Below are 56,306 nucleotides of genomic sequence, written 5' to 3'. Positions count from 1 at the left end.
CTCCTCGCAACCTACCTCGGAGGCTGACGCCATGACCGACGTTCTCATGGCCATTCTCGTCGCCGGCTTCACCTCGGGCGCGCTCTATGCGCTGGCGACGGTCGGGCTGTCGCTGGTCTGGGGTTCGATGGGCATGCTCAACATGGCCCATGCGGCGATGCTGACGCTTGGCGGCTACGTCGCCTTCACGGTGATCACCTCGCTCGGCCTGCCGGTCGCGATCGGTTTCGCCGGTGCCATCGTCGCGGGTGCTTTGGCCGGCGCCATCCTCTATTTCGCGATCGTTCGCAATCTCCTGCAGAATGACAAATCGACATTCGAAGCCAACGTCATGATCGCCACGGTCGGCATCGGCATCGCCCTCGAGAATGCCATCCTCCTGACCTATGGCGGGCAGCCGCTGAAGCAGCCGGTTTCGATCGCCGGTGCCTTACGCCTGGGACCGCTGACGCTGCCCTGGCAGAACCTTCTGATCATCGCGGTGGTGGTCGTGATGATGGTGGTCGTCTCGGCGGCGCTCGGCCGCACGCGGATGGGCCGTGCGATCCGGGCGACGGCGCAGAACCGCGACGCGGCGCAGCTCATGGGCGTCGCCGTCAACCGCGTCTACCTGCAGGTGCTGATGCTGTCGGGCGCGCTCGCCGGCATCTGCGGCGTCATGGTCTCGTCGATGACGCAATTGTCGCCGCCACTCGGCAACGACCCGATGCTGAAGGCCTTCATCATGTGCGTGGTCGCCGGTCTCGGCAATCTGCCGGGCGCCATCGCAGCAGCACTTGGGCTGGCGTTGCTCGAATCCTTCGTTCAGTACGCCTTGGGCGCCAGGTGGGGCTTTCCATCGCTGCTGTTCGTCGTCATTGCCGTGCTGATCTGGCGGCCGTCCGGCCTTTTCGGCCACGCCGAAATCCGGCGCATGTGAGGGGCATCATGACAGAGACACGCCCCATGTCCCGTTCCTCCATGTCTCGCTCGGCCAGGACTGATCTTGCCATCAGCCTGATGCTGATCGCGGCGGCGATCGCGCTGCCGTTCCTGGTCGACAGCCGCTACATCCTTGGCCAGATCGTGCTGGCGCTGTTCTATGCGACGATCGCCTCGCAGTGGAACCTCCTGTTCGGCTTCTCGGGCATCTTCTCGCTGGCGCAAATGGCGATCTTTGCGTTCGGCGGCTATGCGACGGCGATGCTCTGCTTCTATTTCGGCTGGAACGTCTGGGCAGCACTTGTGCCGGGCGCGCTGGGCTCCGTGCTGTTCTCGCTGGTCGTCGGCCTCGCCTGCCTTCGCCTGACCGGCGTCTATGTGGCGCTGCTGACGCTGGCGATCGCCCAGACGATGTATCTGCTGATCGTCACCGACACCGAATGTTTCGTCATGGTCGGCTCCGTCTGCCGCCAGTTCACCGGCGGCGCCGTCGGCTTTGCCCGCTTCGGCGACCTCGGCACCAGGGCCTTGCTCCGGGCGCAGTGGCTGGTCGGCAATTACGCCATCATCGCGGTGCTGTTCGCGCTCACCATGGTCTTCACCTACGCGATCGTCAAAAGCCCTATCGGCCTTGCCTTCCGGGCGCTGAAGGACAATCCGGGCTATGCGGTGGCCCGCGGCGTCAACCGCTTCCAGGCGCAGCTTCTGGTGTTCGGCATCTCCGCCTTCTTCACCGGGCTGGCCGGCGGTTTCTATGCCGCGCATTTCCAGGCGATCGGCCCCGGTGTGCTGTCGATGTCGCAACTTATGTTCATCATCGCCATCGTCGTGGTCGGCGGCGTCGGCACGTTCTGGGGACCGCTGGTCGGGACGGTGGTGCTGGTGCTGGCTGACGAATTGATGCGAGAGAGCGGCGAGTTCCGCACGCTCGGGCTCGGCCTGATCATCGCCCTGTCGGTGGTGTTGATGCCCAAGGGGCTGGTCGGCCGTTTTGGTGATCTCATCGACTGGCTCGGGCGCCGTCGCGCCAGCCCCGACAGCCCCGACAGCAAGCCGGCAGCAAGCAGCATTGTGCAAAGCCCGACCCCGGCCGGAAAGTGAGAGACTGACGATGTTCGATACGATCATAGTGGGCGCCGGCTCGGCCGGCTGCGTGCTGGCAAACCGGCTCAGCGCCGATCCTGCCCGCAAGGTGCTGCTGCTCGAGGCCGGGCGCGAGGCGCCGCTCGCCTCGGACGTGCCGTCGGACTGGCCGACCATGTTCAACACGCAAGTCGACTGGAGCTACTACACCGAGCCGCAGGCCGGCTGCCGCGGCAGGCGGGTGTTCTGGCCGCGCGGCAAGATGATCGGCGGCTCCGGCGCGCTGAACGCCATGATCTATATTCGCGGCCTGCCGTCCGACTATGATGGCTGGGCGGCGATGGGCTGCCCCGGCTGGGCGTGGGCTGACGTGCTGCCGGTGTTCAAGGCCAGTGAAAGCAATGCCGAACTCGGCAACGACCCGCTGCACGGCGCCGACGGGCCGCTCCATATCGGCAATGTCGGACATGTCGATCCCAACGAGCTTGCCTGGATCGAGGCCTGCAAGGCCGCAGGCTACAAGCAGAACCGCGATTTCAACGGCGTCGAGCAGGAAGGCGTCGGCCTGTTCCAGTTCACCATCAAGAATGGCGAACGCTGGGGCACCGGCAAGGCCTATCTGCGCCCGGCGCGGGAACGACCCAACCTGACCGTGAAAACCGGTGTGCTGGCGACGGGCCTGATCGTCGAGAAGGGCCGGGTCAAGGGCATCCGCTATCTCGTCAATGGCGAACCTGAGACCGCTTTCGCCGACAGCGAGGTGGTGCTGTCCTCGGGCTCGATCGGCAGTTGCCAGCTGATGCTGCTTTCGGGCATCGGGCCGGCCGACGAACTCGCCCAGGTCGGCGTTGCTCCCGTGCACGACCTCCCGGGCGTGGGCAAGGATCTGCAGGACCACATCAACATTCCGATCACCTTCTATACCAAGGACAAGATCGGCGTCGGCGCCTGGACCGACGAGACGCTGCAGCGCGACTTCGCGGAATGGCAGACATCGCGCAGCGGTCCGCGTTCCTCACCCTGGGTGGCGGCGGGCGGCTTCGTCAAGAGCCGGCCCGATATCGAGCCGGACCTGCAGCTTTACGGCGCCATCAGCCCGCATCGCGACTATGTTCGGTTCCTTTCGTCCAGGCCCGGCATCACGCTGCACACCACGTTGCAGCGGCCAGACAGCCGCGGCGAGATTCGCCTGCGCTCGGCCAATCCAATCGAATATCCGGCGATCGACCCACGTTACTTCATCAGCGACGAGGATGGCTCGGACATCGCCACGCTGGTCGAAGGCATCCGCATCAGCCGGCGCATCGCGGCGCAGTCGCCGCTTGCCGAAATGCTCGTCGGCGAAATCACGCCGAGCGCCGAATGCGAGAGCGACGCCGAGATCGCCGACTATATACGCGGCCACTGCACGACGCTCTATCACCCGACCAGCACCTGCCGCATGGGTTCAGATGCGATGGCCGTCGTCGATCCCACGTCGATGAAGGTTCATGGGCTGGACGGGCTTTGCATCGCCGATGCCTCGGTCTTTCCGAAAATGGTGTCGGGCAACACCAACGCGCCGACGATCATGATCGCCGAACGCGCCGCGTCAATGATCCTGGCGGGCTAGGAAACAAAACATGACGACAGGCTGGAATTTCCACGAACTCTATCTCTGGCACGAGACCGGCAATGCCGCGCAGTTCTTTCAGCCGAGCCTGACCATCGAGCCCGGCGAGCATGCGGAGAATGCCGACACGAAACGCAGATTCCGCAATCTGATGGAGGTTTCGGGCCTGACCGAAAAATTGTCCAAGATCGCCTCCGTCGCGGTGAGCGAGGACGACCTCGCCCTGTTTCACGACCGCGACTACATCAGCCGTATCAAGCTGCTCAGTGACGGGCGCGGCGGCGATGCGAGCTATCTCACCCCCTTCGGCCATGGCAGCTACGAAATCGCCTGTCTGGCCGCCGGCGGCACGGCAGCGGTGATGGATGCGGTGTTGAGCGGCGATGTCGACAATGGCTATGCGCTGGTACGACCGCCCGGCCATCATGCCGAGCGCGGGCAAGGCATGGGCTTTTGCCTGTTCGGCAACGTTCCGGTCGCTATCCTGAAGAACCGGGCCAAACATGGCTTCGAGCGGGTCGCCAGCGTCGACTGGGATGTTCATCACGGCAACGGCACCCAGTCCGCCTTCTATTCGGACCCGTCGGTGCTGACCATCTCGATCCATCAGGACGGGCTTTATCCGGATGACAGCGGTCTTCACAAGGAACGCGGCGAGGGCAAGGGAGAAGGCTACAACATCAATGTACCGCTGCCGGCCGGCTGCGGCCACGGCGCTTACATGTCCGTCTTCGAACGCGTCGTGCTACCGGCGCTCAATCGCTACAAGCCTGATCTCATCGTCGTGCCGTCGGGCTTCGACGCCTCGGCGGCCGATCCGCTGGGGCGCATGATGCTGCATAGCGGCAGCTACCGCGACATGACGCGGATGTTGATGCAGGCGGCGGACGACCTCTGCGGCGGGCGCCTGATGATGTCGCATGAGGGCGGCTATTCGGCCTCCTACGTTCCCTATTGCGGCCTGGCGGTGATGGAGCAGCTGTCCGGCATCAGGACGCATATCGACGACCCGTTCCTGCCTGTCTTCGAAAGCTATGCCGGCCAACCCTTGCAGCCACATCAGGCGGCCGCTGTTTCCAGGGCGGAGGAACTTTTGGGCGGCATCGCCTAGAATTCTGATTGCGGTCAGCCAATGAGGCGATCTCAAGACACACCGGCGCCCAATCTCACAAATGCGGGCTTGCGCTGACGGTAGGACGTGCGGCTGATGCAGCGTCGATAGTGAATGAGATAAACCGCAAATCGTTGCTTTTTCTGCGAAAAACTACGCCGGAGCATTCCAGACTACGCTAACTCCTACTCCCACTCGATTGTTCCCGGCGGCTTCGACGTCACGTCGTAGACGACGCGGTTGATGCCGCGGACTTCGTTGATGATGCGGGTGGCGGCGGCGGCGAGGAAGGCCATGTCGTAGTGGTAGAAATCCGCCGTCATGCCGTCGACCGAGGTGACGGCACGCAGCGCGCAGACGAACTCGTAGGTGCGGCCATCGCCCATCACGCCGACCGTCTGCACCGGCAACAGCACGGCGAAGGCCTGCCAGATGGCGTCGTAGAGGCCGGCCTTGCGGATCTCGTCGAGATAGATGGCGTCGGCCTCGCGCAGGATCTCCAGCTTTTCGCGGGTGATGCCGCCGGGGCAACGGATGGCAAGACCCGGGCCTGGGAACGGGTGCCGGCCGATGAAGCTTTCGGGCAGGCCAAGCTCCTTGCCTAGCGCCCTGACCTCATCCTTGAACAGCTCGCGCAGCGGCTCGACAAGCTGCATGTTCATGCGCGCGGGCAGGCCGCCGACATTGTGGTGCGACTTGATCGTCACCGACGGGCCGCCGGTGAAGGAGACGCTTTCAATGACGTCGGGATAGAGCGTGCCCTGCGCCAGGAATTCGGCGCCGCCGAGTTTCTTGGCCTCTTCCTCGAACACCTCGATGAACAGCCGGCCGATGGTCTTGCGTTTTTTCTCCGGGTCCGACTCGCCCTCGAGGGCGTCGATGAAACGGTCCGACGCGTTCACCAGAATGAGCGGTAAATTGTAGTGTTCGCGGAACATCGCCACCACGCCCGCGGCCTCGTCCTTGCGCATCAGGCCGTGGTCGACAAGGATGCAGGTCAGCTGGTCGCCGACCGCTTCGTGGATCAACAGCGCCGCAACGGAGGAATCGACGCCGCCCGACAGCGCGCAGATGACCTTGCCCTTGCCGACCTGCTTGCGGATCGTCTCGACCGCGTGCTCGCGGTAGGCGCGCATGGTCCAGTCGCCCTCGATGCCGGCGATGTTGTGGACGAAGTTGCGCAGCAGCCGGGCGCCGTCGGGCGTATGCACCACCTCGGGGTGGAACATGATGCCGTACATCTTGCGCTCGATGCTGCCGAAGATGGCGAAGGGCGAGCCTTCCGACTTGCCGAACACTTCGAAGCCCTTGGGCAAGGAGATGACGCGGTCGCCATGGCTCATCCACACCTGGTGGCGCTGGCCGGGTGCCCACAGGCCCTCGAACAGCGGGCTGTCCTTTTGGATCTCGACGAAGGCGCGGCCGAACTCGCGATGGTCGGAGCTTTCGGCAACGCCGCCCATCTGCACGCACATGGCCATCTGGCCGTAACAGATGCCAAGCACCGGCACGCCGGAATCGAAGACGATCTGCGGCGCGCGCGGGCTGCCTATATCGCCGGTCGAAGCCGGACCGCCGGACAGAATGACGGCCTTCGGATTGATGCGCTTGAATGCCGCTTCGGCCGACTGGAACGGCACGATCTCGGAAAACACGCCGGCCTCGCGGATGCGGCGGGCGATGAGCTGGGTGAACTGGCTGCCGAAATCGACAATCAGGACGGTGTCGGGATGATTGGCTGTTTTCATGGCGAGCGTTTAGAGAAAGAAACGAGTCGGCGCAATGGGTTGCGTAGCCCGACTTTCAGGCTGGTCTGGCATCTTCATGGGATGGTTCCGTCCGAAGGGCGCCGTCGCCGATCGCCCGTTCGAGCCGCATGACGGCGTCCGCCAGCTTCTCGTCGATGACTTCAAGATATTCGGTCCAGTCGCCGACATGCCGCAGATCCGCCGCCCCGTCGGAAATGCCGCGCAGACCGATCAGCGGAATGTCGAACAGTTGGCAGGCGCGCAGGCAGGCGAAGGTCTCCATGTCGACCATGTCGGCGCTAACAGCATCATAGGCCGCGCCGGTGATGATCGCTGCGCCGGTCGACAGGGTCGCCTGCCTGATCTCCGGTATCTTGAAGGGCAATGGCACGGTTACCGGCAGGTCGAGGAAGGGTGTCGCACCCTTTTCGAAGCCGAGCGGCGAAGCGTCGATGTCACGGTAGCTGACCGAAACCGCCTGGTAGATCTCCGTCTGCTCCAGCGTCCGACTGCCGGCTGAGCCGAGCGAAACAACGAGATCCGGCAGTGCTTTTTGCGATTTCAGCCAGGAGAGTTCCGCACCCAGCCTGACGCCGGCCTCGACCGGACCGACACCGGTCATCAATGGCGTGAACAGCTGCTTGAGGTGCGGGCCGTATTCGGCTTGCGCCGCCATGACGAAGAGGACGTCCTTGCCCGACAGGCGCGACACTTTACCGGTCATGATGATTTGCTCCTCTCCGCCGGATCATCTGCTTATCTGCACCGCCGCTCGCCGGGACCCGCTGCCTCCGGCAGCTCCCGGCGTTCGTGGCCTTCCATCGTGCCACCGGCACGATGGATTCGCCTGCGGCGAACCGGCCACTCACCCTTCTATGCCATCACGCCCGACCACGGTCATCATGGTGCCGGTCATGGTGGCGATCAGCTTGGCCTCGCCGTCGGCGGCGAAGGCGTAGGCTTGGCCGTCGGCGACGATGATGGTGCGGCCTGGCTTGGTCACCGAGCCGCGGAACAGGAAGCGCTCGCCCCTGCCCGGCGCCAGAAGGTTGACCTTGAACTCGATGGTCAGCACGCCGGAATTTTCCGGCATCAGCGAAAAGGCGGCATAGCCGCAGGCCGAGTCCAGCGCCGTCGAAATGACGCCGGCATGGAGAAAGCCATGCTGCTGGGTGAGTGCCGCCGAATAGGGCATCTCGATCTCGATGATGCCGGGGGTCACCAGCGTCAGTTCGGCGCCGATCGTGGCCATCGCCTTCTGGCGCGCGAAGGAGGTCCTGACGCGATCCTCATAGTCCGGGGCGGGTACGATCTTTGCTGCCATTGCCGCTGCCTTCCTTTACGCGGACAAGCTTATTGCAGAGGCATGGACGGCAGGCAAATGCTTTTGCTGCACTGCACAATCGACATGGCCTGCCGGCCGGCGCATCCGTCAGGAATTGGATTCAGGCCGATCTGCGTAACGCACAGAGATAAAACCCATCGGTGCCGCTGAGCGCCGGCGACAGCGAGATGTCGCCTTTGGCGCCGATGCGTGCGGCTGCCTCATGGCCGGGAAAACGGCTGTCCCAGAGCTGGCGGTGGTCGACGGGAACATAACCGCTGTTACGGTCCCGAAAGGCCGCGATCTGCTCACCGTTTTCCTCATCAAACACCGAGCAGGTGACGTAGACCAGCAGGCCGCCCGGTTTGACATAGGCTTTGGCCGCATCGAGGATCGCCGACTGCTCGCCCTTGCGGGCATCGAGCTGCCTTTGCGTCAGCCGCCACTTGGCATCGGGACGGCGCCGCCAGGTGCCGCTGCCGGTGCAGGGGGCGTCGACCAGCACGATGTCCATGTGGTTGCCGAGCGGGGCGAGTTCGGCCGGCTTGGTGACGATCTGGACATTGCGGTTTTCAGAGCGGCGGATGCGGTCGAAGATCGGCGCCAGTCGCGCCTTTTCGGCATCGTGGGCAAATATCTGGCCACGATTTTCCATCGAAGCCGACAGTGCCAGCGTCTTGCCGCCGGCGCCGGCGCAGAAATCCAGCACCTGCATGCCGGCTTCGGCCCCGGCAAGGGCGGCCGCGATCTGCGAGCCTTCGTCCTGGACCTCGAACCAGCCCTTCTGGAAAGCCGGCTCGGCCTGCACGTTCGGGTGCCGGCCGTCGCCGTCGATCGGCGGGATGCGGATGCCGTGTGGCGCGATTGCCGAGGGTTTCGCGCCAGTTCCCGTCAGTTCGGCCAGCACCTTGTCGCGATTGGCCTGCAAGGTGTTGACCCTGAGGTCGAGCGGCGGGCGCGTTGCCAGCGCCGCGCCCTCGTCGGCCCAGGTCGAGCCAAAGGCTCGCTCGAAAAGCGGCGCGCACCAGTCGGGAACATCCGCCCGCACCGCGTCCGGCGCGTCGGCGAGCCGATGGTCGGCGATGGCCTGAAGCTCGGCGGCGGTCAGCAGCGGCGGTCCGAACTTGTCGCCATCAAGCGCCTCGTTGAGCGATTGTGCCGTCTGGCCCCATTCGAGCAGCAGCGCGCCGAAGCCGATGGCGCGCGGCGTGTCCTGCCCCAGCAGCCAGCCGGCGGAACGCTTGTGGCGCAAGGCGTCATAGACGATGTTGCCGATCGCCGCACGGTCGCCGCCGCCGGCGAAGCGATGCGACAGGCCCCAATCCTTCAGCGCGTCCGCCACCGGCCGGTGGCGCCGGCCGATGTCTTCCAGCACTTCGATGGCCGCAGCCAGCCGTCCGCCCAATCGCATGGTCTTGTTCCGTCACGCAGAAAATTATTCCGGCCCTGCTCTAGAGCGCGCAACCGGCGCGCACAAGCAGGTCGGCCTGCACAACCGCTCTGCTTTCCAACTTTTCTGGTTGCGAATACTCTTCCGGTTGTGATTCGCGGCGCGCAAAAGGTGGACCGGCGGATCGACACGAGGAGAGGGCAATGAAGACTTATCTGGCGGAAGTTCTAGGCACATTTCTATTGGTGTTCATCGGTACGGCTTCTGTGGTGACGGGCGGCTTCGGTGGCGCGCTGCCGCTCGGCCAGGAAGGCATCGGTCTGGCGTTCGGCATCGGCCTCATCGCGGCGGCCTATGCGATCGGCCCGATTTCGGGCGCGCATCTCAATCCGGCGGTGACGCTCGGCGTCTTCCTTGCCGGCCGGCTGCCGGCCAAGGACGTCATCCCCTACTGGATCGCGCAGGTCATCGGCGGCGTCCTTGCTTCGCTGGCGTTGTGGATCATCGTTTCCGGCCAGGTTGGCGGACACACGACCGGCTTCGGCGCCAATGGCTGGGATGTGACGAAATGGGGCGTCAGCTCGGCATTTCTGTGGGAAGTGATCGGCACCTTCACCTTCGTCACCGTGATCCTTGGCGTCACGGCTGAAAAGCACTCGACCGCGTTCGCCGGACTGGTCATCGGCCTGACGCTGGCAGGATTGCACTTCGCCATCATCCCGGTGACCGGCACGTCGCTCAACCCGGCCCGCTCGATCGGCCCGGCGCTGTTTTCGGGAACTGCCGCGATCGGCCAGCTCTGGCTGTTCATCGTTGCACCGCTGATCGGCGGCGCCATCGCCGGCGTGGTTGCGAAGGCGCGCATCTTCGAGAAGGACTGAGCTTCGAAAGCCTGGACAGAACAAAGGCGCGGGCCAAGCCCGCGCCTTTTTCTTTGGGCGATACTCTTGCCGTCAAAGCACAGCCGGGGCGGTCGTCGTTAGGATCCGGACCTTCGAGGGCGTAGCAGAAAATAGAATGCGGCGATGTGCGTGATCATCAGCAGCGGTACATAGATGATCGGGATCGCGTAGGCGGCGCCCAGTTGCCCCGCATGTGCAGGGAGGCCGACCTGAATGGCGTGGTAATAATCGACGACGAGCTCGACCGTCCCGACGATGTTGAAGGCGACGATCAACGGCCAGAAGAGCCGGGGTAGCCTCACCGTGAGCAGCGCCAGCATGGCCAGTACCCCTGTTGCGAAGTCGCCGTAGGCGGCGAACACGGCGAAACCGGCCGGCAGATCGGGGCTTACGACGCCCGGCAGGATGAAGACGAGCCCGAAGAAACGGAAGCTGTGCAGGGTGGCGATGGCACGTTGCGCCGCGACCCGGTCCAGCGAGCTCAGCCATGGGAGGCCGTATGCGCCGAAGCAGAGCGGCCACGCGACGTAGCCTAGAACGAGATGGGTCTGGAACACCATTTCCGTGGACATTTGGCCTCCTGTCAGCAGCCGGTTCACGCGGCCCCAGCTTCAGTCGGTTACCTCTAAGCCTGCTTCCATAATTCGACTACCCGGTGTAATCACAACAACCTATGAAGCAGAACTACACAGTCCGGCACGGTGCGCTGGAGGGGGTCGAGACCTTCCTGGCGGTTGCCAGGCGCCGCAACTTTCGCCGTGCCGCCGCCGATCTCGGCGTTACGCCGTCCGCCGTGAGCCAGGCGGTGCGCACGCTGGAAGCCCGCACGGGTGCGGCGCTGTTCGTGCGCACGACGCGAAGCGTCGGTTTGACAGAGGCTGGCCAGCGGTTCCTCGATCGTGCCGGACCTGCCTTCGAGGAGCTCGTCGCGGCAGGCGAGGCCGCGCGCGATGTCGGCCAACGGCCAACCGGGCTGCTACGCCTGTCTGTGCCCCGCGCCGTCGTGCCGTTGATCCTGGAGCCGATGATCGCGTCGTTCTGCCGAACCTATCCGGAGATCGAGCTGGAGATCGCCGCGAGTGACGAGATGGTCGATCTTGCGACCGGCGGGTTCGATGCCGGCATCCGCCTCGGCCAGTTCATCGCGCCCGACATGGTTGCGGTGCGGCTGACGCCGTCGTTCCCGTTCGTGGTCGTCGGCAGTCCGGACTATCTCGAGCACCATGGCTACCCCGAGCACGTCGACGACTTGCGCCACCACGCCTGCCTGCGCTTGCGCCGTTCGAACGGCGCCATCGCGCCCTGGTCTTTCGTCGACGGCAACGGCGAGATCGAGGCGATGGTCTCAGGCCCGCTGATCGCGCACGACTATCCGACGCTGCTCGGGGCCGCGATGCAGGGCATCGGGCTGGCGCAGATCCCCCGACCCGTCGCCGAAGGTCCGATAGGCCAGGGAAAACTCGAGCCGGTCCTAGACACCATCGCCGCCACGACGCCGGGCGTCTTCCTCTACCATTCCGGCAAGCGCCAGATCCTGCCGAAGCTGCGCGCCTTCATCGACCACCTCAAATCCACGGCGTGAGGTAACGAAGGACACCGCCCCCTTGGCGCTTCGTTTGCGCCAAAGCTCTCATGGTATAAATATCAGAAATACATAAGTAAAAAATACTACAAGATGGACCATTCCGGTCAAGAACGTCGTTCTTTCGGTGCTGAAGCTTACATTGCATATGAAAAGCGCCAAGACCAAAAGGACCGCATCAGCAGCCGGCAGCCCCAGGGTTAACCCTCTTCCCGTCAGCAGGCTGGCGGCTGCGACCGCCGGTATTGTCAAACCAATTGTGGCGCAAGCGGAACCCATCGCGACATTCAAGCCGCGTTGCAGTTCATTGTTGAGTGAAGCGCGAACCGCCGAAATGGCCTCTGGCATCAAAACCAGCCCGGCGATCAATGCCCCCACAATGCTGTCAGCCTGTGTCACCTGATAGGCAACGAGCGTGTTTTCAACACTTGCGGCGACCTGCTCGGCGAGCATGACAATGCCGATCAGCCCGATCAAGAGCAGCAATGTGCCGGCAAAGACGCTTTCGTGAGGGGCAGTCCGCAGCGAAACGCCGTGGGCCTGCCCTTCGACAAAGTCTTCTCGGTGGCGGACAGTCTGCGCGAACACAAAACTTGCATAAAGCAGCACCGAAAGCACGCTCACAAAGCCAAGTTGAGCTGCTGAAAATGTGCCCGGCCCCGTAGCTTGTGTGTAGGTCGGCAGAATAAGCGTCATGATGGTCAGTGCGATCAGAACCGCCAAATATGCGCTGGTCCCTTGTCGAACAATTGCCTGCTTGCGATGACGCCAGCCGCCGAGCGCAAGACACGTGCCGACGACGCCGGTAGATGCAATCATCACCGTTGAGAAGACGGACTCACGTGCAAGCGTAGGGTTGTTCTCTCCATGCAGCATCATGGAAACGATGATCGACACCTCGATTGCCGTCACGGCAAAAGTCAGCACCAATGTGCCATAGGGCTCTCCTACACGCCGGGCCACCGCCTCGGCGTGGTCGAGCACCACGAAAATGGTGGTGAACATAATCGCACTCGAAAGCGCTCCGACGAGTATCCTGGCGCTCAGCGAACCTTCGTCCGCCGACAGCCCGCCTGCCCTGGCTGCAACAGCCATCACCAAGGCGGCCAAGGGCATCGCATAAGAAACCACCGATCGTTTGAAACCACCCATTCAAGCCCCTATGCGCTTCTGCGAACCTTGCGGAAAACCCATGCGGAGTGTGGAGCGCCTTGGAAAACATCCGGCAGGCCCGACGGCCGGCGTTCGCCCCCTCACAAACAACGCGCTCCAAATGATGCAGCAGGATCGCGACCTGACCGCACCCAGCGCGCCGGACAAACCGAAGCGCCGCCTTCGCTCACGCCGTCTTCTGCGCCACCAGCCCCAGTTCCTCCACCATCGCCTCGCGCATCAAGAACTTCTGCGGCTTGCCGGTCACCGTCATCGGCAATTCGGTGCGGAAGCGTATGTGGCGGGGGATCTTGTAATGGGCGATCTGGCCGGCGCAGAAATTCTTGACCTCCTGCTCGGTGGCGATCTGGCCGGGCTTGAGCACGATCCAGGCGCACAGCTCCTCGCCATATTTGGCGTCGGGAATGCCGAACACCTGCACCTCCTTGACCTTTGGATGGCGGTAGAGGAATTCCTCGACCTCCCTGGGATAGACGTTCTCGCCACCGCGGATGACCATATCCTTGACCCGGCCGACGATGTTGCAATAACCCTCGGCATCGATGGTGGCGAGGTCGCCGGTGTGCATCCAGCCGTCGCTGTCGATCGCCTCGCGGGTCTTGTCTTCGTCGTCCCAGTAACCCTTCATCACCGAATATCCGCGCGTGCAAAGCTCACCCGGTACGCCGACCGCAACGGTAGCGCCATCGGCATCGACCGCCTTGACCTCGACATGGGGGTGGATGCGCCCGACGGTCGAGACGCGCTTTTCCAAGGGATCGTCGACGCCGCTCTGGAACGAGACCGGGCTGGTCTCGGTCATGCCGTAGGCGATGGTCACCTGTTCCATATGCATCAGCGACACCACCTTCTTCATCACTTCGATCGGGCATGGCGAGCCGGCCATGATGCCGGTGCGCAGGCTGGAGAGATCGAAGGCGGAAAAATCCGGATGATCCAGCAGGGCGACGAACATGGTCGGCACGCCATAAAGCCCGGTGCAGCGTTCCTGAGCCACCGCCTTCAGTGTGGCGCCGGCGTCGAACCCTTCTCCTGGGAAAACCATGGTCGCGCCTTTCGAGACGCAACCCATCGTGCCCATCGACATGCCGAAGCAGTGGTAGAGCGGCACCGGAATGCACAGCCGGTCGTCGACGGTCAGCTTGATCGCCGAAGTGACGAAATTGCCGTTGTTGACGATGTTGCTGTGGGTCAGCGTCGCGCCCTTGGGGGCTCCCGTGGTGCCTGAGGTGAACTGGATGTTGATGGCCTCGCCCGGCTTCAGCTTCTCCGAGATGCGGTCGAGGCTGTCATGCTCGTCACGCCCGGCCATGGCCAGCACGTCGCCGAAATTGAACATGCCGGGCGAATTCTCGTCGCCCATGCGGATGACGATCTTCAGCGCCGGCAGTTTCTGTGCCTTGAGCTTGCCCGGTGTGGCCTTGGCGATCTCGGGTGCCAGCGTCTCGATCATGCCGAGATAGTCTGACGTCTTGAACTTGGCAGCGGTGACCAGCGCCTTGCAGCCGACCTTGTTCAGCGCATAGTCGAGCTCGGTCAACCGATAGGCGGGGTTGATGTTGACTAGGATCAGGCCGATGCGGGCGGTGGCGAACTGCGTCACCAGCCATTCCCAGCGGTTGGGCGACCAGATGCCGACGCGATCGCCCTTTGCCAAGCCCAGTGCCAGGAAGCCGGCGGCCAGCGCATCCACTGTGTCCGAAAGTTCGCTCCAGGTGAAGCGCTTGTCCTGATCGACGAAAACGGCGGCGTCGAGCGTGCCGTATTTGCTGACGGTGTCGGAAAACAGCGCGGGGATGGTCTTGTCGAGCAGCGGCACGCTGCGTTCGCCAGAGACATGCGCCCTGTTGTCGACGGGTGCGACGAAGACACCGCCAGCACGCGCGCCGCGTCCGCGAAGATTGCTGGCATTCTTCAGCTCGTCGAGATTGACCGGCATCGCTCTCTCCTCCCGGGACTGGCCGAGCCTATCAGCCCGAGGGGGTGGTGAAAATCCCGCCGATGGTCGGGGCCGGGCAACGATACGGTCCACGACGCTTCGGGGCCTTCGTTGGTTGACGAACATCAAAACGCAAAAACCCGCCTGGGCGGCGGGTCACTGGCGCAAATCAGCACCATAGGCAAAAATGTACCATAGCTGACTGCATCGATCAAGGAAATAATTCCTATACAGGAAAAACCCCGGCGCAAAGTTACCGACACCGCAGGACGGCCCGCCGTAAGGTTTTGAAGCTGGGTTCGGAGCCCTGAGGGCAGCGGGCGAAGGCCCGCCGCTATCCGGCCGCAGCCGCCATCTTCGCGGCAATGTCGCGCAAGAGCGCCTCATCCGCCGCCGCCCGTGTCTTCTTCGACGCTACCAGACAGGCCTGCGAGCGCAGGACGAGGCCATCGCCCAGCACCTTGAGATGATTGGCGCGCAGCGTCGAGCCGGTGGTTGTGATGTCGACGATGACATCGGCCAGACCGGCCGCCGGCGCGCCTTCGGTAGCCCCTAGGCTCTCGACGATACGATAAACCTGGATGCCGTGCTTCTGCGAGAAGAATTGCTGGGTCAGCCGCCAGTATTTGGTGGCGATGCGCAGCCGCCGGCCATGGCGCTGGCGAAAATCGGCGGCGACGTCGTCGAGATCGGCCATGGTGTCGACATCGAGCCAGATATCCGGCACAGCCACCACGACATCGGCATTGCCGAAGCCGAGACGGGCGACGATTTCGGCGCGCGCCTCCCAGTCGGCGAGGTTTTCACGCACCAAATCCTCGCCGGTGATGCCCAGATCGACGGCGCCCTGGCCGATCTCGCCTGATATTTCGGAAGCCGACAGGAACACCACTTCGACATCATCCAGACCCTCGACGCGGGCGTGGTATTTGCGCTCGTCACCGGGCAGGCTGACGGCGAGGCCGGCTTTGGCCAGTATTTGCAGCGCCTGCTCTTTCAGGCGGCCTTTCGACGGGATCGCCAGCGTGATCATGGCGCCGTCTCCCGCAATGCCTCGATGCGGTCGAGCCAGACCGAAAAGCCTACGCCGGGGATAGGCGTCTTCGCGCCAAGCAGGGTCAGCAGCCGGTCATAGCGGCCGCCGCCGACCAGCGGCCGGTCGCCATTGTCGGCCGCGATTTCGAAAACCAGGCCGGTGTAGTAATCGAGCGGGCGGCCGAAGGCGGCGTCGTAGCGGACTTTATCGGCCGGCAAGCCATGCGCTTCGATCGCCTTGGCGCGGGCAGCGAACTTTTCCAGCGCGACATCGAGCGACAGACCGGCGCCGGTGGCGAAGGACTCCAGCGCCTGGGTTGCGCCATCAAGCGGAACGTCGATCGCCAGAAAATCCTTCAGCGCGGAAAAGGCCTCGCTCGACAACCGAACGCTGCGCAATTCGGCTTTCTCGATCAGCCGCCGGGCAATGTCGGACGGCGCGCGTCCGGCGGACGCCGACAGGCCCGCCTCTTCCATGCCGCTGGCGATATGGGCGGAAAGACCGTCCAGATCACCGTCTAGCACAAGGGCCGCGACCGGCCCGGAGAGCTGGCCGTTGCGCGGCGGGTTGGCGAGATCGGCGAGAGCCGCCTCAAGCATCGGCGCCGAGCCGAACGCACGGGCAAGGCGCATGCGCCAGCCGCGCGGCAGGCCAAGGGCAGCCAGAACCGCCTCGAAAATAGTCTGGTCGCCGAGCGTGATCGCCAATGCCTGGCCGGGCAGCACCAGCGACAGCAGCGCATGCGCATCGGCCACCGAGCGGGCATCGGCTCCAGCGGTATCGCGGTCGCCGAGATCCTCGATGCCGGCCTGGAAGAACTCGTTGCCGCCTTCGCGGCGCTGGCGAAACACCTCGCCCAGATAGGAATAACGGCGCGGCGTGCCGGCCTGCGAGCTTATGTGGTCGAGGCAGACCGGAATGGTGAATTCCGGCCGCAGGCACAATGTCTGCCCGGTTTCGCTTTCGGTAAGGAAAATCCGGCGGCGCAGATCTTCGCCGGCCATGTCGAGGAACGGGTCGGCCGGCTGCAGTATGGCGACCTCGACCGCATGCGTGTTGCAGGTGGCGAAGAGGTTGGTGATGTCGGTTGATATTGCGGGGTAGCGGGAGGTCATCGATCGGATGGGCGCGAGGCACCCCCCTCTGGCCTGCCGGCCATCTCCCCCGCAAGGGGGGAGATTGGCAGCTTCGAGCTTGGCGCGCCATCTTCAACACCGGAGATTGGCGAAAGCCTCGGCGGCATCCAATCTCCCCCCTTGCGGGGGAGATGGCCGGCAGGCCAGAGGGGGGTATTCAAGCGCCACCTTTCGCGCGATCAGCGGCCTGCGCCGCCAATATCTTCTTCACCTCACCAACCAGCTCGCTTTCCGCCACCGTCACCTGCGCCGGGCGGGCGGCGCGCCATTCGGCGTTGTCTGTGATTTCGGCCGACATGCGCGCGCCTTCGATCAGATCCTTGATCTGCAGCTCGCCCTTGGCGCGCTCGTCGCCACCCTGGATGATGGCGACCGGGCAGCCGCGGCGGTCGGCATATTTGAGCTGCGCCTTCATGCCGGCGCCGCCGAGATACATTTCGGAACGGATGCCGGCGGCGCGCAGCTCCGCCACCATCTTCTGGTAGCGGCCGAGGCTGTCGGTGTCCTTGTCCATCACCAGCACGACGACAGGTGCGATCACGTCCGAGGCATCGAGCTTGCCGAGGTTCTTCAGCGCGGTCATCAGCCTGGAGACGCCGATGGAAAAACCGGTTGCCGGCACCGGCTCGCCACGAAAGCGCGAGACGAGGCCATCATAGCGCCCGCCACCACCGACGGAGCCGAAGCGTACGATCTGGCCGTCCTCGTTGGGGATTTCGGCCAGCAGCTCGGCCTCAAAAACGGGGCCGGTATAGTATTCGAGGCCGCGCACGACCGAGCGGTCCATGGCAATGCGGTCCTCGCCATATCCTGCCGCCCTGACCAGCGCTTCAATCGTGGCGAGTTCGCCGACGCCTTCCTGGTAGATGGCATTCGAACTGACCATGGAATCCTGGCCGGTCTGTATAGTCCTCGCAGTCGCGAGAAGAACCGCCTCGGCCTGCCCGTTGTTCAACCCGGCGCCCTTGGCGAAGTCGCCCTCGCCCTCCTTGCCGCCGTCCCAGCGGCCCGGGCCAAGCAAAAGCTTCACGCCTTCCGGCCCGAGCTTGTCCAGTTTGTCGATCGCGCGCAGCACCGTCAGCCTTCGTCCGGCATTCTCCTCGCCGCCAAGCCCGATCGCCTCCAGCACGCCATCCAGAACCTTGCGGTTGTTGACGCGAATGACGTAGTCGCCGCGCTTGATGCCGAGCGCTTCCATCACGTCGGCCATCATCATCGCCATTTCGGCGTCGGCGGCCACGCCCGGCGTGCCGATCGTGTCGGCGTCGAACTGCATGAACTGGCGGAAGCGGCCGGGGCCTGGCTTCTCGTTGCGGAACACCCAGCCGGAGCGATAGCTGCGGTAGGGTTTGGGCAGCCGCTCATAATTCTCGGCGACGTAACGGGCCGTCGGCGCCGTCAAATCATAGCGCAGCGACAGCCACTGGTCGTCGTCATCCTGGAAGGAGAACACGCCTTCGTTCGGCCGGTCCTGGTCGGGCAGGAATTTTCCGAGCGCGTCGGTGTATTCGATCAGCGGCTGGTCTGCCGGTTCGAAACCGTAAAGCTCATAGACCGAGCGGATCGTCGCCATCATCTTCTCGACGGCGCGGATGTCCTCGGCGCTGCGGTCGGCAAAACCGCGCGGCAGTCGCGCTTTCGTCTTTTCCGATTTGTCGGCCATGAGTGAGCATCCGGTGTTTCGTGGCGTTGCGGGATAGGAAATTTCCTATTCGGCAGCGCGCGTTTCCTAACTGATGCAGCCGGGAGCGGCAAGGGTCGGCACCCAGCACCCCGCTCGAACCTCCGTGAAACAAAACCGCGCCAAAAATGAAACAATGCCGACACCAGCGCGGCATTGTGCCGACACAATCGCAAGAGATAAACGCGCCGAAATGGGGGGTTCGCGGCGATGACCAGCACAGCAAGATTCCATGCCATCGGCAGCGATGCCGGCGAATTGCCCGCACGTTTGCGCCCGGCCGACATCGACGCTCCGAAAATGGTCAGCCAGGCTGCCGGCCCGTTCGAAGTCCCGGCCGACACCGGCAAGGGTCCATCCATGCGCGACGCGTTGATGACCGGCCTGCTGGTGATCTATCCGACCGTGGCCACGGTGGTGGCGATCGTCGCCGGCCTGGTGCTGGCCAGCGCCAACGGCACCTGAAATTACTCGCTTTACCGGAAGTAGAGGGGCTACTTCGGCCTTTTGAACGCCTTCCGCTGCTTCTCGACCTCTTTGCGGCAGATGCAGCCCTCGAGATGGTCGTTGACCAGGCCCATCGCCTGCATGAAGGCGTAGACAGTGGTCGGCCCCACGAAGCTCCAGCCGCGTTTCTTCAACTCCTTCGAAATCCGCACCGAGACCGCCGTGGTCGGGTTGGCGCGCAGATGGGCGAGATCGACGATCTGCGGCCGCTCCTCCTTGCCGGGTTCGAACTTCCAGAACCAGGCGGCCAGCGAGCCGAACTCGTCGGCCATCTCGCGGGCGCGCTTGGCGTTGTTGATGGTCGAGACGATCTTGCCGCGATGGCGGATGATGCCGGCATTGCCGAGCAGGCGTTCGACATCCTTGTCGGTGAAGGCGGCGACCTTGTCGAACTCGAAATTGGCGAAGGCTTCGCGAAAATTCTCCCGCTTGCGCAGAATGGTCAGCCACGACAGGCCCGACTGAAAGCCTTCGAGGCAGATCTTTTCGAACAGCCTGCGGTCGTCGGCCACAGGCCGGCCCCATTCATGATCATGGTAGTGCAGATAGTCGGGCAGATTGCCGTGCCAGAAGCAGCGCGCGACACCATCAGGACCGGCGAGCAGGCCGGTGTTTTCCTTGTCCATAAGCCAAAATCCGTTCGTTAACGCGCTTTTGCGCGGCGTTTACTGCGGCTTTACCAGATTCCTGAACCCGGCGGTAACCACACCAAAAGGTTTACCGACAGTTCTGCATTTTACGCATTCCGATTCATGTTTCGGTTGCTGCTTGCGCGCCAATGATCGCCGAACCGGGAGGACGTTTCCACCCGTTTTGTATCAGACGATCAAGGTGCGTTACGATGAAGACAGTTCTGTTTCCCGTGCTCGGCGCCGTGGCTGTGTTTGCCGCCGGCGTCACACCCTCAACCGCCGGCGACCGCTATGCCGACAGGCCGCCGGTGATGGTGAGCCCCGACCTTTCGGCACCCTGGGTGCTGCAGCTTGGCCATGCGCCCGGTATCGTGCGCCAGAACCGCCAGGTCGTCCAGCAACAGCGGCGCCTGCGCCTGGCGCAGCCCGACCGGGTGCAGACGGCGGCGGTGCAGCCGCCGGCCAAGCGCATGGTCGCGCGTCCTCAGATCAACCCGATCTACCTGCCCCAGGAAGTCGACTATGACGGAGGCCAGAAGCCGGGCACGATCGTCATCGACACCACGCAGAATTTCCTCTTCCTGGTCGAGAAGAACGGCAAGGCAAGGCGCTATGGCGTCGGCACCGGCAAGCCGGGCTTCGAATGGTCGGGTACGCACAAGATCACCAACAAGCGCGAATGGCCGGACTGGCGCCCGCCGGCGCAGATGATCAAGCGTGAAGCCGCCAAGGGCCGCTATTTGCCGACCTATCTTGCCGGCGGCACGGAGAACCCGCTTGGCGCCCGCGCACTCTACCTCGGCACGACCGAGTACCGCATCCACGGCACCAACCAGCCGTGGACGATCGGCGGTGCGGTGTCATCGGGCTGCATCCGCATGCGCAACGAGGACGTCGTCGACCTCTATGAACGGGTCAATGTCGGAACCACGGTCGAGGTGATATAGTAGGTCCTGCGAATCACCTGGCCGGCAAAGCAGTCCGCTTTTCGAGGCCAGTTTAGGGACAACGGGGGACGGGCCGTATGGGGATGCGGCCGGTCAGGAAGGGCAGCACGGGAAACCGCGCTGCCCTTTCCGTTTTTGAGCAGAAATCGAGGGCAGAAGGTCACCCACGCGTCGCGCAACGGGCATAGCGGTTCGCTTTCATGCTGCCCTTTGCCGCATTCTTTTGCTATCTCGGTGGCTAGTTCCACAAAAGAGTTCACCCATGCCCCTGTCCGAAGACAGCCGTTATCTCAAGGGCGGCCCGGTCGCCCAGCGCATCATCGCCGCCGTTCGCGAGGACGCCGCGATCGCCAAAGCCGAGGGCTTTCCCCCCAAGCTGATCTCGATCACCGTCGGCGACACCGATGCGGTGGATGTTTATGTGCGCAACCAGCGCGCCAAGGCTGAGCTCGCCGGCATCGATTTCGAGGAACGGCGCTTTCCCGCCACCATCACGGCAGGCGAGTTGGAAGCGGCCATTCACGGCCTGAACGCCGATCCGCGCGTTACCGGCATCATCATCCAGCGGCCGGTCCCAGTGCATATCCCTATCAGGACGCTGCAGGCGGCGGTGCATCCGCTCAAGGATGTCGAAGGCATGCATCCGGCCTCGATCGGCAACATCGTCTACAACCAGCTCGATCTCGCGCCTTGCACGGCGGCGGCCTCGGTCGAACTGCTCAAGGAAACCGGCCTCGACCTCAAGGGACTGGAAGTCGTCATCGTCGGCCATTCGGAAATCGTCGGCAAGCCGATCGCCTTCCTGTTGATGAGCGAAGGCGCGACGGTTACCGTGTGCCACCACATGACGCGGTCGGTCGCCGCCCATGCGCGACGTGCCGATGCGCTGTTCGTCGCCGTTGGCAAGCCGCGGCTGATCAAGGCCGACATGGTCAAGCCGGGTGCGGCCGTCATCGACATCGGCATCAATTCCGAAATCGGCCCCGACGGCTCAAGCCGCATCGTCGGCGACGTCGACACCGAAAGCGTGCGCGAGGTCGCCTCCTGGATCACCCCGGTGCCGGGCGGCGTCGGCCCGATTACGGTCGCCATCCTGCTGCGCAACACCATGGTGGCGCTCAGCCGCCAGCGTGCGCTTTATGAGGCGACCTACGGTACGGCGGACAGGCTCGCGGCGGAGTAAGCGCGGCGCCCTACTCCGCGGCGATGAGGTTCTCTCCCCAAACGCCTTCCGGCATCGGCCCACCATAGGCCCAGTCGAGCAGTTTTATCGTGTGCACCACCGGCATCTTCGCCGCCGAAGCGATCTGCGTGATGCAGCCGATATTGCCTGTGGCGACGATCGAAGCCCCCGTCGCCTCGATGTTTTTCACCTTGCGGTCGCGCAGTTTGGCCGAGATTTCGGACTGCAGGATGTTGTAGGTGCCGGCCGAACCGCAGCACAAATGCCCTTCGCGCGGCTCGCGCACGATGAAGCCGGCCTTGGCGAGCAGTTCCTTCGGCTGGCGGGTGATCTTCTGGCCGTGCTGCATCGAACAGGCCGAGTGATAGGCGACGACCGTGCCCGGCTTGCGCACCGGTTCAGGCAGGTCGAAGGTCGAGAGATATTCGGTAATGTCCTTGGCCAGCGCCGAAACGCGCGCCGCCTTGTCGGCATAGACCTGGTCGAGCCGCAGCATGAAGCCGTAGTCCTTAATCGTCGTGCCGCAGCCGGAGGCAGTGATGACGATGGCATCGAGCCCGCCTTGTTCGATGGCGCGCGTCCAGGCATCGACATTCTGCCTCGCAGAGGCAAGCGCGGCCTGCTCGCGCCCCATATGATGCACCAGCGCGCCGCAGCAGCCTTCGCCCGGTGGCACCACGACCTCGACGCCGAGCCGAGTCAGCAGCGAAATCGTCGCCTCGTTGATGGCGGGATCGAGCACCGACTGCGCGCAGCCGGTGAGGATGGCGAGGCGGCCTCTTTTGCTCCCCTGCCCGGCATGGATGCCAGGTGAAGCGCTTGGCGATGCTGTCGGGATCGAGGCCGGCGCGAGCTTGAGCATCGCACTGAGCGGCTTCAGCGCCGGAACCTTGTCGAACAAGCCTATGAACGGCTTGCCCAACTTCGCCAGCTTGAGCGCCGCGCGAAAACGCTGGGGATAGGGCAGCACGAAGGCCAGCATGGCGCGGGTCAGGCGGTCGAGCAGCGGCCGCTTGTAGGTCTCCTGGATATGGGCGCGGGCATGGTCGACCAGATGCATGTAGTTGACGCCCGACGGGCAGGTGGTCATGCAGGCAAGGCACGACAGGCAGCGATCGATGTGGGTGACGATCTCCTTGTCGGCCGGACGGCCGTTCTCCAGCATGTCCTTGATCAGGTAGATGCGCCCGCGCGGTGAATCGAGCTCGTTGCCAAGCGTCACATAGGTCGGGCAGGTAGCGGTGCAGAAGCCGCAATGCACGCATTTGCGCAGGATCTTTTCCGATTCCGCGACATGCGGATCGGCAAGCTGGGCAAGCGAAAAATTGGTCTGCATCGCTGATGTCCTAGGCCATTCGGCCGGGATTGAGGATATTCTTCGGGTCGAATTCCTGTTTCAGGCGCGCCGCTAGTGCGGCAAGCGCCGGCGGCTGCGGCTCGAACACCGGCACAGCAGCACGATGCGAAGGTGCGGCACGCACCAGCGTCGCATGGCCGCCGCCATGTTTCCTCAACAGCCCGCGCAGCAAAGCAGCTTCCGGATCGCCCTCTTCCATGCGCAGCCACACCAGCCCGCCCTGCCAGTCATAGAAGGCGCTGACGGCGGCCTGCATGCGCAGCGTCAGGACCATCTGGTGGCCCTCGCCCGGCGTCATCGACACGCGCCAGACCGGTTTCTCGCCGTTGTCGGCGAAAGGCCTGCAATCGCGCACATCGCGCCAGATCAGCCGTGAAGCCTCACCGGCAATCTCCTGCAGCGGCCCGGCCTTGCCGAGCAGCGTTTTCAGCGCGGTGATGCGGTAGGCGACTGACGGGCCAAAACCCTCGACACGCAGCAGCGTGGCAGCGTCGCTGCCGAGCGCGCTGCCAGCGACCCGTGCAGCGATGCGCTCCGGCAGGTGCGCGGCACTCGACACTTCCGCGCTTGAACCGAGCGCCAGGGCCATGGCGGCGGCAGCGGCATCGTCGAGCAAGCCACGGATGGCGAGCGTAACTTCGGTCTCGGCGGCCGGCAGCACCTTGAAGGTGACGTCGGTGAAGGCGGCCAGCGTGCCCCAGCTGTTGGCCATCAGCTTGGACATGTCATAGCCGGTGACGTTCTTGACCACGCGACCGCCCGACTTGAAGGCCTCGCCGCGCCCGGACACCACATTGATGCCCAGGATATGATCGCGCGCCGCGCCCGCCTTCAGCCGGCGCGGACCGGAGAGGTTCGCGGCGAGCACGCCGCCGATTGTGCCTTTGCCAGCTTCGCCGCCGAGCAGTGGGCCGTAGTCCATCGGCTCGAAGGCAAGCTGCTGGCCGTTTTCCGCCAGCAGCTTTTCGATCTCGGCCAGCGGTGTGCCGGCTTTTGCCGACAGCACCAGTTCAGCCGGTTCATAGAGCGTGACGCCGGTGAGCCTCGACAGGTCGAGCGTGTGTTCGGTTTGCAGCGGCCGGCCGATCCCACGCTTGGAGCCGTGGCCGAGGATTTCCAGCGGCGAGCCTTCCGCCGCTGCCCAGGCGACGGTGGAGGGGACTTCGGATGAGGTGGTCGGGGTGAAGGTGGTCATGGGCGACCCCTGTTCCTCGCCCAGCGAAGCGGGGAAGGCCACATCGGCCGCGTTTCTTCACACCCCCCTCTGTCCTGCCGGACATCTCCCCCGCAAGGGGGGAGATTGGCAGCTCGCACGACCGCGCCTTTCAAACCTTGGTGATTGGCGAAAGCCAAAACGACATCCAATCTCCCCCCTAGCGGGGGAGATGTCCGGCAGGACAGAGGGGGGTGTTCAAGCGCCGACATATCCCTCAAAACCTCGGAATGTCTGGGAACGGCAGTTTGCCGCCGGAAATGTGCATCCGCCCAAGCTCGGCGCATCGCCGCAGCTGCGGGAACACTTTTCCCGGGTTGAGCAGATGGTTGGGATCGAAGGCGCATTTGACCCGCATCTGCTGGTCGAGATCGATCTGGGTGAACATTTCCGGCATCAGGTCGCGTTTTTCCACACCCACACCGTGTTCGCCGGTCAAGACGCCGCCGACCTTGACGCAGAGCCGCAATATGTCGGCGCCGAAGCTTTCGGCCTTGTCGAGTTCGCCCGGTACGTTGGCATCGTAGAGGATCAGCGGATGCAGATTGCCGTCGCCGGCATGAAAGACATTGGCGACGCCGAGACCGTATTTTTCCGACAGCTCGCGCATGCCGGCGAGCACGCGCGGCAGCTCCTTGCGCGGGATGGTGCCGTCCATGCAGTAGTAATCGGGCGAGATGCGGCCAACGGCCGGAAACGCCGCCTTGCGGCCGGCCCAGAAGCTCAGCCGCTCCTGTTCGGACTGCGATATGCGGCAGGTGGTCGAGCCGTTCTTGTAGGCGATCGCCTCGACCAGCCCGATCAGATGATCGACTTCGACGCCGGGGCCGTCGAGCTCGACGATCAGCAGCGCCTCGACATTGAGGGGATAGCCGGCATGGACGAAATCTTCCGCGGCGTGGATCGCCGGCCGGTCCATCATCTCCATGCCGCCCGGAATGATGCCGGCGCCGATGATGTCGGCAACGCACTGGCCGCCCTGCTCGCTGGTCGGGAAGCCGATCAGCAGTGCACGTGCCGTCTCCGGCTTCTTCAGGATGCGTACGGTAACCTCGGTGACGACGCCGAGCAGCCCTTCGGAGCCGGTCATGACGCCGAGCAGGTCGTAGCCTTCCGCATCAAGGTGACTGCCCCCCAGCCGCACCACCTCGCCATTCATCAGCACCATCTCGATGCCGAGCACATTGTTGGCGGTAAGGCCGTATTTCAGGCAGTGCACGCCACCGGAATTCTCCGCGACATTGCCGCCGATCGAGCAGGCGATCTGGGAGGATGGATCGGGGGCGTAGTAAAAGCCCTCCTGCTCGACGGCGGTGGTGATGCCGAGATTGGTGACGCCCGGCTGGGCAACGACGACGCGATTGGGGAAATCGATCTCGAGGATACGGTTGAAGCGGCTCATTACCAAAAGCACCGCGTCCTCGAGCGGCAGCGCGCCGCCCGACAGCGAGGTGCCGGAGCCGCGTGGCACGACACGGATGTTGCGGTCGTTGCAGTATTTCAGCACGCGCGAAACTTGCGCCACGGTTTGCGGCAGCACGACAACCAGCGGCAGCTGCCGATAGGCGGTCAGGCCGTCGCTCTCGAAGGCGCGCATGGAATTGGCGGCGTCGACGACGCCCTCACCCGGCACGATGATGCGCATGTCGGCGACGATCTCGTCGCGCCGGCGCATCGTGGCGTCGTCTGGTTTCGGCATGGACAGGCCGGACATCAGCAGCCTCACTTCGCTTGACTGGTCAAAATCTTTTACCAGTGAAGTGGGTTGGGTGCAAATCCGGTGGTGGTTGGGAATCCGGCATCAAGGCTGAGGCAAGCTTCCGCAGCGGCAAACTGCCGCTGTCTCACCCTCCCCTTGTGGGGAGGGGCGCGAACGAAGCGAGCGGGGTGGGGGTCCGCGCGGCGCTCTACGAGGACCACCACCCCGTCTCACGATCTTCACTTCGCTGCGATCATGAGCCGACCCTCCCCACAAGGGGAGGGTGAGCAGATCTATTCGCCGGGCGGCTTGCCGGGCTCGGAATGCATCCGGCGCACGCGGCGTACGCCCCACCAGACCAGCAGGATGGCGACAGGCACCGAAGCAGCGGTAACGATCTCCGGCGCGAAGGCATGGCCGAAGATCGAGGCGCCCTTGGCGACATAGCCGACAAGGCCGACCACATAATAGGAGACGGCGGCGACCGAGAGCCCCTCGACGGTCTGCTGCAGGCGCAGTTGCAGGCGGGCGCGGTTGTTCATCGAGGCAAGCAGGTCGCGGTTCTGCTTCTCGACCTCGACATCAACCCAGGTGCGCAGCAGCGTCGTGGCGCGGGTCAGTTTTCGCGATAGATTTTCCTGCCGCTCCTCGACCGAGCGGCAGGTGCGCATTGCGGGTGCCACGCGGCGCTGCAGGAACCCGCGCCATGTGTCATAGCCGGGCACAGCCTCTTCCTCGAGCGCCTCCAGCCGTTCGCCGACGATGCCGTCATAAGCACGGCTGGCGCCGAAGCGGTAAAGGCTCGACGCCGCGTCCGCCTCCAGCTCCGCCGCAAGTTCGGTCAGATCGGCCAGCAAGGTCTGGTTGTCGCGAGTCCCGGCGACCTTCATCTCGAGCGTGGTCTGCGCCAGCCGGTCCTCGATGCGGCGGGCGCGGCCGGACAAGGTCAACGCCAGCGGCAGGCCGAGCATGGCCAGCGTCCGATAGGTTTCGATGTCGATAAGCCGCTGCGACAACGCGCCGGTGCGCGCCGGGGTCAAACCGCGATCGAGCAGCAGCATGCGCGTCAGGCCATCGCCATCCTGGCGAAAATCGGTGACGATGGCGGCGTTTCCGCGCTCGACCAGCGAGTAGCACAGGCTGGTCGGGTCGAAACCGGCTATCAGTTGCTCGCTCGCTTGCGTCCATTTGCGGATTTCGAGCCTGATGCCGGAGATGCAGGTTCCCGGCGGCGAAAACCCGTTGCCGAAGGGTGAGTCCTCCTGCGTCCTGCCGCTTTCGGAAAGCGGCCCTTCCCACAAATAGGTCGAGAATTCGGTGTGCCGCTCCCAGCGCAGCGAGCCCTTGCCCCATTTCATGGCATGGTGGCGGGCCTGGCGGTCGGGCGCGGCGATGCCGAGGCGCCGCGACAGTTCGGAAAGCACCGCGTGGTCGACGCCGGAGCCACCCTCCGTCATGAAGGCGAGTTGCATCAGAACGCGTGGCTTTTCGATTAGCGGATGCGGCCGGGCATGAACCTCGCCGAGTGCGCCGGGCCGCCCCTCATGCGCGGGAAAGCCCATGACGCTGCCGTTGGCGCGCGGCTGGAATTCGAGATCGGACGGGTCGTCTGACACAGCTTGTTCCCTGGGTTCCTTGAACCCTCTTGCACTCGCGTCCCTCTAGTGCCAATGGCCTGACGACGCAAACAGCAAAGTTAGCCGAAGATGACGGCATCAGGGCGGAAAATCGGCCCGCTTTTTGTCAATTGGATAAATAATTTGACCAGTTGGCGAGGCAGGCTCTATTCTGCGACACCGGTTCACCTTCCAGGCATTCTGTTGAGCGACATTTTTTCCAGGATCGAGCATTCGCGCACCGCCGACGAGGTGGTGCAGCAGATCGAGAGCCTCATCCTCGAAGGCGTGCTGCGCACCGGCGACCGGCTGCCGGGCGAGCGCGAGCTTGCACGCCAGTTCGACGTATCCCGGCCGATCCTGCGTGACGCCCTGAAGGCACTGGAAGGACGCGGCCTTTTGACGACAAGGCCCGGCGGCGGCACGCATGTCGCCGATGTCATCGGCCAGCTTTTCACCAAGCCGGTGACGGACCTGATCTCGATGCACCGCAAGGCAGTGACCGATTATCTGGAATACCGCCGCGAGATCGAAGGGGTCGCGGCTGAATACGCGGCACGGCGCGCCACTGCGGACGACATGGCGCTGCTCGACAAGATCATGGCACGCATGGACGATGCGCACCGGACCGGCGACTTCGACGACGAAGCCGAGATCGATGTCGAGTTCCACCACGCGATCTGCGAATGCGCGCACAACATCATCCTTTTGCACACGCTGCGCTCCTGTTACCGGCTGTTGTCGGAGGGCGTGTTCCAGAACCGGCTGCTGGTGTTCAGCGTGCCCGGCGCGCGCGACGCCCTGCTCGCGCAGCACCGCGCGATCCATGCGGCGGTGAAGGCCGGCGATCCGGATGCTGCCCGGCAAGCGGCGATGGACCACATCACCTATGTCGAACGGTCGATGGCGGAGGCCGAGCGCAGCGGCGACTGGCAGCGCGTCTCGCGGCTGAGGTTGAAACAGCGCGTCGACGCCACCGATACAGAACCAGCACGCAAACGCTCCTAGCTATCGAGACGGGAACCCATGAGCCAGATCCTGACCATCGCCGACCTCAAGGACCTCGCCCGCCGGCGCGTGCCGAAGATGTTCTTCGACTATGCCGATTCCGGTTCGTGGACCGAAGGCACGTATCGGGCCAACGAAGAGGATTTCCAGAAGATCAAATTCCGCCAGCGCGTGCTCGTCGACATGGACAACCGTTCGCTGGCGTCGACGATGATCGGCGAAAAAGTGTCGATGCCGGTGGCATTGGCGCCAACCGGCATGACCGGCATGCAGCACGCCAATGGCGAGATGCTGGCGGCTCAGGCGGCGGAGGAATTCGGCGTGCCGTTTACCTTGTCGACGATGAGCATCTGCTCGATCGAGGATGTCGCCTCGGTAACCACGAAGCCGTTCTGGTTTCAGCTCTATGTGCTGCGTGACAAGGATTTCGTGCTCAACCTGATCGACAGGGCAAAGGCGGCGAAATGCTCGGCGCTCGTGCTGACGCTCGACCTGCAGATTCTCGGTCAGCGCCACAAGGACATCCGCAACGGGCTTTCGGCGCCACCCAAGCTGACGCTGACGAACATCGTCGACATGGCCATCCGCCCGCACTGGTGCGCCGCCATGGCCGGCACGAAGCGGCGAACCTTCCGCAACATTGTCGGCCACGCCAAGGGCGTCGGCAACATGGCCTCGCTGGCATCGTGGACGACGGAGCAGTTCGACCCGCATCTGTCGTGGAAGGACGTCGCCTGGATCAAGGAGCGCTGGGGCGGCAAGCTGATTCTCAAGGGCATTCTCGACAAGGAGGACGCGCTGATGGCGGCCAAGACCGGCGCCGACGCGATCATCGTTTCCAACCATGGCGGGCGCCAGCTCGATGGTGCGTCGTCGTCGATCGGCGTGCTGGAAGAGATTGCCGACGCGGTCGGCGACACGATCGAAGTGCATATGGATGGCGGCATCCGCTCCGGCCAGGATGTGCTGAAGGCGCTTTGCCTCGGTGCCAAGGGAACCTATATCGGCCGGCCATTTCTTTACGGCCTGGGTGCACTTGGCAAGGAAGGGGTTACCAAGGCGTTGGAAATCATCCGCAAGGAGATGGACATCACGCTGGCGCTGTGCGGAAAGCGTCTTGTCACCGACATGGGCAAGGACCAGCTCCGGCGCTCGTGACCGCCTGACCACGGAGACACGAAAAATTGGCAGAACCCGGCATCCATTTTCTCGACGCGCATGGGCCGGAAGGGGTGCGTCTCTACGCGATTGGCGACGTCCACGGCCGGCTCGACCTGCTGGCCGCCATGCATCTGCGCATCAGGGCCGAGATCGAGCAGGAGGCGCCTGCCGACTGGCGCATCATCCATCTTGGCGACTATGTCGACCGCGGGCCGGACTCGAAGGGCGTCATCGATTTCCTGATCGAAGCGCAAGAGCGCGACCCTCGTCACCTGATGCTGGCCGGCAACCACGACATCGGTTTTCTCGATTTTCTCAAGACCCCTGACCCGGAAGGGCTTTTCATCCGGTTCGGCGGCATCCAGACGGCACAGTCTTACGGCGTGGCGATCAGTGAAGGCACCAGCGTATGGTTCGGCAAGGCCGAATCGGCCGTGCGCAAAGGACATCAGGCCCTGGTCGAGGCCGTGCCGCAAAGCCACATCGACTTCCTGCGATCACTGCCGTTCTCCGCGATTTTCGGGGACTTCTTCTTCTGTCATGCCGGCATCAGGCCGGGTAATCCTCTGGAGAAGCAAAACCCACAGGACCTGATCTGGATCCGCGACGTCTTCCACAACCACACCGACCTTTATCCGAAGATCGTGGTGCACGGCCACACCCCGGTGCCGGAGGCGGAAGTGATGGCCAACCGCGTCAATATCGACACGCTTGCCTGGCAGTCAGGCATGCTGAGCGCGCTCGTCGTCGACGGCGCGGACAAACGCATCCTGACAATGACGATCAAGGAAGCTTGAGCGTCGCGCGTCGGAAGACGCGAAAGACGCTTCCCGCCTTTAGCGCAGCGAGGCGGTGACGCCGTAACCGTCTACGGCGTTGTGGTTGTTGGCTGCGTCGGCGGCATAGATGCCGAGACCGCACAGCACGATGGCGGACAACATGGCAAAGGACAGAAGCGCTGCTTTCACGGAGGTCATCTCTTGTTGAGCTTTCTGCATCTGTGCACCAGGCGGTTACCAATGCGTTGAAACGGAGAATTCGCTTCAAAGTTTCGACGATTTTGCGCTTCTAGGCATGTTCTGTATCAACGGTGTGTCGCGCGGGTCACACAAAGGTTCATAGCCGTTGCACAGAAGATGCAGAGCGCGCGCCTTCTAGGATGGCGGGCGGACACAAGCCAAGAATGAAACGGTTTTCCCCAGGCGGTTTCACCGCCGCGTGCCAATTATGTCACGCTGGAGGGTGCAGAGAGACCAACGCTCAGATGGTCGCTACCCAGGCGCGGGCAATGGCCAGACCCGCGGCATCCGCATCGGGTCCGTTGCGGGCCATTTCGCCATCGAGCTTGCCGGCCCAGTCGGGATGGCGGGCGGCGATGGTCGGGGCAAAGGATGTGCTCCAGTCCTTGACCATCGGCCGGTCGGCCTCGAAATGGAACTGGAAGCCATAGACGGCGCGGCCGACGCGAAACGCCTGGTTCTCGGCGACATCGTTGCCGGCGAGCCGCACGGCGGCCTCGGGCAGCACGAAGGTGTCGTCATGCCACTGGAAGATCGGGAATTTCTCCGGCAGCGCGCCCAGCACCGGATCGGCCTTGGCGTCCGCCGTCAGCGATACGCCGCGCCAACCGAACTCATTGGCGCCGCCGATGCGGTTTTCGCCGCCGAAGGCACGGGCGACGAGCTGGCTGCCGAGGCAGATGCCGAGCACGGCGCGATCCTTGTCGGCAAAGTCGCGGGTCAGTTCGAGCAGTGCCGGGAAATAGGGGTACTCATCGTCGGCCAGCGCATTCTGGCCCCCGCCGAGCACCACCATGGCATCATGCCCGGCGGCGTCATCCGGCAGGGGATCGCCCCTGTAAGGGAGACGCAGGTCGAGATCGGCACCCGCTTCCGCAAGTGCTGCGCCGACCTGGCCAAGGCCGGTATTGTCGTAGTTCTGGACCACCAGCACCCGCATCACAAAACCCTACTGACATGAAAAAGATGCGACGAGCGATATCATGCCGCTCGCATTGCAGCCAAGATGCGTGTCCGGAGAGAAAACTATGCCACTGCAGAACCGGGTCGATCCGTTCGGTACCATCCACGCCGTGCCTGATCGCGGCCTGTTCACCGGCAATCGCGGCATCATCCACGATCCCGAGACGAAGACGCTCAAGAAGAAGCGCTGGGCGCTTCCGGCCTGGATCATCTGCGTCCGCCAATTCCGCAATGTGCGGCGCGAACCGATGGGCCGCAACCGGAAGGGCGGCAAAGTGGGCTGGACCGAGCTGTTCTTCCTCGACGAGGTGACTGCATTGGCTGGCGGGCATCGCCCCTGCTTCTTTTGCCAGCGCGAACGGGCCAGGGATTTCGTCAGCCGCTTCGGCGACGCCTTCGGCATTGCCGAACCGCGTGCGCCGATGGTCGACAGGCGGCTGCACAAGGAGCGGCTGGCCTCGGGCGGCAGGCCGCCAGTGGTTGCGGTTGAAGACCTTGCCGGCCTGCCGGACGGCGCCATGGTCGCGGATGGCGCCACGGTTTATGCTTTGCGTCGGGGCAAAACGCTGCGCTGGTCGTTTGCCGGATATGGGCATCCCGGCGATTTCGGCTTGCTCAACGGCAAGACACTCTCGCTGCTGACGCCGGCCACAACGCTCGCCGTGCTGGGGCATGGCTTTCGGCCGGTGTGGCATCCGACCGCCGAGGCTTGACGCCGGCAGCCGGCTCGCTCATTCCTCGGCGATGCGCGCCAATTACAAGATGCAACGTCTGTTCGTGCCCGACGATCTCGCGCCGGATGTAGAGTTCGACGCCGGCCAACAGCAGAGCCACTATCTCCGGCATGTGCTGCGGCTTGGCGAAGGCGCCGAAATCCTGGTGTTCAATGGCCGCGACGGCGAGTGGTCGGCGGCCATCGCGGCGAAGACGAAAAGGGCGGTGCGGCTGAAGGTGTCGGCGCTGCAGCGGCCGCAGCCGCCGCTGCCCGATCTCGTCTACTGCTTTGCGCCACTGAAGCAGGGCCGGCTCGACTATCTCGTGCAGAAGGCGGTCGAGATGGGCGCCGGCATCCTGCAGCCGGTCATCACCCAGCACACGCAAGTGGCCAAGCCGTCGATCGATCGCCTGCGCGCCAATGTCGTCGAAGCCGCCGAACAATGCGGCATCTTGGCGGTACCTCAGGTGCACGAAGCCGAAAAATTCGACCGCCTGCTGATCGGCTGGGACACAGGGCGACGGCTGATCTTCTGCGATGAGGATGCTTCGACCAACAATCCGCTGGCCGCGCTGCAGGCGGTCAAGGAAAAGAAGCTTGGGCTGCTGGTCGGGCCGGAGGGTGGCTTTTCCGACGACGAGCGCAAGATGCTGCGCGCCCTGCCCTTCGTCACCGCCATTCCGCTCGGCCCGCGTATCCTGCGCGCCGATACGGCGGCGGTGGCCGCGCTCGCGGTGATGCAGGCGACAGTCGGAGACTGGTAAGACCTCGCCTCTTGCAAGGAATGGGCAGCGCTGCCACGTTCAATTCCTGTTGACCTGTGGCTCAGGATTTTTCGCTTGATCGTCTGCTGACATTTCGTCCATTTAGCGCCGGCGATCGTCCGATCGTCCTACAGCGCCCGCCGCCTTTCGGACGTGCAAAGGACACTGTAGCATTCCATTGGGGCACATGATCCCCAGCGAAAGTCGAAAGCCGATTTTCGGGGTCATGTGCAGAGGGTTCATAATGGCGCGCGATACGACCGATTTCCGCCCGATTGAAGGTGTCGACGAACTCGTCGAGCATCTGGCCGAAGGCAACAAGCCGCGCGACAAATGGCGCATCGGCACCGAGCACGAGAAATTCCCCTTCTATGTCGACGGCAATGCACCGGTCCCCTATGGCGGCGAGCGCGGCATCCGCGCCATTCTCGAAGGCATGCAGTCAAAGCTCGGCTGGGATCCGATCGTCGATGACGGCCGCATCATTGGCCTGGTCGAACCGACCGGTCAGGGTGCGATTTCGCTGGAACCCGGCGGCCAGTTCGAGCTTTCCGGCGCACCGCTGGAGACGATCCACCAGACCTGCCGGGAGGGCAACGCCCATCTGGCGCAGGTGCGCGAGATCGCCGAGCCGATGGGCATCCGCTTCCTCGGCCTCGGCGGCAGTCCGAAATGGTCGCTGGCCGAGACGCCGAAAATGCCGAAATCGCGCTACGAGATCATGACGCGCTACATGCCCAAGGTTGGTACCAAGGGCCTCGACATGATGTACCGCACCTGCACGATCCAGGTGAATCTCGACTTCGAGAGCGAGGCCGACATGCGCCGCAAGATGCAAGTGTCGTTGAAGCTGCAGCCGCTGTCGACGGCATTGTTCGCCAATTCGCCTTTCACCGAAAGCCACCCGAACGGCTTGCAGAGCTGGCGCGGCGACATCTGGCGCGACACCGACAACCAGCGCTCGGGCCTGCTCGAATTCTGCTTCTCGCCCGATTTCGGCTTTGCCGACTATGTCGAATGGGCGCTCGACGTGCCGATGTATTTCGTCATCCGGGACGACCGCTATCACGACATGACCCACATCACCTTCCGCCAGTTCATGGCCGGGGCCGCGCGCAATGCAGTGCCGGACGGGCTGCCGACAATGGGCGACTGGGCGAACCATCTGTCAACGCTGTTCCCGGACGTGCGGCTGAAGCGCTTCCTCGAGATGCGCGGCGCCGATGGCGGGCCATGGCGGCGCATCTGCGCGCTGCCGGCCTTCTGGGTCGGATTGCTTTATGATGAGGCCGCACTCGATGCCGCCGAGGCGCTGACCTCGAGCTGGACGTATGAAGAAACGCTGGCGATGCGCAACGCCGTGCCGGAACAAGGCATTTCCGCACCGTTCCGCAACACCACGCTGCGCGAGATCGCGCGTGACGTGATGGTCATTTCCCGCATGGGCCTGAAGAACCGTGGCAAGAAGAACCGCGACGGCTACGACGAGACCTCCTTCCTCAACACGTTGGACGAAGTCGTGGCGCGCGGCACCACCAGCGCCGAGGAGATGCTATCGGCCTACCACACGCGCTGGGGCGGCTCGATCGAGCCGGTTTTCATGGAATACGCCTATTAACCCTCGGATTTGGCAAAGCTGACCGGCCGGCAAAAGTCGCTTCAATCGGAAGTGGAAACAAACTAGGCTTCTTCGGCGAGGATTTCCGGAGGAGAGACCAATGCCTTCCTTGTTCGACATGCTGACGCAGGCCCAGAACGGCAACGGCATGCAGGCCCTTGCCCAGCAATACGGGCTCTCGATGCAGCAGACGCAAGCGGCGGTCGCCGCGTTGCTGCCGGCCTTTTCGCAAGGGCTGCAGCGCAACACCGCCGACCCTTACGGGCTCGGCGCCTTCATGACGGCGATGGCCAGCGGCCAGCACGCCAAGTATTTCGAGGACGCAACCCGGGCCTTCTCGCCGCAAGGCGTGGATGAGGGCAACGGCATTCTCGGGCACCTGTTCGGCTCGAAAGACCTGTCTCGCGCCGTGGCCAGCCAGGCGGCGCAAGCCAGCGGCGTCAATCAGCAGATCCTGCAGCAGATGCTGCCGGCGATCGCCTCGATGGTCATGGGCGGGCTGTTCAAGCAGACGACAAATCAGATGCAGGCCGCCGGCGGTTTTGGCGGCGGCGGCAACAATCCGCTCGGCGAGATCATCGAGCAGATGATGCGCCAAGGCGGCGCCATGCAGGCCCCGGCGCCGCAGCCGCGCCAGGCGCCGCAGCCCCAGAATCCAATCGACAATCCGCTCGGCAAGGTGTTGCAGGACATGTTCGGCGGCGGTGCGCCTCAGCCACAGCCGCAAAGCCAGCCGCAGCCGCAGCCTAATCCCTACGGCGACAATCCGCTCGGCAAGGTGCTGCAGGACATGTTCGGCGGTGGCGCGCCTCAGCCGCAGCCGCAAGGGCGGACGCAGCCGCAGCCTCAGCAGACACAGAGCCCCTACGGAGACAATCCGCTGGGGAAAATCTTCGAGGAGATGCTGCGGCAAGGTGGCGGTGGCTTAGGCGGCATCCCTGGCGGACAGCCGGCGCCGCAACAGCCTCAAGCGCCCCCACAGCAGCGTCAGGCACCGCAGCCACAGGCCAATCCGAGCGGCAGGCCAACGAATCCGTTCGACGACCTGTTCGGCAAGATGTTCGAGACCGGCGCCCAGCAGCGTGACGACTACCAGAAGGGCGTGGAGACGATCTTCGACCAGTTCAAGCGGGATATGGATCGGCGGTAGGCGGTCTTCGCTGAGGTAGAAAGAGAAAAGCCCGGTCCTGGGAGGACCGGGCAGAGTGCAGGCGGGCCGGGGGGATCCGGCAGGGAGTGGGAGCCTGCATACTCGTCAGTCGCGTCGAACCCCGAAAAGGTTCACGACCTAAACAACAAGCAACAGATCAGGCCACCTTGCGGGCGATGTCCTCGATCGTTTCGACGCGATCGCTGGCGATTTCGCGCAGCATCGCCGTCGGGTCGCGGCCAAACGGCACGTCGATGGCGACGTGCAGGTCGGCGCGCGTCAGGCCGATATCGGCGAGTTCGGCGTCCGACATCTCGCCAAGGCGATAAAAGGCGCGGCGGTTTTTCCAGGCGCGATAGATGTTGGAGACGGTGTTGGCCACGCGAGTCGCAACGGCCGGACGCGAGGTGATGCGCGAGGTCTCGGTGGCGAAATCGAACGTGGTCATTGTCGGTCTCCTTCAGACTCGAACGGGCAAAGCCTTGCAATCGGCGCTGGCGACAGCGGCCGTTCCGGCTTCGATTCACATGCCTTCATGTGGACAATACCAATTTGCCATCGAGTGATTGATTAATCCAACGAATGTTTCTAATCTTTACCATCAACACTAGTGATGGATCATGTCGATGAAATCGCCGCTCGATCTCGATCAATTGCAGACCTTCATCTCGATCGCCGATACCGGCAGCTTCACCAGGGCGGCCGAAGAGGTGCACCGGACCCAGTCGGCGGTTTCGATGCAGATGCGCCGTCTGGAGGAGCGGCTCGGCAAGCCGCTGTTCGAAAAGGACGGGCGCACCAACAGGCTGACCGAGGAAGGCGACAAGCTGCTCTCCTATGCGCGGCGGCTGCTCTATCTCAACCGTGAGACGCTGGCTGCCTTCGATGACCGGCGGCTCGAAGGCACGATCCGCATCGGCACGCCCGACGACTATGCCGATCGTTTCCTGCCCGAGATCATGGCGCGGTTCACGCGCTCCAATCCGCGCGTCGAACTGACCGTCATCTGCGAGCCGACGCCGGGGCTGGTCGAGCATATCAAGCGCGGCAATCTCGACCTCGCGCTGGTGACTCACAACGACGTACGCGGCCAGTCGGAGGTGGTGCGGCGCGAACCGCTGCTGTGGGTCACCTCGGCCAACCATGCGACGCATGAGCAGGAAACGCTGCCGATGGCCTTTGGCCGGCCGAACTGCATCTGGCGGCGCGCCGCCGTCGATGTGCTCGACCAGCAGAACCGCGACTATCGCATCCTGTTCACCAGTTTCTCGGCCACCGTCATCACCGCCGCGGTGCTTTCCGGGCTGGCGATCTCGGTGCTGCCGGAATGCGCGCTGCGGCCCGGCATGCGGGTGCTGAGCGAAGCCGACGGCTTCGGCGCCCTGCCCGATTGCCGCATCGGTATCATGCGCGGCCAGACGTCGCGGCCGGAGATCGTCGATGCGCTCGCCCGCCATATTTCGGAAAGCCTGGACAATATCTCCGTCCCGGTCGGCGAAGACCCCGGGACATTCGATTTCGCAGCACTCGCCTTCACCAAGCTGCGGCGAACCAAGCCGAACCAGATTCTGCCCGGCTGGTAGGCAGGGTCAGGTATGCGGGTTATGAACGGCTGGCCCGACGCAACCGCCTTGACGCGGGCGCCCAACCGTTCCCCAATCGGCCGATGAGCGAAGCAGCATCCGAATCACGCACCAACGCCGCCGAATATACGGTGAGCGAGATTTCCGGCGCGCTGAAGCGCACGGTCGAGGACGTTTTCGGCAATGTGCGGGTGCGTGGCGAAATATCAGGCTATCGCGGGCCGCATTCCTCAGGTCATGCCTATTTCGCGCTGAAGGACGACCGCGCCCGGCTCGACGCCGTGGTGTGGAAAGGCACGATGAGCCGGCTGAAATTCCGTCCCGAAGAGGGCATGGAGGTGATCGCCACCGGTAAGCTCACCACCTATCCCGGCAAGTCCAACTACCAGATCGTCATCGACAATCTGGAGCCTGCCGGCGCCGGCGCGCTGATGGCGCTGCTGGAGGAGCGCAAGCGGCGGCTACAGGCCGAGGGGCTGTTCGATGCCGGCCGCAAGCGGTTGCTGCCATTCATGCCGCGCATCATCGGCGTCGTCACCTCGCCGACAGGATCCGTCATCCGAGACATCATCCACCGCATCAAGGACCGCTTTCCGCTGCACATCCTGGTCTGGCCGGTGCGTGTTCAGGGCGAGATGTCAGGCGCGGAAGTGACTGCTGCGGTCAACGGCTTCAACGCGCTGGCATGGGATGGCGCCATCCAGCGTCCCGATCTGTTGATCGTGGCGCGTGGCGGCGGCAGCCTCGAAGACCTCTGGGGCTTCAACGACGAGGCGCTCGCCCGCGCGGTTGCCGCTTCCGGCATTCCGGTGATCTCGGCTGTCGGCCACGAGACCGACTGGACGCTGATCGACCTCGTTGCCGATGTGCGGGCGCCGACGCCGACGGGTGCGGCCGAAATCGCTGTGCCGGTGAAGGCGGACCTTGAAGCAACGCTTGCCAGCCTCGGTGCGCGGCTGAAAGCGGCGGTCCTGCGCAATTTCGAGCGCAAACGGCAGGCTGCTCGTGCGGCGGCCCGCGCACTGCCTTCGCCCGACCAATTGCTGGCGCTGCCGCGCCGACGCCTCGATGAGGCGACATCCAGGCTCGGCCGGGGCCTGTTGGTCTCCACCGAACGTAAGCGTGCAAGGTTTTTTGCCGTAAAGCTGACACCGGCAATGCTGTCGCAGCGCATTGCCGAGGCGCGGCGCACCAACGAACGCAATCTTTTGCGAGCACAAGGGGCATTGCGAACGTTGGCAAGAGCCCGGCGTGCGGAGCTTAACCGAGCGGCGGATCAATTGCCAAAATGTGCCAGGGCATCGCTGCAGCGGCACAAGCAGCAATTGACCATGCTGCAAGGCCGCATCACGATCGAGCCGACGGCACGGCGGCAACGCGTGCAGAGGGATTTGCTGACAGCTTTGACAAGACGCGGCACGCAAGCAGTGGTGCTCAGGCTGGAGCGCCTGCGCGGCCGCGTCGTCCAGGCCGACAGGCTGATGGCAACACTGTCGCACAAGGCCGTCCTGGCGCGCGGCTTTGCGCTGGTGAGGGATGCGGATGGCGCGGTGATCAAGCAGGCTGCCGATGTGGCGTCGGGAATGGCGCTTTCGCTCGAGTTCGCCGACGGCACCGCCGATGCGGTGGCGATCAGCGGCACGGCAAAACCGAAAGCCGTGGCCAAGCCGGCGGCCAAGGCCAAAGAGCCTGGCAATCAGGGATCCCTGTTCTGACACCATGACCGACAATCCGCATCATCTGACAACGCCCTCAGGCAAACCGCGCGCGCGGAATTTCGGCATCGGCTTCGACGGGCGGCCCGGACCGTTCAATGCGATCACCGACGTGCCCGGCGTGGCTGTCGGCTATGCGACGCTGATCTCGGGCGATGGCGCGCTTGTCGTCGGCGGGGGACCAGTGCGCACCGGCGTGACCGCGATCCTGCCCAGGCCGCTCGCCGACCTCGCCACGCCGGTCTTCGCCGGCATCTTCAGCCAGAACGGAAACGGCGAACTGACCGGCTCGCACATCGTCGAGGAAACCGGGGCTTTCAACTTCCCGATCACCATCACCAACACGCATTCCTGCGGTGTTTCACGCGACGGCACGCTGCGCTGGATGCAAAGCGTGCTGCCGGCAGCGCTCGACAGCGGCTGGGGGCTGCCGGTGGCGGCGGAGACCTATGACGGCTTCCTCAACGACATCAACGGTCACCATTTGACGTCAGCGCATGTTGCGCAGGCCCTCGACGGCGCCGCCGGCGGACCGATCGAGGAAGGCAGCGTCGGCGGCGGTACCGGCATGATCACTTTCGGCTTCAAGGCCGGCTCCGGCACCGCATCGCGCATCGTCGAATGGCACGGCCGTGCCTACACCGTCGGCGCCTTCGTGCAGTCTAATTTTGGAAAACGGCGCAATATCACCATTCGCGGCCTGCGCGTCGGGCCGGAACTCGTCGAGCCGGCGGTCCGCGAAGGCACACCGCGTGCTGAAAAGGGCTCGATCATTGCCGTCGTCGCCACCGACGCACCGTTCCTGCCGCATCAGATGAAGCGGCTGGCCCGCCGGGTGCCGCTCGGCGTCGCCATGACCGGCGGCTTCGGCTATCACAGCTCAGGCGACATTTTTATCGCCTTCTCAACCGCCAATGCGAGCGCAGCGCTGGCGCCCTCCGGCCGCATCGCCAGCGCCAATTTTATTCCGGACACCGATATCGATCCGTTTTTCGATGCGGTGATCCAGACCGTGGAGGAAGCAATCCTCAACGCGGTGGTTGCCAACGACGATATGACCGGACGCGACGGAAATTTCGTGCCGGCGCTGCCGAAGGCGTGGCTGAAGGAGAAGTTTGGCTGAAGACAAAAACGCGGGCCAGAAGCCCGCGCTGGAACAACGTCGCCGCTATGCGATCATTCCGCGGCTTTTCCGGGGGGCTGCTGGCTTTCCTCGGCCTCGGCGGCTTCCTCAAGCCGGGATGCGATAAGTTCCTGGATATCGCCGACTTCTTCCTGGATGTCCTCCAGCGGGATGCCGACCTCGGCCGCCTCGGCGGCGCACTCCTTGGCCAGGGTTTCGGCCTGCTTGTCGATCCTTGCCTGGGAGGACTGGCAATGGACCTTTTCGCCGATCCATCCCCGCAAGAATTCGATGGCGTGTTCACTCATACTGCTGTTCCCTGGCGGCAAAGCCGGTTGGTAATCATAAACGTCGACATCCCGCAAAGGATGCATGTCCCCATTCCAGCCGAGTCGCGGTCGGCCGGCAAGCCAATGCCGTCCAAGGTCCACAGAGCCATAGGAAATCGAGGGGTCAAGAGCATTTTCTGATTCTGGAGGAGTCGGTACCGTTGGCTAGGTCACGCCCAGCGCTGCGCCACTGTTTCTATTTGCTTTTTTCCGGTTTCCGAGCCGATTTCCGTCACAATAGATGGCGCAACATACTACACATTCACAGTTGCTTCGAGGTGTGGCCCTCGAGCGCGCGGGTCGAAGCCGCCGCTATATAGTGACATCCTCCTGCAATGTCGACTCCGCTCGCCATGCTGCTTCTTTCCGCCGCGCCGAAGGCTCCGCAACGGACCAAGAGCAAGTGACGATGGACGCGAACGGGGTGGAGCAAGCCTCGGCGGAATCGCTCAGACGGGCACAGCCACCACCGCCGCGCAGTCGCCGGCCTTGACCAGCCCGGGGAAATGCCGCGCCGCCAGCATGCCCGACATTTTTGCCTGGATCTCCTGCGGGGCGATGCCGGTGCGGCCGGTGGAATGGATGCGCGCCAGCACCGCGCCCTTTTCGACGGGTTCACCGAGATCGACCATGGTTTCGATCATGCCGTCATCTTCGGCGAAGGAGAAACAATCGCCCGATGGCATATCCAACCACTGGGTTGAGGTCTTCTCCACCGCACCGGCGACAATGCCGGCGTGGCGCAGCACGTTGAGAATGCCGTGCCGCGCGATCCGCACGGTTTGCGCGCGCGACGTGCCGCCGCCGCCAAGCTCGGTGCTGACGAAGACCTTGCCCATCTCCTCGGCTGCCGTGTCATACATGCCGATGGCGTCGATTTCGATCATGCGCATCGAGAACGGGGCGGCGAAGGCTGCGACCGCGTCGAAGGCTTTCTGTTCCAGCGCCTTGTCGGGCAAGGTGTGCGCGGCGCAGAACGGCACGAAGTCCAGCGTCTTGCCGCCGGAATGGAAGTCGAACACGATGTCGGCGCGGGGGAGCAGCTCACGCTGGAAATAGTCGGCGATCTTTTCGGTCACCGTTCCGTCCGGCCGGCCGGGAAAGCTGCGGTTCATGTTGCCCTTGTCGATCGGCGAGGTGCGCTTGCCGGCACGGAAGGCCGGATAGTTCATTGCCGGCACGATGATCACCGTGCCGCTGACATCTTTCGGGTCGAGCGTGCGGGCGAGATCGTAAAGGGCCAGCGGTCCCTCATACTCATCGCCATGGTTGCCCCCGGTCAGCAGCGCTGCCGGCCCGTTGCCGTTGCGGATGACGCAGATCGGGATCATCACCGAGCCCCACGCGGAATCGTCGCGGCTGTAGGGCAAGCGCAGGAAACCGTGCTGGATGCCGTCGCGGTCGAAATCGACGGTCGGCGCGATCGGCGACGGGCGGGTGCTGGACATCGGGCTCAATCCTTCACCGCCAGCTTACGCGGCACATTGGCCAGGCACTCTACACCGGTTTCGGTGATCAGGATGGACTCGGTGATTTCCAGTCCCATCGTTTCCAGCCACAGGCCGGTCATGAAATGGAAGGTCATGCCGGGCTTGAGTTCGGTGCGGTCGCCGGGACGCAGGCTCATCGTGCGCTCGCCCCAGTCCGGCGGATAGGACAGTCCGATCGAATAGCCGGTGCGGTTGTCCTTGATGATGCCGTATCGCTTGAGGACACCGAAGAAGGCGTTGGCAATGTCCTCGCAGGCGTTGCCGGGTTTCGCCGCGGCCAGCCCCGCTTCCATGCCTTCCAGCGTCGCCTTCTCGGCATCGAGGAATTCCTGCGTCGGCTTGCCGAGGAAGACGGTGCGCGACAGCGGGCAGTGATAGCGATTGTAGCAGCCGGCAATCTCGAAGAAGGTGCCCTCGCCCCGCTTCATCGGTCTGTCATCCCAGGTCAGATGCGGCGCCGAGGCATCGGCACCCGACGGCAGCAGCGGCACGATCGCCGGATAATCACCGCCGATACCGTCGACGCCGCGCGTGCCGGCATCATAGATTTCGGCAACGAGATCGCATTTGCGCATGCCGACCTCGATCTTGTCGAAGATGCGCTGGTGCATCGCTTCGACGATGCGGGCCGCCTTGCGCATATAGTCGATCTCGGTCGGGCTCTTCACCGCACGCTGCCAGTTGACCAGCGCGGTGGCATCGACAAAGCGGGCATTGGGCAAATGCTTCTGCAGCGACGCGAAGGCGGCCGCCGAGAACCAGTAATTGTCCATTTCGACGCCGACTGTCAGCTTGCCCCAGCCGCGATCCGCAAGCACGCTCGCCAAAAAATCCATCGGGTGGCGCTCGGTCGACTGCACATAGTGGTCGGCATAGCCGACGATGTTGTCGTGCGCGAGATAGGCGGTGCGCTTGGCGCCGTTGGCGTCCTGGCCGCGGCCGTACCAGACCGGCTCGCCCGAAGGCGGCACGATAACCGCCTGGTGCACATAGAACGACCAGCCATCATAGCCGGTCAACCAGGCCATATTGGAAGGATCGCTGATAACAAGAAGATCGACGCCCTTCACCTCCATGGCTTTGCGCGTTTTGGCGAGACGATCCGCAAATTCGCCGCGCGAGAACTTCAGGTTCGGTTGCATTGTTCTTGGTCCTCGTTTGTTGGGCCTTGCGGCCGGTATCAGCTTTGAATCCAACTCGTCGTTCTTGTTTGAGAGTGATCTCTGGACAAAACGGAAACTGTTTGTCCGAGAAAACCTGTTCCCACTTTTCCGGATCACGCTTTGGCCAGCATCAGCTTTCGAAAATCGTTCCGGAGTTGGCCACCCTCGCGCGATCTCGAGCGAGCGTGGCGATCGCCGTGTCCTGGACGCCAGTGCCGGTGAGGTCGGCGATGGTGATGTCGCTGGCCGAGCGCCGGCCATGTTTTTCGCCGGCGATGATCTGGCCGAGTTCGGTCACCTCTTCCTCGGCGGCCATCACGCCCGCCGCGATGGCATGGTGCAGCTCACCCAACCGCCTTGTCTGGCGGGCACTGTCGGCGACATAGAGATCGGCCATGCGCAGGATTGCCGGCGCGATCTCGTTCTTATGCTCGGCGTCGGAACCCATCGCGGTGATGTGCTGGCCGGCGGAAACGAATCCCGCCTTGATCAGCGGCTCGGTCGAAGGCGTGGTGGTGACGATGATGTCGGCGCCGGCGACCGCGTTTGCCGCGTCGGATTCAGCGCGCACGACGATGCCGATCTTTTCGCGCAGGGCTCCGGCGGTCGCCTCGGCCTTTGCCGCATCGCGCGCCCAGATGCGCGCCTCGGCAATCGGCCGCACCAGCATGAGGGATTCCAATTGCAATCCGGCCTGGACGCCGGCGCCGAAGATCGCGGCAACGGACGAGTCCTGCCGCGACAGATGTTTGGCGGCGACGGCGCCGGCGGCAGCCGTGCGGACGTCGGTGAGATAGCCATTGTCGAGCAACAGCGCCTCGACTAGGCCGGTCTTGGCCGAAAGCAGCACCATCATGCCGTTGACGCTGGGCAGGCCGAGCTTCGGATTGTCGAAGAAGCCGGGGCTGATCTTGATGGCGAAGCCGTCAATGCCCGGCACATAGGCTGTCTTCACGTCGACCTCGCCGTGGTACTCGGGAATGTCGAGCCGCAGGATCGGCGGCATCGCCACCGGCAGGGTAGCGAGCGCGCGGAAAGCGTTTTCAATGCAGGCGACGGCATCGAGATCGAGTGTCACGATCGCCCGCAACTCTTTCTCGGTAAGGATGGTCATCCGGCTCATGCGGCGCGCTCCGGAGTGGCAAGCTCTGCAAAGGACAGCGTTCTGTCACACCCCCCTCTGTCCTGCCGGACATCTCCCCCGCAAGGGGGGAGATTGGACTTCATCTTTGCCTTCGCCAATCTCAGACGCCGCAAGAAAAGCGGCAGCATCGAAGCTGCCGATCTCCCCCCTTGCGGGGGAGATGTCCGGCAGGACAGAGGGGGGTGTGAAGAAACTCGGCGTGAAAGACGTTTCATCCGGCGCGACCCGCATTTATCGAAGTGTCACCGCAGACGATTTTCCGATGCAGCTCCATATCAATGTTTCGGCCAGAAAGAAGCACAACCACCGGCCCGTTCGCCGTAATCTTGCCGGCGAGCAGTGCGGCGATGCCGACCGCGCCGGCGCCCTCGACGATCTCGCGCTCCTGCGCATAGGCGTGGCGGATGCCGGCGGCGATCTCGTCTTCGCTGAGCAGGACGACATCGTCGAGCAGGTCGCGGCACATGGCGAAGGTCAGCCGGTTGTCGAGGCCGATGCCACCACCGAGCGAATCCGCCAGCGTCGGCAATTCTTCCACCAGCACCGGCTGGCCCGCATCGAGGCTGGCCTTCATCGCCGCGCCACGCGCCATCGAGACACCGACGACTTTTGTCCGGGGGCTGACGCCTTTGATGGCTGTAGCAACCCCTGATGCGAGCCCACCGCCGGAGATCTGGGCCAGAACGAGGGCGGCATCCGGGACCTGCTCGATCATCTCAAGCCCGAGCGTGCCTTGCCCGGCGATAATGTCGGGATGGTCGAAGGGCGGCAGCATAACCAGCCCCTCTTGCGCCACCAGCCGATCGACCTCCTGCTGGGCATCGTCCTGGCTGTCGCCGACGATGCGGACTTCCGCGCCAAGCCGGCGGATCTCGTCGAGCTTGTTGCCGGGCACCAGGCGCGACATGCAGATTACGGCGCGCATGCCCTCAAGCTTCGTCGCATGCGCCAGCGCGCGGCCGTGATTGCCGGTCGAGGCCGCGACCACGCCCCGCGCCTTCTGTTCGGCGTTCAACGAGGCGACGGCGTTCGAGGCGCCACGCAGCTTGAAGCTGCCGGTGGTCTGGCGATGCTCGAGCTTGAGGTGAACGGGGACGCCGAACTGTTCCGAGAGGCTGTGGGACAAGACGGTTGGCGTGCGCTCGACTTTACCAGCGATACGCTCACGGGCGGTACGGATGTCGGTGAGAATGACGGCGGGCATCACGAAACGCCCCCCTCTGGCCTGCCGGCCATCTCCCCCTCAAGGGGGGAGATTAGCGGCTGCAACACCTTCGCCAATTGTCGATGTTGCAGGAAGAGCGGTGACGCATGAACTGCCAATCTCCCCCCTTGAGGGGGAGATAGCCGGCAGGCCAGAGGGGGGTGCTCGCTCACACTGGACATAATCTTACTGAACCAAGGGCAACGTCATCAGCCGCCCGAACTCAGGATGCGGCGCCTCATCCCCGCACAATCTCAGGCAGTTCCAGGCGGTCGCCTGGTTGCTGGTCACCACGGGACGTCCAATAGAATTTTCCATGCCGGTGACCGCGAGGGCGCTACGCAGCGCCGTGCACGACACGAACAGCGCATCGGCGCTGGCGTCGGTCGCTTCACGCGCCAGGTCGACAAGCGTTGCCGGTGCGATGCGTGCCATCTCGCGGTCGTCCTCGAAGCCGAGGCAGGTGAAGCTGACGATCTCGAAGCCGCGCGCGGCGAAATAGGCGGCCATCGGCCTGGATGTCTCGACCGTGTAGGGAGTGAGAATGCTGATCTTGTTTGCGCCCAGAGCACGCAGCCCGCGCACGCCCGCCATCGGCGGTGTGACCACCGGCACGCCGGGCTTTGCGACCTGGATCGCCGCCTCGATCTCGGCATCGCCGATCACCACCGAGGCCGAAGTGCAGGAATAGCAGATGGCATCGAGCTTCTCGTCCGGCAGGATCAGGGCCGCGCCCGCCGTCAGCGCCGGCTGCATCTTGCGCAGGTTTTCAGGCGTCGTCGGGTTGGCATAGGGAATGCGCGCGACATAGACGCCGACCCGCTCGCCCGCCACCATGCGGCGGAAATCCGGTTCGCTGGTATGGTCGGTGGCCAGGATAATCAGGCCGACGCGCCGCTCCAGCGGGCGCGCATCCAGCGCCGACCGTTTCGGGTAGACCTTGATCTCGGGCAAGGGTTTCATCGGCTACCTCTCGATCTTGCCGTAGCGGCGTTCCAGCCAGCGCAGCAGCACGACCGAAAACAGACTGATGACCAGGAAGAAAGCACCGACCAGGGTGATCGGCTCGATATAGCGATAGTAGGTGTTGGCGACGCTTTTGGCCTGGTTCATCAGTTCCAGCACGGTGATTGCCGACAGCAGCGGCGTTTCCTTGAACATGGCGATGAAGTAATTGGCGAGCGCCGGTATCATCGGCGGGATAGCCTGCGGAATGATGATGTTGGTCCAGGTCTGCGTGGCGCTCAGATTGCACGCCTTGGCCGCTTCCCACTGGCCGCGCGGCACATTGTCGATGCCGGCGCGATAAACTTCCGCCGTGTAGGTGCCGTAGTGCAGCCCGAGCCCGATGACACCGGCGACCAGCGGCGGCAGCAGGATGCCGATGTCGGGCAGCACGTAGAAAATGAAATAGAGCTGCACCAGCAATGGCGTGCCGCGGATGAACTCTGCGAGGAAGCCGACCGTGCGCGACAGCGCTTTGTTGGGCGAGCGGCGCGCAAGCGCAATGCCAAGCCCGACGATCGCCGCCAGCACCGAGCCGAGCAGCGTCGCCAGGATGGTGATCTTCACCCCCTGGATCAGCGTCGGCATGATTTCCCAGACGAAGTTCCAATCCCACTCCATCAGCAAGCCCAATTTGTCAGAAGGGAATTGGCCATCAGGCACGCACCCCATCGAGGCCGCGCGCCATGCGTCGTTCCAGCGAGCGCACGCCCCACGAGATGAGCAGGGCGAGGACGAAATAGATGATCAGGATGGTGGTGAACGGCACCAGGGTGTTGCCGGTCTGGGCGCGCACCACCTGCGCCTGGAAGGTCAGGTCGGTGAGCGAGATCAGCGACACCACGGCGGTCGCCTTGAGCAATTCGATGGCATTGTTGCCAAAAGTCGGCAGCATCACCAGCAGCGCCTGCGGCAGGATGATGTGGCGCATGCCTTGCCAGCGGCCGAGATTGAGCGCTGTGCAGGCCTCATACTGTTCGCGGCCGATCGACTGGATGGCGCCACGCACCACTTCGGCGGCATAGGCGCCGACATTGAGGCCGAGCGCCAGCACGCCGGCCTGCAACGGGGTCAGCGAAATGCCGATGAAGGGCAGCACGAAATAGGCCCAGAACAACTGCACGAAGATCGAGGTGCCGCGGAAGAATTCGATGTAGGCGGTAGCCAGCGCGCGCAGCACGAAGAAACGCGACAGCCGCCCCATTCCGGCAAGAAAGGCCATGAACAGCGCAAGCACCGACCCCATCAGCGTCAGCTCGATGGTGACAAGCGCTCCCTGCAATATCAGGCCGAAATAGCCGGACCACTGGGTCATCTAATGTACTGTTCCACCTGGACGTTTGGTCGAAGCCCCCTCACCCGGCCTCCGCTACGCTCGGCCGACCTCTCCCCGGCGGGGAGAGGAGACCACCAGCGTCGGCGCCAGCCTCTTCTCCCCAGCCGGGAGAAGGTGGCCCGAAGGGCCGGATGAAGGGGTCTTCCTTACTTCACTTCGCCGCGCAGAGCTTGTCGCGGCTGGTCGACATCGCGGCCGCCGCCGAGAAGCCGTAGGGCTCGATGATCTTGGCGAACTCGCCTGATTTCTTCATCTTGGCCAGTTCTACGTCGAAGGCGTCGCGCAGTGCCTCGTCGCCCTTCTTGAAGGCGGCGCCGTCGCAATAGACCGGTGCGCCCTGCACCGGAGCGATGACTTCGAGGTTCGGATCGTTGGCCTTCTTGACCAGATCATTGATCGACAGGACGGGCAGCGAATAAGCGTCGATGCGGCCATCCTGAAGCATCTTCACGCCGCTCTGGCCATCCGGCACGACGATGACGCGATCGCGTGGCACGCCGGCATTGAGGGCGAGCTTCTCCTCAGTGCCGCCGCCCGGCGCACCGATGGTCGCAGTCGTATCCTTGGCGACATCCTCATAGCTCTTGAAGCCCTTCGGATTGCCCTTCTTCACCAACATCGCCTCGGCATCGCAAAGCACCGGCTCGGAATAGACGACGGCGGCGCAGCGTTCCGGCTTCATGAACAGGCCGGCGGTGACGACATCGAAGCGACCGGCCTGCAGGCCAGGGATCATGGCGCCATATTCGGAGATCGAAGCGGCGACGTCGGCGACGCCGAGCCGCTTGAATATCTCGCGGGCCACATCAGGCGCGGCACCCGAAACCTTGCCGTCGGCGGCGACCGCCGTATAGGGCGGCTCGTTGGCGATGGCGAGGCGGGCGAAACCTTGCGCCTTGAGCTGTTCGAGCTTGCTGTCATCGGCCGAACCCACGTTCGAGGCGGCCAGCACCGCCGCCAACGCAAGGCTGGCGACGCCAGCCAGAATGCCAAGTTTTTTCATTGTTCCCAACTCCTTGTTTCTTGTCTTGCTTTGTTACGAGGCGGCTCTCGCCACCTCGGGACGACTTCGTCGCCTTGGGCATTGCGGTCAGACGCGATGTCCGGCCGCGATGATCTTCTTCAGGAAGCCTTGCGTGCGCTCCTGCTTGGGATTGCGGAAAATCTCGTCGGGCTTGCCCTCCTCGACGATCCTGCCACGATCGAAGAACAGCACCCGGTCGGCGAAATCATGGGCAAAGCCCATCTCGTGGGTGACCAGCAGCATGGTCATGTCGGTCTCGGCGGCAAGCTTGCGCATGACGTTCATCACCTCCTCGACCAGCTCCGGATCGAGCGCCGACGTCACCTCGTCGAACAGCATGATCTTTGGCGACAGCGCCAGCGCCCGGGCGATCGCCACGCGCTGCTTCTGCCCGCCGGAAAGCTGTGCCGGCATGCTTTTCGCCTTGTCGGCCATGCCGACCATCTCGAGCAGTTCCATCGCCCGCTTTTCGGCGGCCGCACGCGGCGTGCCCTTGGTCAGCATCGGCGCCAGCGTGACATTGTCCATGACGCATTTGTGCGGAAACAGGTTGAACAGCTGGAAGACCATGCCGATCTTCTGGCGCATCCTTGTCAGGTGTCGCTCATCGGCGGGCAGCAACTGGCCGTTGCGTTCCATGTGATAGAGCTGCTCACCGTCGATCTGGATATGACCGCCATCGATGCGCTCCAGCGTCATCAGGATGCGCAGGATTGTCGTCTTGCCCGAGCCCGACGGGCCGATCAGTGCCAGCTTTTCGCCAGGCATGACCTGCATCGACAGGCCGTCCAGCACTTTGAAAGTGCCGAAGCTTTTTGAAATGGCGTCGATCTTGATGATGGGCGTGGGCACTGCAGTTCCCCGTCCTGGAGAGGTCTATGCTCTTAACGATGCGGAACGCGCCAAATCATGTCAATTGAGAAAATAATATCATGACAATTATTTCTGATTCCGCACAATTTCCGAGCAACCCCAGCCTAGATAGCGAGCAGCAGGTGTTCCGGATCGCCAAGCAGCAGCTTGGTGACAACGCCGAGGCCGGCGCGCAGTTCCCCCTCGGTGGTCGAACCCAGCGAGATACGCACCGCCGGATGCCACGGCGCAGCCGAAATACGGAAGGACGTGCCGGGTGCAATCGCCACACCCTGCAGGCGGGCCTGGGCGACAAAGCTTTCCTCGGCGCGGTCGGCCGGCAGTTGCAGCCAGACATGCAGCCCGTCTCGCCGGGCGCGATAGCCGACCCCCGCCAGCACTTGCGCTGCAATATCCTGCCGGCGCCGCAAAGCCGCGCGCTGCCAGTGGACAAGCTCCATCGCCGTCCCGTCGGTCACCCATTTTGTGGCGATCTCGGCCACCAGCGGCGTCGCCATCCAGTTCGAAACCAGATGCCGGTTGGCGACGGCGGCGACATAGCGGTCGGGTGCGACGAGATAGCCGATGCGCAGCCCGGGCACGGTGATCTTGGTGAAGGAGGTGACGTAGAGCGTGCGCTCCGGCGCGAACGCGGCAACCGGCGGCGGCCGGTCTTCGACCAGCGGACCGAGCACATCGTTCTCGATGATAGCGATGTCGTGCTTGCGCGCAACCGCCGCGATCTGCTCGCGCCGCGCCGCATCCATCAACGTCGCCGTCGGGTTGATCACCGAGGGCTGCACGAAGACCGCGCGGATGTCGGAAAGCCGGCAGGCTTCGTCCAGCGCTTCCGGGATCAGGCCGTTGTCGTCGATCGGCAGGCCTTCCAGGTTGAAGCCGAGATAGCGTGCCAACGGCACCAGCGTATGGTGGCCGATCGCCTCGGTGGCGACCGTCGAGCCCGGCGGGGCGACACTCATCAGCGCTACCGTCATGCCGGCGGTGGCGCCGTTGGTCAGGCTGATGTTCTGCGCGGAGGTGTCGAGACCGCACAGTTTCAGCCATTCGACCGCCACCGCGCGGTGGCGCGGAAACACCATGTTGGGCCGAAACGACAGTGCCGAACTCGACGGCAGGTTCTCGGCCAGCCAGCCCAGCGCCTGCTTCAGCCGCTCCAGATGCATCGGCTCGCAGACCGGCTTCAGGATCGACAGATCGATGACTTCGCCGAGCCGCTCCGGCAGATAGGGCGGTTCCGGCTCGCGGCGCTGCGTCTGGACGAAGCTGCCGCGGCCGATCTCGCCCGAAATCAGCCCGCGGCGGATCAATTCCTCATAGGCGCGGCTCACCGTCTGCACAGAAAGCTTGAGGTCGTCGGCCAGACGTCGATGGGTCGGCAGCCGCGCGCCATTGGCGAGGCGCCCGTCATGGATGGCGCGCGCGAACTGGTCGGCCAGCGATTGATAGGCCGGGCGCCGGATGAGCGCGGGATCGGGTTGCCACAATGTCATGACTTATTAGAGATCGAAATCAGTGCAATTGACAATCGAAATAATGCGCCGTCATGGTACTCGGACGAAAAGTGAGCTCTGATGACATCCGCGAAACTCGACCCGATCGACCTGAAAATCCTCGACGCCATCCAGCGCGACGGACGCATCACCAAGTTGGCGCTGGCCGAGCAGGTCGGCCTGTCGCCGACGCCGTGCTGGATGCGGCTGCGCAAGCTGGAGAAGGCCGGCATCGTCTCGGGCTATCACGCCAGGATCGCCATGCGCGTCGTCGCACCCGTTGCCACCGTCCTGATGGAGGTGACGCTGGCAAACCACCGCCAGGCCGATTTCGACCGCTTCGAGCGCGTCATCCGCGATGTTCCCGAGATCGTCGCCTGCTGGTCTGTCGGCGGCGGCGTCGACTATGTGGTGAAGGTGATGGCGCGCGACATCGACGCCTATCAGCGGCTGGTCGATGGCTTGCTCGAACGGGAAATCGGCATCGACCGCTACTTCACCTACATCGTCACCAAGACGGTGAAGGACGAGATCGCGCTGCCCATAGCCGACCTGCTGCCGGCGTCGGCTTAAGGCGGAGAGATCATCTGTCGGGGCGGGACAAAAGAGAGAGTCTCTCTCCTTCGAGGCATCCAAACAGCCTCTCTATCTGCATCGGGCGGATAGTCTTCCCGCATCAGTCCGAACCGGGAGGTCTCGACCATGTCCGCGCATTTCGCCCGCTCGCATCGCCATGAAGCGCTCGACCGCCTGACCGACCGCCGGCTGCTGCGTGAACTCGCCTATGTCGATGGCCACTGGACGGCAAGCGAAGCCGCTGAAAGCTTCGAGGTCACCGATCCGGCCACCGGCACGACTGTCGCTTTCGTCGCCGCGCTAGATGCACGGCAGACGACAAAGGCGATCGATGCCGCCGCACGCTCCTTTCCGGCATGGCGGTCGCTGTTGCCGCAGGAGCGCTCCAAAATCCTGCGCAAATGGTTCGAGTTGATCATCGGCGCCAAGGATGATCTGGCTCTGCTGATGACGCTGGAACAGGGCAAGCCGCTGCAGGAATCGCTGGGCGAGATCGACTACGCCGCCTCTTTCATCGAGTGGTATGCCGAGGAAGCAAAACGCCTGAACGCCGAGAGCGTCACCAGCCATCTGCCGAACGCCGAAATGATCGTGCGGCGCGAGCCGCTCGGTGTCGTCGGCATCGTCACGCCGTGGAACTTTCCGTCGGCGATGCTGACCCGCAAGGCTGCGGCAGCCCTTGCCGCCGGCTGCACCATCGTTGCGCATCCGTCCTCGGAAACACCGCTGTCGGCGCTGGCGCTGGCCGAACTCGGTGAGCGCGCCGGCCTGCCCGCAGGCGCCTTCAACATCGTCACCGGCAAGGCTTCGACCATCGTCGGGCGGATGTGCGAAGACCCGCGCGTTCGCGCCATGAGCTTTACCGGCTCGACCGAGATCGGCCGGCTGATCGCCGCGCAGAGTGCTGCGACCATGAAGCGGCTGGTGATGGAGCTTGGCGGCCATGCCCCGCTGATCGTCTTTGCCGATGCCGATCTGGACAAAGCGGTTGATATCGCCATCGACGCCAAATTCGCCACGTCGGGCCAGGACTGCCTCGCCGCCAACCGCATTTACGTCCAGCGTCCGATCTACGATCGGTTCTGCGCCGCCTTCGCCAAGCGCATCGAGACGCTGCGGACCGGCAATGGCCTTGCAGATGACATTGACATCGGGCCGCTGATGCATAAGCGCGCCATCAAGAAGGTGGAAGAGCAGGTCGCAGACGCGCTGACCCATGGCGCGCGCTGCCTCACCGGCGGCAAGCGACATCAGGCTGGCCCCCTGTTCTACCAGCCGACACTGCTGGCCGATGTTTCCGACGAGGCGCTGATCATGCGCGAGGAGACGTTTGGCCCGGTTGCCGCCGTGACGCCGTTCGACAGCGAGGATGAAGTGATTGCCCGCGCCAACGCCACCGAGTATGGCCTCGTCGCCTATGTCGTAACGGAGAATGGTGGCCGGCAGCAGCGCATGGGCCGCGCGCTCGACTACGGCATGGTCGCCATCAACCGCGTCAAGATCACCGGCGCGCCGATCCCGTTCGGCGGCGTCAAGCAATCGGGCATCGGGCGCGAAGGCTCGCGCCACGGACTCGAGGCTTTCACCGATCTCAAATATCTCTGCCTCGATGTAGCTTAAGCTGCACCGGAATCACCCTTTTGTCAGGAGTTAAAAGAATGCTCGACCAGTCCAACGAACTCGCCGCCTGGGATCGCGACCACTTCTTCCATCCCTCGACGCATATGGGCACGCATGCGCGGGGCGAAAGCCCGACGCGCATCATGGCCGGCGGCGAAGGCGTCACCGTCTGGGACAACAATGGCAGGAAGAGCCTCGATGCCTTCGCCGGCCTCTATTGCGTCAATGTCGGCTACGGCCGCCAGAAGATCGCCGACGCCATCGCCGCCCAGGCGAAGAACCTCGCCTACTACCACGCCTATGTCGGCCACGGCACCGAAGCCTCGATCACGCTCGCCAAGATGATCATCGACCGCGCGCCGCAAGGCATGTCGAGGGTCTATTTCGGCCTCTCAGGCTCGGATGCCAACGAAACCAACATCAAACTGATCTGGTACTACAACAACGTGCTCGGCCGGCCGGAGAAGAAGAAGATCATCTCGCGCTGGCGCGGCTATCACGGCTCGGGCGTGATGACGGGATCGCTGACCGGGCTCGACCTGTTCCACAACGCCTTCGACCTGCCGCGCGCGCCGATCCTGCACACCGAGGCGCCTTATTATTTCCGCCGCGCCGACCGCTCGATGAGCGAGGAGCAATTTTCGCAGCATTGCGCCGACAAGCTCGAGGAGATGATCCTGGCTGAGGGCCCGGAAACGGTCGCTGCCTTCATCGGCGAGCCGATCCTGGGCACCGGCGGCATCGTGCCGCCGCCGGCCTTCTATTGGGAAAAGATCCAGGCGGTGCTTAAGAAGTACGATGTGCTGCTGGTCGCCGACGAAGTGGTGACGGGCTTCGGCCGGCTGGGCACCATGTTCGGCTCCGACCACTACGGCATCAAGCCGGACCTGATCACCATCGCCAAGGGCCTGACCTCGGCCTATGCGCCGCTGTCGGGCGTCATCGTCGCGGACAAGATGTGGCAGGTGCTGGTTGAAGGCTCCGACAAACTCGGTTCGCTCGGCCATGGCTGGACCTATTCCGCGCATCCGATCTGCGTTGCCGCCGGCGTCGCCAATCTCGAACTGATCGACGAGATGGATCTTGTGACCAATGCCGGCGAGACAGGCGCCTATTTCCGCCCCGAACTGGCCAAGGCGGTCGGCGGCCACAGGAATGTCGGCGACGTCCGCGGCGACGGCATGCTGGCGGCGGTGGAGTTCGTCTCCGACAAGGACGACCGGGTGTTCTTCGACGCTTCGCTCAAGATCGGGCCGCAGGTGGCGACGGCGCTTGCCGCAAGCGGCGTCATCGGCCGCGCCATGCCGCAGGGCGACATTCTGGGCTTTGCGCCGCCGCTCTGCCTGACCCGCGAGGAAGCCGACATCGTCGTGTCGAAGACAGCCGATGCGGTGAAAAACGTGTTTGCCGATCTCTGAGAGTGACTATGAATGCCATGACCAGGACCCTCCCCGCCACCATGGCCGCCGTGCTGCTGACCGGGCACGGCGGACCGGAAAAACTCGTCTACCGCAGCGACGTGAAAGTGCCCTCGCCCGCTCCCGGTGAAGTGCTGGTCAAGGTCAGCGCTTGCGGGATGAACAACACCGATGTCTGGGTGCGCCAGGGCGCCTATGGCACGGAGGAGGACGCTGCCGCCGTGTCGACATGGCGCCGCCAGGGCAACACGCTTGTTTTCCCGCGCATCCAGGGCACGGACACCGTCGGTATCGTCGCCGCTGTCGGCGAAGGAGTGTCGCCGGACCGTATCGGCGAACGGGTGATGGTCGATTTCTCGATCTACAATCGCGACGACGATTCGCTCGCCGACATCGACTATATGGGCCACGGCCGCGACGGTGGTTACGCCGAATACCAGGCGGTGCCGGCCGAGAACGCTCATGTCATCGACACCGACATGAGCGATATCGAACTCGCCACCTTCTGCTGCGCCTACCTGACCGGTGAACAGATGCTGGAGCGCGCCGCGCTCAAGGCCGGCGAGCGCGTGCTGGTCACCGGCGCCTCGGGCGGCGTCGGCTCCGGCATCGTGCAATTGGCACGGGCGCGCGGCGCCATCCCCTATGCCGTCGTCGGCAAGGGCAAGGAGCAGGCGGTGCGCGACATCGGCGCAGAGGCTGTCATCACCCGTGGCGTTGCCGACCTGCCGCATGCCGTGAACGAGGCGACCGGAGGCCAGCCGATCGACGTTGTCGCCGACCTCGTTGGCGGTGCCATCTTCAATGACCTCCTGCGTATTCTCAGGCCCGAGGGCCGCTACACCACGGCTGGCGCAATCGCCGGCCCGGTCGTGCAGCTCGATCTCAGGACCATGTACCTGAAGCAATTGCAGCTGCATGGCTCAAGCCAGGGCACGCGCGCGGATTTCCGCCGCATCGTCGGGCACATCGAGGCGAAAAAGATCCGGCCGCTGGTCGGCGGCGTCTACAAGCTCTCCGATT

53 protein-coding genes (2 of these 53 cut by a window edge) are annotated in these 56,306 nt (G+C 63.9%); 24 read left to right on the top strand and 29 right to left on the bottom strand.

Annotation, left to right across the window (positions count from 1 at the left end; all coding sequences use genetic code 11):
- The 5 genes in view from NKI21_RS14955 to NKI21_RS14935 are tightly spaced (at most 26 nt apart) and all read left to right on the top strand, a layout consistent with a single transcriptional unit that may run on beyond the window.
- Positions 1-27: the 3' end of an ABC transporter ATP-binding protein gene (locus tag NKI21_RS14955; RefSeq protein ID WP_023809004.1), read on the top strand. 702 nt of this gene lie to the left of the window's left edge; the window shows 27 of its 729 coding nt (coding positions 703-729); its start codon lies beyond the left edge, outside the window; the stop codon is at positions 25-27.
- A gap of 4 nt (positions 28-31) precedes the next feature.
- Positions 32-919 carry a branched-chain amino acid ABC transporter permease gene (locus NKI21_RS14950; RefSeq protein ID WP_023809005.1) on the top strand — a complete coding sequence of 296 codons (888 nt, stop codon included), beginning with the start codon at positions 32-34 and terminating at the stop codon, positions 917-919.
- A gap of 26 nt (positions 920-945) precedes the next feature.
- A complete protein-coding gene (locus NKI21_RS14945; protein WP_023809006.1) occupies positions 946-2,022 on the top strand; it encodes a branched-chain amino acid ABC transporter permease in 1,077 nt (358 codons plus the stop codon).
- A 10-nt stretch (positions 2,023-2,032) separates the two neighbouring features.
- On the top strand, positions 2,033-3,616 hold the full coding sequence (locus NKI21_RS14940) for a GMC family oxidoreductase (RefSeq protein WP_352722993.1): 1,584 nt from the start codon (positions 2,033-2,035) through the stop codon (positions 3,614-3,616).
- A 10-nt stretch (positions 3,617-3,626) separates the two neighbouring features.
- Positions 3,627-4,727, top strand: coding sequence for a histone deacetylase-like amidohydrolase (locus NKI21_RS14935; protein WP_128302563.1), 1,101 nt, complete (start codon positions 3,627-3,629; stop codon positions 4,725-4,727).
- A gap of 185 nt (positions 4,728-4,912) precedes the next feature.
- Here the strand turns inward: NKI21_RS14935 and guaA are convergent, their stop codons facing one another.
- From guaA to NKI21_RS14915, 4 genes are all read right to left on the bottom strand, one after another.
- Positions 4,913-6,475 (bottom strand): glutamine-hydrolyzing GMP synthase, encoded by a 1,563-nt coding sequence (guaA, locus tag NKI21_RS14930; protein ID WP_352440688.1) that lies wholly within the window; start codon positions 6,473-6,475, stop codon positions 4,913-4,915.
- Positions 6,476-6,530: 55 nt separating this feature from the next.
- Positions 6,531-7,199, bottom strand: coding sequence for a 5'-methylthioadenosine/S-adenosylhomocysteine nucleosidase (locus NKI21_RS14925; protein ID WP_023809009.1), 669 nt, complete (start codon positions 7,197-7,199; stop codon positions 6,531-6,533).
- 141 nt (positions 7,200-7,340) lie between these two features.
- Entirely contained in the window at positions 7,341-7,799 is a 459-nt protein-coding gene (locus NKI21_RS14920; RefSeq protein ID WP_013530371.1) for a PaaI family thioesterase, read from the bottom strand.
- Between the two features lie 121 nt (positions 7,800-7,920).
- Positions 7,921-9,210 (bottom strand): RsmB/NOP family class I SAM-dependent RNA methyltransferase, encoded by a 1,290-nt coding sequence (locus NKI21_RS14915; protein ID WP_352440689.1) that lies wholly within the window; start codon positions 9,208-9,210, stop codon positions 7,921-7,923.
- A gap of 182 nt (positions 9,211-9,392) precedes the next feature.
- Between NKI21_RS14915 and NKI21_RS14910 the strand changes: the two genes are divergently transcribed.
- Complete coding sequence (locus tag NKI21_RS14910) at positions 9,393-10,070, top strand: MIP family channel protein (protein WP_013530368.1); 678 nt, start codon at positions 9,393-9,395, stop codon at positions 10,068-10,070.
- Positions 10,071-10,168: 98 nt separating this feature from the next.
- Here NKI21_RS14910 and NKI21_RS14905 read toward each other — a convergent pair whose 3' ends face one another.
- Positions 10,169-10,663 (bottom strand): DUF8737 domain-containing protein, encoded by a 495-nt coding sequence (locus NKI21_RS14905; protein WP_352440690.1) that lies wholly within the window; start codon positions 10,661-10,663, stop codon positions 10,169-10,171.
- A gap of 101 nt (positions 10,664-10,764) precedes the next feature.
- Between NKI21_RS14905 and NKI21_RS14900 the strand changes: the two genes are divergently transcribed.
- Positions 10,765-11,673: a LysR substrate-binding domain-containing protein gene (locus NKI21_RS14900; RefSeq protein ID WP_352440691.1), complete on the top strand. Its 909-nt coding sequence runs from the start codon at positions 10,765-10,767 to the stop codon at positions 11,671-11,673.
- A 48-nt stretch (positions 11,674-11,721) separates the two neighbouring features.
- On the opposite strand, the gene NKI21_RS14895 is transcribed toward NKI21_RS14900, so the two are convergent.
- The 5 genes from NKI21_RS14895 to hisS all read right to left on the bottom strand — a co-directional run bounded on the left by NKI21_RS14895 (position 11,722) and on the right by hisS (position 18,620).
- Positions 11,722-12,825, bottom strand: coding sequence for a calcium:cation antiporter (locus tag NKI21_RS14895; RefSeq protein ID WP_352866119.1), 1,104 nt, complete (start codon positions 12,823-12,825; stop codon positions 11,722-11,724).
- A 187-nt stretch (positions 12,826-13,012) separates the two neighbouring features.
- Positions 13,013-14,785, bottom strand: coding sequence for an AMP-binding protein (locus NKI21_RS14890; protein ID WP_352866116.1), 1,773 nt, complete (start codon positions 14,783-14,785; stop codon positions 13,013-13,015).
- A gap of 334 nt (positions 14,786-15,119) precedes the next feature.
- Positions 15,120-15,818 carry an ATP phosphoribosyltransferase gene (gene hisG, locus NKI21_RS14885; RefSeq protein WP_352866114.1) on the bottom strand — a complete coding sequence of 233 codons (699 nt, stop codon included), beginning with the start codon at positions 15,816-15,818 and terminating at the stop codon, positions 15,120-15,122.
- Positions 15,815-16,936 (bottom strand): ATP phosphoribosyltransferase regulatory subunit, encoded by a 1,122-nt coding sequence (locus NKI21_RS14880; RefSeq protein WP_352866111.1) that lies wholly within the window; start codon positions 16,934-16,936, stop codon positions 15,815-15,817. The genes hisG and NKI21_RS14880 overlap by 4 nt, the downstream gene beginning before the upstream one ends.
- A gap of 178 nt (positions 16,937-17,114) precedes the next feature.
- Positions 17,115-18,620 carry a histidine--tRNA ligase gene (gene hisS, locus NKI21_RS14875; protein WP_352440694.1) on the bottom strand — a complete coding sequence of 502 codons (1,506 nt, stop codon included), beginning with the start codon at positions 18,618-18,620 and terminating at the stop codon, positions 17,115-17,117.
- 228 nt (positions 18,621-18,848) lie between these two features.
- Between hisS and NKI21_RS14870 the strand changes: the two genes are divergently transcribed.
- Complete coding sequence (locus tag NKI21_RS14870; protein WP_352866107.1) at positions 18,849-19,103, top strand: hypothetical protein; 255 nt, start codon at positions 18,849-18,851, stop codon at positions 19,101-19,103.
- 29 nt (positions 19,104-19,132) lie between these two features.
- Here the strand turns inward: NKI21_RS14870 and NKI21_RS14865 are convergent, their stop codons facing one another.
- Complete coding sequence (locus tag NKI21_RS14865; RefSeq protein WP_023809022.1) at positions 19,133-19,771, bottom strand: DNA-3-methyladenine glycosylase I; 639 nt, start codon at positions 19,769-19,771, stop codon at positions 19,133-19,135.
- Between the two features lie 215 nt (positions 19,772-19,986).
- Between NKI21_RS14865 and NKI21_RS14860 the strand changes: the two genes are divergently transcribed.
- Positions 19,987-20,724: a L,D-transpeptidase gene (locus NKI21_RS14860; RefSeq protein ID WP_352866104.1), complete on the top strand. Its 738-nt coding sequence runs from the start codon at positions 19,987-19,989 to the stop codon at positions 20,722-20,724.
- A 262-nt stretch (positions 20,725-20,986) separates the two neighbouring features.
- On the top strand, positions 20,987-21,907 hold the full coding sequence (locus NKI21_RS14855; RefSeq protein ID WP_127292743.1) for a bifunctional 5,10-methylenetetrahydrofolate dehydrogenase/5,10-methenyltetrahydrofolate cyclohydrolase: 921 nt from the start codon (positions 20,987-20,989) through the stop codon (positions 21,905-21,907).
- Positions 21,908-21,917: 10 nt separating this feature from the next.
- Here NKI21_RS14855 and glcF read toward each other — a convergent pair whose 3' ends face one another.
- The 4 genes from glcF to NKI21_RS14835 form a co-directional block, all read right to left on the bottom strand.
- Positions 21,918-23,243 (bottom strand): glycolate oxidase subunit GlcF, encoded by a 1,326-nt coding sequence (gene glcF, locus NKI21_RS14850; RefSeq protein ID WP_352866102.1) that lies wholly within the window; start codon positions 23,241-23,243, stop codon positions 21,918-21,920.
- A 10-nt stretch (positions 23,244-23,253) separates the two neighbouring features.
- A complete protein-coding gene (locus NKI21_RS14845; protein WP_352866099.1) occupies positions 23,254-24,459 on the bottom strand; it encodes an FAD-binding protein in 1,206 nt (401 codons plus the stop codon).
- A 235-nt stretch (positions 24,460-24,694) separates the two neighbouring features.
- Positions 24,695-26,191, bottom strand: a complete 1,497-nt coding sequence (locus NKI21_RS14840; protein ID WP_352866097.1) for an FAD-linked oxidase C-terminal domain-containing protein — start codon at positions 26,189-26,191, stop codon at positions 24,695-24,697.
- 278 nt (positions 26,192-26,469) lie between these two features.
- Positions 26,470-27,792 carry a DUF3422 family protein gene (locus tag NKI21_RS14835; RefSeq protein WP_352866094.1) on the bottom strand — a complete coding sequence of 441 codons (1,323 nt, stop codon included), beginning with the start codon at positions 27,790-27,792 and terminating at the stop codon, positions 26,470-26,472.
- Positions 27,793-27,996: 204 nt separating this feature from the next.
- On the opposite strand from NKI21_RS14835, the gene NKI21_RS14830 reads away from it, so the two are divergent.
- Genes NKI21_RS14830 through NKI21_RS14820 form a run of 3 tightly spaced genes read left to right on the top strand, consistent with a single transcriptional unit; the run spans position 27,997 to position 30,758 of the window.
- Positions 27,997-28,800, top strand: coding sequence for a FadR/GntR family transcriptional regulator (locus tag NKI21_RS14830; RefSeq protein WP_023809029.1), 804 nt, complete (start codon positions 27,997-27,999; stop codon positions 28,798-28,800).
- A gap of 18 nt (positions 28,801-28,818) precedes the next feature.
- Positions 28,819-29,958 carry an alpha-hydroxy acid oxidase gene (locus tag NKI21_RS14825; protein ID WP_352761272.1) on the top strand — a complete coding sequence of 380 codons (1,140 nt, stop codon included), beginning with the start codon at positions 28,819-28,821 and terminating at the stop codon, positions 29,956-29,958.
- A 26-nt stretch (positions 29,959-29,984) separates the two neighbouring features.
- Positions 29,985-30,758 (top strand): metallophosphoesterase family protein, encoded by a 774-nt coding sequence (locus tag NKI21_RS14820; RefSeq protein ID WP_352774889.1) that lies wholly within the window; start codon positions 29,985-29,987, stop codon positions 30,756-30,758.
- 39 nt (positions 30,759-30,797) lie between these two features.
- On the opposite strand, the gene NKI21_RS14815 is transcribed toward NKI21_RS14820, so the two are convergent.
- Positions 30,798-30,929: a hypothetical protein gene (locus NKI21_RS14815; protein ID WP_013893872.1), complete on the bottom strand. Its 132-nt coding sequence runs from the start codon at positions 30,927-30,929 to the stop codon at positions 30,798-30,800.
- Positions 30,930-31,221: 292 nt separating this feature from the next.
- Entirely contained in the window at positions 31,222-31,920 is a 699-nt protein-coding gene (locus NKI21_RS14810; protein ID WP_127292765.1) for a type 1 glutamine amidotransferase, read from the bottom strand.
- A gap of 88 nt (positions 31,921-32,008) precedes the next feature.
- Between NKI21_RS14810 and NKI21_RS14805 the strand changes: the two genes are divergently transcribed.
- The 4 genes from NKI21_RS14805 (at position 32,009) to NKI21_RS14790 (ending at position 36,190) form a co-directional block, all read left to right on the top strand.
- Positions 32,009-32,656: a hypothetical protein gene (locus NKI21_RS14805; protein WP_352610037.1), complete on the top strand. Its 648-nt coding sequence runs from the start codon at positions 32,009-32,011 to the stop codon at positions 32,654-32,656.
- Between the two features lie 31 nt (positions 32,657-32,687).
- Positions 32,688-33,422 carry a 16S rRNA (uracil(1498)-N(3))-methyltransferase gene (locus NKI21_RS14800; RefSeq protein ID WP_352440704.1) on the top strand — a complete coding sequence of 245 codons (735 nt, stop codon included), beginning with the start codon at positions 32,688-32,690 and terminating at the stop codon, positions 33,420-33,422.
- A 244-nt stretch (positions 33,423-33,666) separates the two neighbouring features.
- Positions 33,667-35,040 (top strand): glutamate--cysteine ligase, encoded by a 1,374-nt coding sequence (locus NKI21_RS14795; protein ID WP_352440705.1) that lies wholly within the window; start codon positions 33,667-33,669, stop codon positions 35,038-35,040.
- A 100-nt stretch (positions 35,041-35,140) separates the two neighbouring features.
- Positions 35,141-36,190: a DUF937 domain-containing protein gene (locus tag NKI21_RS14790; RefSeq protein ID WP_352752463.1), complete on the top strand. Its 1,050-nt coding sequence runs from the start codon at positions 35,141-35,143 to the stop codon at positions 36,188-36,190.
- Positions 36,191-36,347: 157 nt separating this feature from the next.
- Here the strand turns inward: NKI21_RS14790 and NKI21_RS14785 are convergent, their stop codons facing one another.
- Positions 36,348-36,638 carry a DUF1127 domain-containing protein gene (locus tag NKI21_RS14785; RefSeq protein ID WP_127254768.1) on the bottom strand — a complete coding sequence of 97 codons (291 nt, stop codon included), beginning with the start codon at positions 36,636-36,638 and terminating at the stop codon, positions 36,348-36,350.
- Between the two features lie 178 nt (positions 36,639-36,816).
- On the opposite strand from NKI21_RS14785, the gene NKI21_RS14780 reads away from it, so the two are divergent.
- The 3 genes from NKI21_RS14780 (at position 36,817) to NKI21_RS14770 (ending at position 40,611) form a co-directional block, all read left to right on the top strand.
- Positions 36,817-37,773 (top strand): LysR substrate-binding domain-containing protein, encoded by a 957-nt coding sequence (locus NKI21_RS14780; protein ID WP_027035580.1) that lies wholly within the window; start codon positions 36,817-36,819, stop codon positions 37,771-37,773.
- An 83-nt stretch (positions 37,774-37,856) separates the two neighbouring features.
- Positions 37,857-39,488 carry an exodeoxyribonuclease VII large subunit gene (gene xseA, locus NKI21_RS14775; RefSeq protein ID WP_352440707.1) on the top strand — a complete coding sequence of 544 codons (1,632 nt, stop codon included), beginning with the start codon at positions 37,857-37,859 and terminating at the stop codon, positions 39,486-39,488.
- A gap of 4 nt (positions 39,489-39,492) precedes the next feature.
- A complete protein-coding gene (locus tag NKI21_RS14770) occupies positions 39,493-40,611 on the top strand; it encodes a DmpA family aminopeptidase (RefSeq protein ID WP_352440708.1) in 1,119 nt (372 codons plus the stop codon).
- A 53-nt stretch (positions 40,612-40,664) separates the two neighbouring features.
- Here NKI21_RS14770 and NKI21_RS14765 read toward each other — a convergent pair whose 3' ends face one another.
- From NKI21_RS14765 to ehuR, 11 genes are all read right to left on the bottom strand, one after another.
- On the bottom strand, positions 40,665-40,985 hold the full coding sequence (locus tag NKI21_RS14765; protein WP_245273059.1) for a hypothetical protein: 321 nt from the start codon (positions 40,983-40,985) through the stop codon (positions 40,665-40,667).
- 404 nt (positions 40,986-41,389) lie between these two features.
- A complete protein-coding gene (gene doeB / locus NKI21_RS14760; RefSeq protein ID WP_023809041.1) occupies positions 41,390-42,388 on the bottom strand; it encodes a N(2)-acetyl-L-2,4-diaminobutanoate deacetylase DoeB in 999 nt (332 codons plus the stop codon).
- A 5-nt stretch (positions 42,389-42,393) separates the two neighbouring features.
- A complete protein-coding gene (gene doeA, locus NKI21_RS14755; RefSeq protein WP_023809042.1) occupies positions 42,394-43,572 on the bottom strand; it encodes an ectoine hydrolase DoeA in 1,179 nt (392 codons plus the stop codon).
- 151 nt (positions 43,573-43,723) lie between these two features.
- Positions 43,724-44,716, bottom strand: coding sequence for an ectoine utilization protein EutC (gene eutC / locus NKI21_RS14750; RefSeq protein ID WP_352440709.1), 993 nt, complete (start codon positions 44,714-44,716; stop codon positions 43,724-43,726).
- A gap of 232 nt (positions 44,717-44,948) precedes the next feature.
- Complete coding sequence (eutB, locus tag NKI21_RS14745; protein ID WP_352440710.1) at positions 44,949-45,941, bottom strand: hydroxyectoine utilization dehydratase EutB; 993 nt, start codon at positions 45,939-45,941, stop codon at positions 44,949-44,951.
- A gap of 186 nt (positions 45,942-46,127) precedes the next feature.
- Positions 46,128-46,904: an ectoine utilization protein EutA gene (eutA, locus tag NKI21_RS14740; protein ID WP_352440711.1), complete on the bottom strand. Its 777-nt coding sequence runs from the start codon at positions 46,902-46,904 to the stop codon at positions 46,128-46,130.
- A gap of 3 nt (positions 46,905-46,907) precedes the next feature.
- Positions 46,908-47,567, bottom strand: a complete 660-nt coding sequence (gene ehuD, locus NKI21_RS14735) for an ectoine/hydroxyectoine ABC transporter permease subunit EhuD (protein WP_352440712.1) — start codon at positions 47,565-47,567, stop codon at positions 46,908-46,910.
- A gap of 34 nt (positions 47,568-47,601) precedes the next feature.
- A complete protein-coding gene (gene ehuC, locus NKI21_RS14730) occupies positions 47,602-48,261 on the bottom strand; it encodes an ectoine/hydroxyectoine ABC transporter permease subunit EhuC (RefSeq protein WP_023809047.1) in 660 nt (219 codons plus the stop codon).
- Positions 48,262-48,433: 172 nt separating this feature from the next.
- Complete coding sequence (gene ehuB / locus NKI21_RS14725) at positions 48,434-49,285, bottom strand: ectoine/hydroxyectoine ABC transporter substrate-binding protein EhuB (protein WP_023809048.1); 852 nt, start codon at positions 49,283-49,285, stop codon at positions 48,434-48,436.
- Between the two features lie 87 nt (positions 49,286-49,372).
- Positions 49,373-50,158, bottom strand: a complete 786-nt coding sequence (ehuA, locus tag NKI21_RS14720; RefSeq protein WP_023809049.1) for an ectoine/hydroxyectoine ABC transporter ATP-binding protein EhuA — start codon at positions 50,156-50,158, stop codon at positions 49,373-49,375.
- 125 nt (positions 50,159-50,283) lie between these two features.
- Positions 50,284-51,669: a MocR-like ectoine utilization transcription factor EhuR gene (gene ehuR, locus NKI21_RS14715; RefSeq protein WP_023809050.1), complete on the bottom strand. Its 1,386-nt coding sequence runs from the start codon at positions 51,667-51,669 to the stop codon at positions 50,284-50,286.
- A gap of 81 nt (positions 51,670-51,750) precedes the next feature.
- Here ehuR and NKI21_RS14710 point away from each other — a divergent pair, with 81 nt between their 5' ends.
- The 4 genes from NKI21_RS14710 to NKI21_RS14695 all read left to right on the top strand — a co-directional run.
- Positions 51,751-52,242 carry an Lrp/AsnC family transcriptional regulator gene (locus NKI21_RS14710; protein ID WP_023809051.1) on the top strand — a complete coding sequence of 164 codons (492 nt, stop codon included), beginning with the start codon at positions 51,751-51,753 and terminating at the stop codon, positions 52,240-52,242.
- 129 nt (positions 52,243-52,371) lie between these two features.
- The gene (locus tag NKI21_RS14705; protein WP_352795660.1) at positions 52,372-53,865 is read left to right on the top strand and encodes an NAD-dependent succinate-semialdehyde dehydrogenase; all 1,494 of its coding nucleotides are present in this window, start codon (positions 52,372-52,374) and stop codon (positions 53,863-53,865) included.
- Between the two features lie 38 nt (positions 53,866-53,903).
- Complete coding sequence (locus tag NKI21_RS14700; RefSeq protein WP_352866085.1) at positions 53,904-55,283, top strand: aspartate aminotransferase family protein; 1,380 nt, start codon at positions 53,904-53,906, stop codon at positions 55,281-55,283.
- Positions 55,284-55,291: 8 nt separating this feature from the next.
- Positions 55,292-56,306, top strand: the 5' portion of a protein-coding gene (locus NKI21_RS14695; protein WP_023809054.1) for an alcohol dehydrogenase family protein. The gene runs 89 nt beyond the window's last position; only the first 1,015 of its 1,104 coding nucleotides appear in the window; its start codon is at positions 55,292-55,294; its stop codon lies off the right edge, out of view.

Source organism: Mesorhizobium sp. M0715 (assembly GCF_040320355.1).
GTDB lineage: Bacteria > Pseudomonadota > Alphaproteobacteria > Rhizobiales > Rhizobiaceae > Mesorhizobium.
Note: the sequence above shows the minus strand (reverse complement) of the source record. Positions and strands in the feature narration are given on the sequence as shown.

Excerpts from the sequence above, each read along its gene's own strand:
- NKI21_RS14950 (WP_023809005.1), top strand. The coding sequence starts at position 32 with ATGACCGACGTTCTCATGGCCATTCTCGTCGCCGGCTTCACCTCGGGC.
- NKI21_RS14945 (WP_023809006.1), top strand. The coding sequence starts at position 946 with ATGTCCCGTTCCTCCATGTCTCGCTCGGCCAGGACTGATCTTGCCATC.
- NKI21_RS14940 (WP_352722993.1), top strand. The coding sequence starts at position 2,033 with ATGTTCGATACGATCATAGTGGGCGCCGGCTCGGCCGGCTGCGTGCTG.
- NKI21_RS14935 (WP_128302563.1), top strand. The coding sequence starts at position 3,627 with ATGACGACAGGCTGGAATTTCCACGAACTCTATCTCTGGCACGAGACC.
- guaA (WP_352440688.1), bottom strand. The coding sequence starts at position 6,475 with ATGAAAACAGCCAATCATCCCGACACCGTCCTGATTGTCGATTTCGGC.
- NKI21_RS14925 (WP_023809009.1), bottom strand. The coding sequence starts at position 7,199 with ATGACCGGTAAAGTGTCGCGCCTGTCGGGCAAGGACGTCCTCTTCGTC.
- NKI21_RS14920 (WP_013530371.1), bottom strand. The coding sequence starts at position 7,799 with ATGGCAGCAAAGATCGTACCCGCCCCGGACTATGAGGATCGCGTCAGG.
- NKI21_RS14915 (WP_352440689.1), bottom strand. The coding sequence starts at position 9,210 with ATGCGATTGGGCGGACGGCTGGCTGCGGCCATCGAAGTGCTGGAAGAC.
- NKI21_RS14910 (WP_013530368.1), top strand. The coding sequence starts at position 9,393 with ATGAAGACTTATCTGGCGGAAGTTCTAGGCACATTTCTATTGGTGTTC.
- NKI21_RS14905 (WP_352440690.1), bottom strand. The coding sequence starts at position 10,663 with ATGTCCACGGAAATGGTGTTCCAGACCCATCTCGTTCTAGGCTACGTC.
- NKI21_RS14900 (WP_352440691.1), top strand. The coding sequence starts at position 10,765 with ATGAAGCAGAACTACACAGTCCGGCACGGTGCGCTGGAGGGGGTCGAG.
- NKI21_RS14895 (WP_352866119.1), bottom strand. The coding sequence starts at position 12,825 with ATGGGTGGTTTCAAACGATCGGTGGTTTCTTATGCGATGCCCTTGGCC.
- NKI21_RS14890 (WP_352866116.1), bottom strand. The coding sequence starts at position 14,785 with ATGCCGGTCAATCTCGACGAGCTGAAGAATGCCAGCAATCTTCGCGGA.
- hisG (WP_352866114.1), bottom strand. The coding sequence starts at position 15,818 with ATGATCACGCTGGCGATCCCGTCGAAAGGCCGCCTGAAAGAGCAGGCG.
- NKI21_RS14880 (WP_352866111.1), bottom strand. The coding sequence starts at position 16,936 with ATGACCTCCCGCTACCCCGCAATATCAACCGACATCACCAACCTCTTC.
- hisS (WP_352440694.1), bottom strand. The coding sequence starts at position 18,620 with ATGGCCGACAAATCGGAAAAGACGAAAGCGCGACTGCCGCGCGGTTTT.
- NKI21_RS14870 (WP_352866107.1), top strand. The coding sequence starts at position 18,849 with ATGACCAGCACAGCAAGATTCCATGCCATCGGCAGCGATGCCGGCGAA.
- NKI21_RS14865 (WP_023809022.1), bottom strand. The coding sequence starts at position 19,771 with ATGGACAAGGAAAACACCGGCCTGCTCGCCGGTCCTGATGGTGTCGCG.
- NKI21_RS14860 (WP_352866104.1), top strand. The coding sequence starts at position 19,987 with ATGAAGACAGTTCTGTTTCCCGTGCTCGGCGCCGTGGCTGTGTTTGCC.
- NKI21_RS14855 (WP_127292743.1), top strand. The coding sequence starts at position 20,987 with ATGCCCCTGTCCGAAGACAGCCGTTATCTCAAGGGCGGCCCGGTCGCC.
- glcF (WP_352866102.1), bottom strand. The coding sequence starts at position 23,243 with ATGCAGACCAATTTTTCGCTTGCCCAGCTTGCCGATCCGCATGTCGCG.
- NKI21_RS14845 (WP_352866099.1), bottom strand. The coding sequence starts at position 24,459 with ATGACCACCTTCACCCCGACCACCTCATCCGAAGTCCCCTCCACCGTC.
- NKI21_RS14840 (WP_352866097.1), bottom strand. The coding sequence starts at position 26,191 with ATGTCCGGCCTGTCCATGCCGAAACCAGACGACGCCACGATGCGCCGG.
- NKI21_RS14825 (WP_352761272.1), top strand. The coding sequence starts at position 28,819 with ATGAGCCAGATCCTGACCATCGCCGACCTCAAGGACCTCGCCCGCCGG.
- NKI21_RS14810 (WP_127292765.1), bottom strand. The coding sequence starts at position 31,920 with ATGCGGGTGCTGGTGGTCCAGAACTACGACAATACCGGCCTTGGCCAG.
- NKI21_RS14805 (WP_352610037.1), top strand. The coding sequence starts at position 32,009 with ATGCCACTGCAGAACCGGGTCGATCCGTTCGGTACCATCCACGCCGTG.
- NKI21_RS14800 (WP_352440704.1), top strand. The coding sequence starts at position 32,688 with ATGCGCGCCAATTACAAGATGCAACGTCTGTTCGTGCCCGACGATCTC.
- NKI21_RS14795 (WP_352440705.1), top strand. The coding sequence starts at position 33,667 with ATGGCGCGCGATACGACCGATTTCCGCCCGATTGAAGGTGTCGACGAA.
- NKI21_RS14790 (WP_352752463.1), top strand. The coding sequence starts at position 35,141 with ATGCCTTCCTTGTTCGACATGCTGACGCAGGCCCAGAACGGCAACGGC.
- NKI21_RS14785 (WP_127254768.1), bottom strand. The coding sequence starts at position 36,638 with ATGACCACGTTCGATTTCGCCACCGAGACCTCGCGCATCACCTCGCGT.
- NKI21_RS14780 (WP_027035580.1), top strand. The coding sequence starts at position 36,817 with ATGAAATCGCCGCTCGATCTCGATCAATTGCAGACCTTCATCTCGATC.
- xseA (WP_352440707.1), top strand. The coding sequence starts at position 37,857 with ATGAGCGAAGCAGCATCCGAATCACGCACCAACGCCGCCGAATATACG.
- NKI21_RS14770 (WP_352440708.1), top strand. The coding sequence starts at position 39,493 with ATGACCGACAATCCGCATCATCTGACAACGCCCTCAGGCAAACCGCGC.
- NKI21_RS14765 (WP_245273059.1), bottom strand. The coding sequence starts at position 40,985 with ATGCATCCTTTGCGGGATGTCGACGTTTATGATTACCAACCGGCTTTG.
- doeB (WP_023809041.1), bottom strand. The coding sequence starts at position 42,388 with ATGTCCAGCACCCGCCCGTCGCCGATCGCGCCGACCGTCGATTTCGAC.
- doeA (WP_023809042.1), bottom strand. The coding sequence starts at position 43,572 with ATGCAACCGAACCTGAAGTTCTCGCGCGGCGAATTTGCGGATCGTCTC.
- eutC (WP_352440709.1), bottom strand. The coding sequence starts at position 44,716 with ATGAGCCGGATGACCATCCTTACCGAGAAAGAGTTGCGGGCGATCGTG.
- eutB (WP_352440710.1), bottom strand. The coding sequence starts at position 45,941 with ATGCCCGCCGTCATTCTCACCGACATCCGTACCGCCCGTGAGCGTATC.
- eutA (WP_352440711.1), bottom strand. The coding sequence starts at position 46,904 with ATGAAACCCTTGCCCGAGATCAAGGTCTACCCGAAACGGTCGGCGCTG.
- ehuD (WP_352440712.1), bottom strand. The coding sequence starts at position 47,567 with ATGGAGTGGGATTGGAACTTCGTCTGGGAAATCATGCCGACGCTGATC.
- ehuC (WP_023809047.1), bottom strand. The coding sequence starts at position 48,261 with ATGACCCAGTGGTCCGGCTATTTCGGCCTGATATTGCAGGGAGCGCTT.
- ehuB (WP_023809048.1), bottom strand. The coding sequence starts at position 49,285 with ATGAAAAAACTTGGCATTCTGGCTGGCGTCGCCAGCCTTGCGTTGGCG.
- ehuR (WP_023809050.1), bottom strand. The coding sequence starts at position 51,669 with ATGACATTGTGGCAACCCGATCCCGCGCTCATCCGGCGCCCGGCCTAT.
- NKI21_RS14710 (WP_023809051.1), top strand. The coding sequence starts at position 51,751 with ATGACATCCGCGAAACTCGACCCGATCGACCTGAAAATCCTCGACGCC.
- NKI21_RS14705 (WP_352795660.1), top strand. The coding sequence starts at position 52,372 with ATGTCCGCGCATTTCGCCCGCTCGCATCGCCATGAAGCGCTCGACCGC.
- NKI21_RS14700 (WP_352866085.1), top strand. The coding sequence starts at position 53,904 with ATGCTCGACCAGTCCAACGAACTCGCCGCCTGGGATCGCGACCACTTC.